The organism is Paenibacillus sp. MAEPY2 (assembly GCF_000499205.1).
GTDB lineage: Bacteria > Bacillota > Bacilli > Paenibacillales > Paenibacillaceae > Paenibacillus > Paenibacillus vandeheii.
Map to the genome: position 1 here is coordinate 1 of NZ_AWUK01000005.1, position 52,286 is coordinate 52,286.

A 52,286-nucleotide genomic window follows, 5' to 3' on the forward strand; every position below is an offset into this window, starting at 1 on the left:
TTAAAAATCTCATTTGTGCTCCAGTCGATTCAAGCCAAGGCTCGCTTCATACTTTCGCGTTCATTCTGCAAGCAGAATGTTTACTCACTCGTTGTTCAGTTTTCAAAGATCAAACTCGATAATTTTCTTGCTTTTTCGTCACCATTTTCTCTCAGCGGCGACTTTTATAATATACCATACTTCGTTTGTTTCAGTCAAGCTTTTTTTGAAATTATTTTTTAAAGTTCTTAGCGAACTCAGTCATTTCGTCAAAAGCAATTAACCAATCAAGCAAAGCAACGAGATATAATGTACCATATAATTATCTTGGGAGTCAACTACCCAAACAAAGAAATTTTTAAACCCAACAACAATCCAACTCCCGGCAATCCTAGAATGCTTACAGTACCTATTGTGGCAGGGTTCAGTGGAATGTAAGTCCCGGTGATCCAGCCTGAATAATTAACGATATATATCCCCACCGCAGCCAATACCAGATGTATCCCGAATGATGTAAAGAAGGATAGCCCAATCCGTTTTCTAAACAAGATGATGACCAACCCCAGTAACGATACAACAAGCACACTACCTAATATAACGCTTTTCATGCTCAGCACCCCCAAGTTTGGATATTACACCATCACTTACATTCCCATCCCTCGATCACCTATAGACGCCCTATTAACCCCTAAAAAACGCTTAGCCCGCTTCAAATGAATCTGATATTTACGCTCGGCAGCTTCCAATACATAGATCGCATAATCTATCTCATCCTCCCCTTGTGCCTCTTCAAACTGTCTGACCGCCCGTTCCCACTCCGCCTTGGCTTTCTGAATATCTGAATAGATCTGGTCTTCTTCCATTTCCTTTAGCAATCTTTCACGTTTCTCCACCGATCTCCCTACATTTCGCCATATCAACATAAGCCCTCCCCCTCCTGATCAGCACAGCATATTCTCATACATATCAGGGAAAGGACAAACTTAGAACTGAGCTAAATAATTTAATCAATCGTTAATTTGATGTCAACGCAATTCTTCGGCTCAATATTTATACATCATAGAATTGAGAGTCTTCACATTTTACCAACGTTAAAACAATTATTAGAACAAAAAAAGAGAGCCTGAAGGGCTCTCCAAAGTAATCCAAACTCATCTATTCTTTTGTTTAGGAAATTAAATCATTATATGTGCACTCTCATCAAGCAACACGCACAACTATCTCATTTCCCTACGCCCTTCCAGCGCTTTGGAAAGAGTCACTTCATCCGCATACTCCAGGTCGCCCCCAACAGGCAATCCATGGGCAATCCGAGTCACCGATATCTCAAACGGACGGACCAGACGGGAAATATACATTGCCGTGGCCTCACCTTCGATATTCGCATTTGTAGCCAGAATCAGTTCTTTAACCCGTTCATCACTTAACCGAGTCAAAAGCTCCTTCAGACGGATATCATCTGGACCTATCCCCTCCATAGGAGAGATCGCACCCTGCAGCACATGATAGTATCCGTCAAATTCCTTGGTACGCTCCATAGCCACCAAATCTTTGGAATCCTGGACTACACAGATTACCGAGACATCCCTAGATTTATCCTGACAGATCCGACAAGGATCAGTATCCGTAATATTACAGCACACCGAACAGTAATGAAGATTCCGCTTCACACTGACGAGTGCTTTGGCAAAATCAATAACGTCATCTTCCTTCATGTTAAGCACATGAAAAGCTAGTCGCGCGGCCGTCTTGGGGCCAACACCCGGCAGGCGGGTGAAGGCATCAATCAGCTTCGCTATCGGTTCGGGATAATACAATCGATTGCGTCTCCTTTGATAGGATCAATTTAAATTAAAATAATCCCGGAATTTTCATGCCACCTGTGAATTTACCCATATCCTGGTTCGCAATTTCATCAGCTTTGGTCATTGCGTCATTAACTGCTGTCATAACCAGATCCTGCAGCATCTCAACATCTTCTGGATCAACCGCTTCTGGCTTGATTGTGATTGCCAGCAATTTTTTATGTCCGTTAACTTCAGCAGTTACAACACCGCCACCAGAAGTACCTTGGACTGTTTTGTCCGCCAGCTCCTCCTGTGCCTTCAGCATTTGCTCCTGCATTTTCTTCACTTGTTTCATCATTTGGTTCATGTTGTTCATGATTATTCATCTCCTTTGGTATAGTTATCGCGCCAGGCGCATGTATATCTATTCTTTGATCACTACAAGGTCCTCACCAAAGAGCTGGATGGCTTCGTCAATCCAAGGCTGCTTGTTGCCTGAACCGCCGTCTTCATGCTCAGGTTCAAGCTTAAAGTCCTCCTTTGGCGTTTCAGCAGCTCCTTCCATCGCACCGGTCCAATCTTTGAGCATCATCGTCACAAGACGCGCTGAACGTCCAAGCTGTTCAGACAGCACCCGTTCGATCACTTCGCGATTAGCCTGCTTCTCCGTAGTTTCACGGTGGATGTTGTTCTTAAATGCGACCAGAACATTGTCTTCCAGCAGGGATACCGGCTCACCATCCATAAACCAGGCGTGAACGGTTACTTTCTCTTCTTTTACGCGCTGCAGGATCTGCCCCCACTTCTTGCTGACCTCCACAAACTCAGGAGATCCCTTACGCGCAACATACTGATCGAGCTGTGCAGGCAGCTTCGCCGGCGAATTGCCTCTCGAGACCGGAGCTCTTGTTGCCGGACGTGAAGGAGCATTTGATGCAGCCTCTCCCCCAGACAAACCACCCTTAAGCGCACGATCCAGCTTTTTCTCCAGTTCAGCAAGCTGTTGCTTCAATCGGTTGATCTCCCCACCATCCGCTGGCGAGGATACGGCAGGAGCCGCACCAACCGAACCCGATACCTGACCCGATGTCGCCCCTTGTGCAGGAATGCTGCACAGTTTAAGGAGAGCTACTTCAAACAGTGTCTGCGGCTGTACTGCATATTTCATTTCGCTCTGGTACCGGTTAAGGGTATCAATCATCTGAAACAGCTGTTCCTTGGTGAATGATTCCGCCATATCACGGAAAGACTCGGGATCAAGCACCCGATCCGTCAGCTTATCTGCATCCGGCACCATCTTAATCATAAGCAAATCACGGAAATAATAAAGTAAATTCTCCATGCACTTGTCCGCACTCTTGCCTTCATGCATGAACCCTTCGATCATTTGCAAGATATGACCTACATCACCCTTAAGGAGAGAAGCAGCCAGCTTCGCAAACTGTTCAGAAGGAATGCCCCCGGTCATATCCATAACCTGCTGATAGGTCACTCTTCCATCTGTAAAGGAAGAGATCTGATCCAAGACACTGAGCGCATCCCTCATCCCTCCGTCAGACAGGCGGGCGATATACTGGAGTGCGTCCTGATCTGCTTCCATGCCTTCCTGTTCGCAAATCAGCGTAAGTCGTGCTGTCTGTTCTTCCAGGGATACCCGGCGAAAATCAAATCGCTGACAGCGAGAAATAATTGTCGCCGGAAGACGATGGGGTTCTGTTGTTGCCAAAATAAACATCACATGCGGCGGAGGCTCTTCCAATGTTTTGAGCAGCGCATTGAATGCCTCTGTCGTCAGCATGTGCACTTCGTCAATAATATACACTTTCTGCCGGACTTCAGTCGGGGCGTATTTCACCTTTTCCCGAAGATCGCGGATTTCTTCAACGCCACGGTTGGATGCGGCATCAATTTCCTGCACATCCATTACAGCACCAGTCGTAATCCTGCGGCAAGCTTCACACTCGTTACAAGGCTCAGGCGCAGGCCCGCGTTCGCAGTTTACAGCTTTGGCCAAAATCTTGGCCGCACTTGTCTTCCCTGTTCCTCTGGGCCCGCTAAACAAGTAGGCATGGGAAGTCCGCTGTTCACGAATCGCGTTCTGCAAGGTCTGAATAATATGCTGTTGTCCCACCATATCTTGAAACGACTGGGGACGCCAAGCCCGGTATAACGCGATATGCTCCATGATGCGTTACCTTCCTTCCACTTCGCATTCGAGTCCTTTGTCGTTCCCCCATTATACTATATTCCGGGGTGAATCCAAACTTTATCTGACTCATCATGCTTGGTTTTTTTAGACATATCAAAAAGACCTCTGCATACATACAACTGCAAAGGTCTCTACATTTAAATGGTAAGCCGTGCACCTGCTATCGATATTTGCGATCCAAGCGGCACCCCTTAACAACAGCTCGGGCTAGGCAACCCTCCGGCACAAGAGTGATCTCACTTATGGCTGCTTCCTTCCGGACCTGACCAGGTTCATGAGTACTCATTGCGGAGGACCCAACCGTCAACACCACGTTAAGGGACCAAACCTCACATCGACAAAACCTCTAGCAGGAATTCAACCTCGCTGTAGCGGATTGCGAGTTACAGGGCACCGCTACCTCCCCATCTAGCACGGTAAGAAATAGTATAACTTAAGGTTGTCTAAATTGCAACCGGAGGGAATAGGAAGCACTACAATTACATAAAAAAATATAAAAACCCCTGCCGGAGCGGCAGAGGTGATTTGGATGTAATAGTCAGACAATCCCCGAGGAATTGCTGAATTAGATTCCGTATTTTTTCTTGAAACGATCAACACGGCCGCCAGCATCGATAAACTTCTGTTTACCGGTGAAGAACGGGTGGCACGCGGAGCAAATCTCTACACGAAGTCCGTCTTTAACCGAACCTGTTTCAAAAGTATTCCCGCAAGCGCAAGATACTTGACCAATCGTGTATTTAGGATGAATTGCTGCTTTCATTACCTTTCACCTCTTTCCGCCCTGAGCCTCAAGCGGACCCAGAGTAAATGGCACAACATCGAAGATTATAACACGGCCTAATGCCGGTTGCAATCCATTATTGTCAAGAAGTGATCAGGCGTTTTGGACGTGCCATTCCAGCTGGCGGAACGTGCGTATAGGAGCCGATAACGACTTCAGGCAGCTCTTCCTCAAAGATCTCAATCATTTGCTTCATACCCAAAATATCACCTTGAGCTGGAGGAATTAATTCCAGATAGCTCTCCGGGTCAATATTGAGGTTACGCATTTGAATAAGACGCAAATCGGTTCTGCGAGCAAACTCAATCATCGCTTCAATCTCTTCCTCACGATCCGTTACTCCCGGGAAGATCAAATAGTTGATCGACGTATATACACCCTGGGAAGCAGCGTATTTCATCGATTTTTCCACATTGGCCAGTGTATATCCGCGAGGTTTGTAATAAGCATTATAGTGGTCATCCAATGCACTGATCGTACTTACACGCATTAGATCAAGCCCGGCATCAACAATACCTCTCATGTGATCATTCAAACCGGCATTGGTGTTAATGTTGATATATCCCATGTCGGTTATGGAGCGCACTTCACGAATGGCTTCAATAATCAATTTGGCCTGTGTGGAAGGCTCCCCTTCACAACCCTGACCAAAGCTGATAATCGATTCCGGTGTCTTTAAGTGCTCAAGCATGACTTCAACGATTTCGTCCACACGCGGACGGAAATTCATCCGGGTCTGCGGGGAAACGAAACCACTATCATCCGGTTGTTCAGAAATACATCCGAAACAACCTGCGTTACAGGAATAAGATACCGGAACGCCGCCTTCCCAACGATTCAGGAAGGTATTGGACGAAGTCAGACATTCATACCCGAGCGCACAATTGGACAGATGGGTATAGAGGCGGTTTTCAGGATATTGCTTCGTTAAACGTTTAACACCCGCACGTACGTCATCCCGATCACAGTTCAGCGGATTCCATTGATCTGGGTGATCTGACATCCGGGCAGTGACGTAAAACTCACCATCTTTCCATACAACAGCCGAGTAACCGAACAACGGCAGTTTGTACTCCTTATCCGTCTTTACATACCCCGGCAGACACAATCGAGTGAATCCTTGCGGTAGCAAAGCCCCAACCGCCTGTGTGTCGCTAGGCATTGGCAGCATCTCGCCAGTATCCGGGTCCATACCAATCGGACGTGTACTCGGCAGTCCAACCAGCGTCGCACCTTCCGGCAAAGGAATCAGCTCATCCTCCATAATTTCGACGATCATATCTCCACTGCGGGCAAGCCCGTACAGGGAAGGATGATCAAATACATTACCTTTTTCATCTGCGTATACTAAATACATGATGTTCTCCTCACATCTAATAGGTTAAAGCCAAACGACGATTATATTGTTGTTCCAGCAGCAGCGCTGCAAATTGGAGTTAAATCAACGACGTAATTCTAGGTAGTTGTACCGGAAGCCGCAGTCTGTCTTGGCGAGCGCCGAGTCGTAGTCTGTCCGGAGTTACTTGTCGGACTGTTGCCAGCTGTATCAAATGCCGCCAAGAACTCAGCATTCGTTTTGCTATTACGCAGTTTTTTCAGGAAGCCTTCGACAAAGTCGTGGGAATCGTTCATGTTTTTACGGATCGCCCAGATTGTATCAAGCTCTTCCTTGCTCAGCAACACTTCTTCGCGACGTGTACCGGAACGACGAATATCGATTGCCGGGAAAATACGGCGCTCTGCCAGCTTGCGATCCAGATGAAGCTCCATATTACCCGTACCTTTAAATTCTTCATAAATAATATCGTCCATACGCGATCCCGTATCAATCAACGCTGTAGCCAGAATCGTCAGGCTTCCACCCTCTTCCACATTCCGTGCAGAACCGAAGAAACGTTTCGGGCGATGGAATGCTGCGGGGTCAATACCTCCACTAAGTGTCCGTCCGGACGGTGGGATAACCAGGTTGTATGCACGAGCAAGACGCGTAATGCTATCCAGCAAGATAACGACATCTTTTTTCGCTTCAACCAGACGCAGCGCACGTTCAAGCACCAATTCCGCAACCTTGATATGGTTCTCAGGCAGCTCATCAAACGTAGAAGCCACTACTTCCCCTTTAACCGAACGCGACATATCCGTAACTTCTTCCGGACGTTCATCAATCAACAGGACAAATAGTTCAATTTCTGGGTTGTTGGTTGAGATGCTGTTGGCGATTTCTTTGAGGAGAAGTGTTTTACCCGCTTTGGGAGGTGCTACGATCAATCCGCGCTGTCCCAGTCCTACCGGGGCGAGCACATCCATAATGCGTGTGGACAAATGGTTGGGGGATGTTTCGAGAACCAGTTTCTTCTGCGGGTACAATGGGGTTAATGCCGGGAAGTGAAGTCGTTCCGCAGCAGCCGATGGATTCTCACCATTTACAGCGTTAACTTGCAGCAAACCGAAGTATCGCTCGTTTTCTTTAGGTGTTCTACACTTACCTGAGACGAGGTCACCTGTTCTTAGGTCAAACTTGCGAATCTGTGAGGCTGAGATGTAGATGTCTTCCGTACTTGGCAGGTAATTGATTGGACGAAGGAATCCGTAGCCTTCAGGTAAAATTTCGAGCACACCTTGCATAAACATTAATCCGCTCTGTTCAGCCTGTGCACGTAATATAGCGAAGATCAATTCTTTCTTTTTCAATGTGCCATAGTAGGGAATTTGATATTTTTTGGCCAGTTTGTAGAGGTCCGTTAGTTTCATTTCTTCCAAATCGGAAATTTGTAGATCCATATAATAACCACCTATTCAATTAATAAGTCCGTGAAATGGATAGTTTCGCTTGATGTTCCGGCTATAAGAGCAGCATCGTTCTGCAATTCTCTTCTGTCCATTGTACGGAATGTAACCGTTATAATGCAAATACTTGTCTTTGAGTGTAAGTTTCCGGGCGGGATGGCCAGCTTTCGGCAAGATCCGCTAGTGAGTGAACACGAATACATGAGGCGTTCGATCCGGGCAGACCGGCTATGGAGCGCAGTTCAAACAAAACCGGGGTTTGGGGAAAAGGAAATGATGTTCTTACAGCCATATGAAGTCTGACTCAAAAAAAGACCCTCCGGTAAAGGAAACAGGAACATTTCGTCTTATCCCGGAGAGACTGAGAACTCTATTAAAACAGGTTTGCCCAATTACTGTAAGGATATGCAGTTCTGTAAAAATAATCACTTTAATGCCGTAAAACTCGCCATTCCTTACAGAATTAATCTGTTTCTCGCCACACATCTGCACCTAGCAGACGCAGGTTGGTTACTAGATGATCGTACCCACGATCGATAAATTCAACGCCAGTCACTTCGGTCACACCTTCACTGACGGTGAGACCTGCGATCACCAGCGCTGCACCAGCGCGAAGATCAGATGCTTTTACCTTGGCCGCATTCAAAGCACTGCCTTCAATAATAGCTGAGCGCCCTTCGACACGGATCTTTGCGCCCATGCGTACCAACTCAGGAACGTGCTTAAATCGGTTGCTATATACAAAGTCGCTCAGGACACTCACACCCGTTGCCTGTGTCAAAACACTGGTCATCGGGGACTGCAAATCCGTCGGAAAACCGGGATAAACAAGTGCCTTAACGTCTACATGATTGTATCTCGGCTTGCCAATGACACGAATACTTTCATCAAGTTCTTCAATGCCAACGCCCATTTCCAACAACTTTGCCGTTAAAGCCTCCAGATGTTTGGGAATCACATTGTCAATCAGAACGTCGCCACGCGTCGCAGCCGCAGCGATCATATACGTGCCCGCTTGTATCCGGTCCGGTATGATGGAATGACGGCAACCCTTAAGCTCCGACACACCTTCAATACGGATCGTTTCGGTACCGGCACCCTTGATGCTGGCACCCATTGAATTCAAAAGTGTTGCTACATCTATAATCTCAGGCTCTTTAGCCGCGTTTTCGATAATTGTAGAGCCTTTGGCACGAGTAGCCGCCAGCATGATGTTAATGGTTGCACCTACACTGCTTACATCCAGATAAATCTTTGCTCCGCGCAGCTCTTTGGCATGCAAATGAATGGAGCCATGTTCATTCGTTACGGTTGCGCCAAGCGCTTCAAACCCTTTGATATGCTGATCAATCGGACGAGGCTCGAAGTTGCAGCCTCCTGGTAAACCAATGGTTGCTTCTTTAAAACGCCCAAGCAGTGCTCCCATCATATAATACGAAGCACGAAGCTTCTTTACGGGACCATTCGGCATGGGAATGGATTTGATATCGGAAGGATCGATCTTCATCTGACTGCCTTCCCAGTGTACACGAGCTCCGAGTTCCTCCAAAATTTCTGCATAAACCGCCACGTCACTCAAAAGCGGCAGGTTGTCCAGCACGACTTCTGACTCGGCAAGCAATGCTGCAGGAATAAGCGCGATGGCGCTGTTCTTGGCGCCGCTTATAGTTACAGTTCCCTGTAACGGACGTCCGCCACTAATCATTAATTTTTCCATAAAGCTTAATGTCCCCCTACGTGTTTTGCAGCCGGTTAACGGCAATACGTGCTGTTGGCTTTCGATGTAGAAATAAGGCGTGAAAATGGAAAGACACCGGCTAGGCGGTGTTCTTTCCACTTACACAGTATGGAACTGGTAAAGACAAATTACGCTTTGTTGTTAGAACCAAACTCGCGAATTTTACCTTTAACGGTTTCTTTGATTGCATCACGGCCTGGTACGATGAACGTACGTGGATCGTAAGCATCTGGTTTAGCTGCAAGCACTTCGCGAACCACTTTGGAGAACGAAATTTGGTTCTCAGTGTTCACATTGATTTTGGAAGTACCCAGGGAAATCGCTTTGTCGATATCATGTTTAGGGATACCTGTACCACCATGCAGTACCAGTGGAACGTTAACTGCATCGCGAACTTCTTCCATTTCTTTGAAGCCCAAGTTAGGCTCGCCATGGTAAGGACCGTGTACGGAACCAAGAGCTGGAGCCAATGTGTCGATACCTGTTTCTTTAACGATACGTACACACTCGTTCAGGTCAGCGTACATGATACCACCGATAACGTCGTCTTCTTGTCCACCAACAGTACCTACTTCGGCTTCTACAGAAACGCCTTTAGCGTGTGCATATTCAACAACTTTTTTAGTCATTTCGATGTTTTCATCGATGGAGTGGTGGGAACCGTCGATCATTACGGATGTAAATCCAGCATCGATCGCTTCTTTACACTTATCAAAGCTGGAACCGTGGTCCAAGTGAATAGCAACTGGAACGGTGATTTTCATGTCGTGAATGAGTCCTTCTACCATTTTAACTACTGTGTAGAAACCGCTCATGTGACGAGCTGCGCCTTCGGATACGCCCAGGATTACTGGGGATTTCTCTTCTTCAGCAGCAGCAAGAATCGCTTGAGTCCACTCAAGGTTATTGATGTTGTATTGACCAACTGCATATTTTCCTTCGAGTGCTTTGTTCAACATGTCTGTCATAGATACTAATGGCATGGTTTCAATCCTCCTAGGGGTGTTGGGTTGTGTCTATGGTTTTTAGCCGAAATCACATACGGGCTTATTATACCACATCCCATGTCAAATACTAAACAAGCATTTGCAAAAATGCTGTGCTTTGCAGCACAGTTTTCATAGACACAGCATGATGGCGTATCCATTTCCAATATTCCCCGGATGCCAGACTGAAATACCCTTCATGCCTACCCACAGACTCTCAAAGCTTCACACGCAAAAAAATCCTGTATCCACAGGATTCAGCTGCACTTATTCGCAGTATCATTTCGAAGCTGCATATTGACTGCCACTCGCATTTCATCGATATCAAACGGTTTCGTAAAGTGCATGAGCGCTCCGAGATCCGTAGCTTCCTTGATCATGTCCAGTTCACCATAAGCCGTCATCATGATGACTTTGATATCCGGATCAATTTCCTTAATATGTTTCAGAATTTCCAGGCCATCCATGCCAGGAATCTTCATATCAAGCAGTACAAGATCAGGTTTGTCATTATTTACTATCTCCAGGGCGATCTTCCCATTAGGCGCTTGGAACGTATTATATCCTTCGCTGCTGAACACTTCCATTAACAGGATTCGAATACCATTCTGGTCGTCGACAATTAACACTTTTTTATTTTCCACTGATTAACCTCCTAGAATTAGGAAAGCATGTACGTCTGAATCTGGATAACAATCCCATAGTCGTCATGATAAGTATTCTACCTCCCCCATTGAAATCCTGCTTACATCCCAAAATGCCAAAAACCATTTTCTCTTATCTCGACATATTAAAAAAGGATGTTCCGGCATCCTTATCGGTTGCCAAGAACATCCCTTTATTTATAGCTTAATAATCAGTGCTTATTTTCCAACGCTCTCCAGAGAAGCTTTTACAAACTCACGGAACAACGGCTGTGGACGGTTCGGACGGGAAGTGAATTCCGGGTGGAATTGTACTGACAGGAACCATGGGTGACCCGGAAGCTCCACGATCTCAACCAGACGTCCATCCGGGGATGTACCCGAAATAACCAAACCGGCTTTTTCAATCGCTTCACGGTATTCATTGTTGAACTCGTACCGGTGACGGTGTCTCTCATAGACCAACTCATCATCATAACAAGCCATTGCCAGGGAACCTTCCTGAAGCTTACAAGGATACAGACCCAGACGCATTGTTCCACCCAGGTTTTCGATATCTTTTTGTTCAGGCAGCAGGTCGATTACCGGGAACTCCGTAGCTGGATTAATCTCAGAGCTGTTCGCTCCAGTCAAACCAACGATGGAACGTGCATATTCAATAACAGACACCTGCATACCCAGGCAAATACCGAAGAACGGAATTTGTTTCTCACGGGCATAGCGAATTGCAGATACCTTACCTTCGATACCCCGATCACCAAATCCACCAGGTACCAGGATTCCGCCTACACCATGCAGCAGATCGCCTACATTCTCATCCGTGATATCTTCGGAGTGAATCCAGCGGATCTTCACATCAGCATTGGATGCAAATCCTGCATGAGACAAGGATTCAACAACACTTAAATAAGCATCATGCAAAGCTACATATTTACCTACAATGGCAATCTCCACTGTATGCTCCAGCTTGTTGATCCGGTCAACCAGCCCTTCCCACTCGCTCATATCCGGCGCAGGAGTAGTCAGCTTCAGGTGGTTTACCACAATCTCGTCCAAACCTTCTTCACGCAGATTCAAAGGCACTTGGTACAATGTGTCTGCATCACGGCATTCCACCACGGCGTTTTCATCAATGTCACAGAAGAGAGCGATCTTGGCTTTCATGTCTTTGGAAAGCTCATACTCTGTACGGCAAACAATAACGTTTGGCTGAATTCCGATGCTGCGCAATTCCTTCACACTGTGCTGAGTTGGTTTGGTTTTCACTTCACCAGCAGCCTTGATGTAAGGGATAAGTGTTACATGGATGTACATGACGTTGTCACGACCTACATCACTCTTGATTTGACGAATAGCTTCCAGGAAAGGCAAGCTCTCGATGTCACCCACCGTACCGCCAATCTCCGTAATAACGACATCCGAACCCGCTTCACGTCCTGCGCGGAATACACGCTCTTTGATCTCGTTCGTGATGTGTGGAATGACTTGTACCGTTCCGCCCAGATATTCCCCGCGCCGCTCTTTGCTGATGACGGAGGAGTATACTTTACCAGTCGTGACGTTGCTGTTTTTGGAGAGGTTGATGTCAATAAAACGTTCGTAGTGGCCAAGGTCAAGATCCGTTTCCGCGCCATCATCCGTTACAAACACCTCACCATGCTGATAAGGACTCATTGTTCCCGGGTCGATATTGATGTATGGATCAAATTTTTGAATGGTTACCTTCAACCCTCGGTTTTTCAGCAATCTGCCCAGCGAGGCAGCCGTTATCCCTTTGCCCAGGGAGGACACAACTCCGCCCGTCACGAAAATATACTTTGTCACTGTTATTACCCTCCTAATATAAGTACGGAATTCAGGCGATATATGGTATTATCGTAACCCGTTTCCCAGGTAATCATCGTTAAAAAGAGCAATGGCAGAAATTCCCTGCATCTGCGAACTGCTCTTTCATGCGAAGACCGTTTGTAAACAACGTTGTTCTACAGCGTAGAATGGTGCAAACCTTCCGGAAGCCATTACCCAGATCTGTCCCAAAAAAGAGATCATTGGATCAGTGAATTTGGTGTTTTGGATATACAAAAACAGACCACGGATTGTTGGCCGGGAGCATGCGGAATTCAAATCATTTTGCAAAATTCTGCCTCTAAAAATACAAAAAAAGTACTCCCGCAGGACGGGGCACTTTTTATAAAAAACATAAATATTTTGTCGCTCATTCATAAGCCCATGCAATAGTTTACCCGTTACCCCGTCTGCTGTCAAGGTTGACTATGCGGGGAAAATGGGTAAACTATCGATGTCTAAAATGACGGTTACTTATCGGAATCGTCGTCAAATTCAGCCTCGTTTTCAGACTCTTCTTCTTCGTCTTCCTCGAGGTCTTCCTCTTCCAAATCGTCATCTTCAACCAGAACTTCTTCATCGCTATCTTCTTCGTCAAAGATGTCGTCTTCGTCATCATCATCGTCATCATCATCTTCGTCCTGATCATCATCAGAATTATCGAAGTCTTCGTCGCTGTTGTAGCTGTCTTCCTCTTCGCCGAAGTCCTCATCTTCCAGATCATCGTCTTCATCGTTGATAATGCGCGGACGCTTCGCACCCGTCATGGTATCTTCCGATCCAGCTACCGGATACCAGCGCTTCAAGCCCCACAGACTCGTACCGACGCAAGCAAAACGGCCATCGATATTAATCTCGGTATATAGCTGGGCGATAAACTCGTTGATTTCTTCATCAGTCATTCCGCGCTGTTTAGCTACCTCATTCATCAAATCACGGTAGTAATACGGCGTATTGGCCGCTTTCAGCACCATAAAGGCGAGGTCCACCAAAGGAATCTCTCTGACCTTTTCTTTATCAATTTTCAAATTGAGCGAGGTACTCACTGACAGACACTTCCTCTCACACATAATTCACTTTATATCCCTACGAACTGGAACGTTACGTATAACATATCCATTAACAAACCTAAGTAAAACCTATTTAGCGTTAAAAAGCAAGTTTTTATGTATGGATGTCTCATAATTCCAAGAAGCGACTTTTAAACGAGCAATATACAGACTGTAAGAGACGACTAACTGGCGGGCACATCATCTTTAGGTCAAAAATGGCATCATCATATAAAAAAGACGGAGTCCCCCTCCGCCTTCTGACTGTATACCCTTGAAGGATCGCTCCTCACCAGGGTCCCCGCAAGAGCCCTCTAGCCCTCCATTCATCATATGTCCCTGCGCCCGTTTTGACACGAAGAGAATGCGTTTTTGTAAAAAAAGGGCAGGTTCCCCATGCGGCGGGATCAACGCATTCATAGAATACCTCAGCATGTTCATCCCGAAGGGGGCTGCCCATTATGGACTATACTGGTTTTCTACATCAATTGGTTGAAGGAATGCAACGTCCCGAACCAGAACAGGGGCGGCGATACCTAATTCGGTTCGCCAAACCGAAGCAATATGAAGCCTGCCTCGTGGAACTATCGCGGATGAGGAATGAATTTACTGATCTTAGTGTGGTCCGCTCCTCCCGGCTGGCCCGCTCCATTATCGCCCCGGTGCATGACCCGGAAGAACTATATCGCTACAGTGATGACATTACGGTAGAAGAAGACGCGTCCATTTCATTGCATGCCGCCACCGCGCTACACAGTAAACCGAGCAGCGTTCAGGGCGTACCTTGGGGCGTAAAGCAGATTCGCGCTCCCAAAGTATGGTCCGTTTCCACAGGGCACCGGATAAAAATCGGTGTAATTGACACAGGTGCCGATTATCAGCACCCTGATCTTCGCTATTCGCTGGCACGCGGAATCAATCTGTTAAACCGCAGCCTGCTTCCTCATGATGATAACGGTCATGGCACCCATATTGCCGGAACCATTGCCGCAGCTAATAGTACGGCAGGCATGATCGGTGTAGCTCCCCGCTCGCTGATCTATCCGGTGAAGGCGTTCGACCATAATGGCTCAGCCTTTGTGTCAGACATCGTACTTGGGATCGACTGGTGTGTGCGCAATCGGGTCGATATCATCAATATGAGCTTTGGCATGAAAACGCGCAGCAAAGCATTGCTTGATGTCGTGAACCGTGCGTATCAGGCCGGGATTGTCATTGTCGCTTCGTCAGGAAATGACGGCAAACGCCGCAGCATTGATTATCCGGCACGTTATCAGCAAACGATATCGGTCGGTGCAACCGACAAAAACCGGCGGATTGCCTCGTTCAGTAACCGAGGCGCATTCGTCGATGTATATGCGCCAGGGGACAAAATTGTCTCCTCCTGGGTGCAAGGCAAGCACCATGAGATGAGCGGCACCTCCATGGCGACGTCGCACGTCAGTGGCGCCATAGCGCTCCTGCTTGCAAAGCATCCCGGCCTGTCGCCAGCCGAGATCAAAACGCTTGTGAAGCGCTCGACCGTTCCGCTGCGCGCACGCAAGACCTCCACCGCGAAGAGCAAAATACGCGGTGGCGAGATTGATGCCCTCAAGCTAATGCAGGAGGGCGGAGGGTAATGAGTGCCTCGGGCCGTGTAACCATGGCCGCGGGCACAGCAAAAAGTCTCCATGTCCACGCTGCATTGCAGGCGTGGTGCATGGAGACTTTTTGCCAAAGCCATAGGGCGGCTGAGCACCGCCAAGGCTAGGATTACATTTTGTCCGGTGCGGATACGCCCACCAGACGAAGCGCTGTTGCGATGACGGTGCGTACAGCACCGATCAACGCCAGACGCGCCTGCGTTTGTCCCGCGTCTTCAGTAATGACGCGCTCTGCACGGTAGTAACTGTGGAACAGGGATGCCAGTTCATATACATAACGAACAATACGATGAGGCGCATATCCCGTAGCAGCAGTCGCAATTTCTTCAGGCAACTCACCCATTTTGCGAAGAAGGTCATATTCATGCTCCGTTGTCAGCTTCGAAAGGTCGATCTGTGCCAGTGGCAACAGCTCAATGCCTTGTTCTTCTGCCTGACGGTACACGCTGCATACCCGAGCATGAGCGTATTGTACATAGAATACCGGATTTTCATTAGACGTCGAAATGGCGAGGTCCATGTCGAAGTCCAGATGAGAATCCATGCTGCGCATGGTGAAGAAGTAACGAATGGCATCGATGCCTACTTCGTCCATTAGATCTTCCATCGTTACTGCCTTGCCTGTACGCTTGGACATCTTCACTTTCTCGCCGTTCTGGAACAAGCTCACCATCTGTGCAATCAACACGACCAATTTCTCCGGGTCGTTGCCGAGTGCTTGCATGGCCGCTTTCATCCGTGGAATATAGCCGTGGTGGTCCGCTCCCCAGATGTTAATCATGGTGTCATATCCACGCGCATATTTATCACGGTGATAAGCAATGTCTGGCGTAAGGTACGTGTACGTACCGTCATTTTTAATCAAAACACGCTCTTTGTCGTCACCATACTGCATGGTTTTCAACCAAGTTGCTCCGTCTTGCTCATAGATTTCATTACGATCACGCAATTCGTCAAGCACACGCAGCACTTCTCCGTTATCATACAGTGAAGTTTCGCTGAACCAGATGTCGAAATTGACACGGAAGCGATTCAAGTCACGTTTGATCTTGTCCAGCTCTTTCTCCAAACCGAAGTCACGGAAATAGGCAGCACGGTCACCCGGATGCATGGACAGCAAAGAATCGCCCTTCTCGGCTACCAGCTCCTTGGCAAATCCTTTGATATCCTCACCGTGATAACCGTCTTCCGGCATCTCTGCATCTTGGCCCAGTTCTTGCAAATATCTAGCTTCAATGGAGCGCGACAGGTTAAACACCTGGTTACCGGCATCATTAATGTAGTATTCACGTGTTACATCATACCCGGCATAGTCGAGGATGTTACAAAGCGCATCACCCACAGCCGCTCCACGCGCATGGCCCAGATGCAGGCTACCTGTCGGGTTCGCACTGACAAACTCCATCTCGACCTTGCGCCCTTCACCCACATTGATTCTTCCATAATTCTCACCCTGCTCATGTACAAGCCCCAGCACAGGATAGAGATAGCTCTTGTCCAATTTGAAGTTAATGAATCCTGGTCCGGCAATTTCCGCCTTCTCGATTCCAGCTTCAGTCAGATTGAGATTGGCAATAATCTCTTCTGCAATCTGGCGTGGATTACGCTTGGCAATCTTGGTCAGTTGCATAGCGGCATTGGTCGCCAAATCGCCGTGTGTTTTCTCGCGTGGTACTTCAAGGGTAATGGTCGGCAGGTCCTCCTGCGCAACAATGCCGGCAGTCACAATGGCATTGCCGATGGCTGTACTTACCCGTTCGTTAATTGTATCTAATGGATTACGTGTCATGAAATTGGTTCCTCCTGTATATGCAAACTAATCGCGAAATGTCCGGATTCTTCGTCAAAGCGGTAAAAGTCGTAGCTCCACGCTGCGCGTGCGCTCAATCCCTGAATGGAAAGTTCCAGCTCCTGTGTATGCGTGGACAAGGCAAACGACATATACGGCGAGCGGTAAAAACCAGGGAGCTTGCGGTCTAGTTCAAACGTTTGCTCCGATTCCACCTCGCCATGACGTATAATCTTGATGGATTGTCCGCCAAGCTTCAATGTTGTTCGGGTAATACCGCCCTCGGGTCCGGTCTGTGGTTCTTCATACCGTACATAGAGCACAGATCCTTTCAACACGGCTTCACCCTGCATTTCCTGCAGTACATCTTCACCTTCATAACGGCTGTGCAGCCGGATCTGAACCGGTCGCATGTTCGACATGAATGTTAACCTCCATTATATTCGAGGCGACGCAAAATCAGGCACGGCCGGTGAGAACAGCCCTTCCTGTATTGTTGTGCCGCTATACGCGCTCATATTCCCGGATAGCTCGCTATCCTACACTCTACTGTATAACTATATCCAGTTCACCCGCTCAATTCAAATCCAAATTCAGAGTTTTTGCCCATCAGCGCCAAAAAAAGCAGAGCCACACCTGTAAAGTGCAGCTCTGCCTTGCTTCATTAATAAGGAAATACGTTCCGGATCAGGTCCATCGCGGCTCATATGGAAATGGACAGGTCGACTCTACCAGCTTGGCGCGCACCTGTACGAGACAGCCACAATAGCGACAGGTCGTGCCGTACTGTAAAGCTGGACAATGGGAGCAAATGCTCATACGCCGCTCATATTCACTATCCTCGACTGCCGGACGTGAGCGTGAAGCCAACGCCACGAGACGCGCCATCTTGGCTTCACTGATCTTTACATCATATTGATCATTACATCCCTTGCAAGGTTGCTGCTTTCCGATATGTCCACCTGTCACAGATGCATCCATTTGATCAGCCCTTTACAGCGACTACTCCAACAGAGGCCGGAGGCAGCACAAAACGCAGTTTGTTATTTTCGAGTGTAATACCCTTCCATTCCACAGGCTGAACCCGATCGGGCTGTTCAAATGTGTTGAACGCACCATAATCTGCATGATGTAGAATCTGTCCCGATACAGAAGCAGCATCCGCTGATTCGATGTGACAGACCGCTTCAAGCTCATCCGTATGACTAAGGTTACACGCTGTCACATGAATAATTCCATCATAGCTGCGAGAAGCCGACAAACTTAGTTGAGGGATGGTCTGGTCCCCGAATGTATATCCAGGACTCTCATAGTTCAGCTCCAATCGCTGTGCGTCCATATGCACCTGATACATATCGAACACATGATATGTAGGCGTAAGCAGCATCTTATCTCCTTCAGTCAGAACCAGTGATTGGAGAACATTAACGATCTGTGCCAGATTGGCCATGTGCACTCTTTTATTGTGTGCGTTAAAAATATTCAGGTTAATTCCGGCAAGTACGGCATCGCGCATCGTATTTTGCTGGTACAGAAATCCCGGATTCGTACCTGGTTCAACGTTATACCACGTTCCCCACTCATCCACGATAATACCGACTCTGCCCTCAGGGTCGTATTTATCCATAATCTCGGAGTGCTTCACAAGTAACTCTTCCATATATAGCGTCTTTTTCAACGTTGTGAACCATTCGGCTTCTCCAAATCCTGTAGCCTCGCCTTTATCCGCCCACTCACCTGTTGGAATCGTGTAATAATGCAGGCTGATTCCATCCATAAAACGACCGGCCTCCCGCATTAATACTTCCATCCAGTCGTAGTTGTGGTCGTTGGGGCCACAAGCGATTTTATAAATTTCATTTCCGGAATAATTACGTACATATGTCGCGTAACGACGGTACTCATCTGCGTAGTATTCAGGACGCATATTACCGCCACAACCCCAGTTCTCGTTCCCGACACCAAAATATTTCAGCTTCCATGGCTCTTCACGACCGTTGCTCTTCCGCCAGTTCGCCATTGGAGATTCCCCATCAAACGTGATGTACTCTACCCATTCCTGCATCTCCTGCACCGTACCACTTCCCAGATTGCCACTGATATACGGCTCTGTACCGAGCAGTTCACACAATCTCAGAAACTCATGCGTACCAAAATGATTGTTCTCTTCTACCCCGCCCCAGTGTGTGTTGATCATGCGGGCGCGCTCACTTTTTGGACCTACGCCATCTTTCCAATGATATTCATCGGCAAAACAACCACCAGGCCAACGAAGTACGGGAATATGAAGTTTTTGCAGTGCCTTCAGCACGTCATTCCGTATACCTTCTGTATTCGAAATAGGTGAATCTTCCCCTACCCACAGCCCTTCATAAATACATCTTCCCAGGTGCTCTGAGAAGTGACCATATATATTGCGATTTATTAATCCTTGTTCCGAATCCGTCTTTAAAATAACATCAACCATAATTTCAACCTCCCCAAAAGTGTTGTTATCGCTTACAATAACGTGTTTGTGAACAGGATTCAACCGTTTTTATTTAAGAACAAACAAGCCCTTTCCGGCAGTTTAAATCCGGAAAAGGCTTGTTTGTTCATGTCGGCCTCATCAGGCCAAATAAGTTAAGATTTATACACTTTTAGATTGAAATTGCCTTGAAATTATTCCATGGCCTGACGCCAATTACTCGTTTTCAGCGGGCAACAATATTTTTTGCTTCCATGTTGTTCCGCCATCTGTCGTCTCATAAATCGCAGGAGAATTGTCGCTTGTTACGACGAGCCAACCTGTTTTGGCAGAAGGAAACGAAATGCGGGAGCTATAACCTGGATCCTTCAGGTCAATATTTTTCCACGTGGAACCTGCATCATAAGAACGTCCAATCCCTACTTTGCCTGCTGCAGGTGATCCTCCTGAGAGATAGGCCGTCTGATTACCGATCAACGCCATGTTCCCTGGGTGACCCCCTGGTTCTGCGGGACCTTTTCCGTTCCCTGTGCTGCTTGCACCTGGAGCGGGACCACCACCTGCTGTAGATTGGGCGAAGACCTGTCTCCAGTTCTTGCCTTCATTCCCGCTCGCGTAGAGAGAATACGACTGCTGGGACATGCCTGCATCGCCATATAGAAGGGCCCATACCTGGTTACCGCTCGCGTATATATCTCCACCGCTCCACGTTGTTGAGGTTACCTTCAGCGATTGCGTCCAGTTCTTGCCTCCATTACTGGTCTGCATGATTCGGTACCCCGAGCCAGGAGCGACTACAATCGCATAACCTTGCTTCTCTGTCGTGAACACAGCTCCGCGTGTATTGGCTAGTGTAGAGATGGGGCTCCATGTTGCACCGCCGTCCTTCGTCATATAAGCCCCATTATAGGTGTACCCAAAGCCTTCATTTTTAGTGCGAAAATCAATTCGCTTAAATTGTAAGCCACCAATATCCATCCGTGTCCAGTGTGATCCACCATCTGTTGAGCGGATGAGATACGTCGTAGGAGAATTCTTCACCTGAGCCAATGCAAATCCATTCACATTATTCGGAAAATCAAGTTGTGTGAACTGCCATTGACCGGTATAAATGGACTGCCACGTACAGCCTGCATTCGAGGTACCGATCAGGAATCCCTCGCCAGCAGCCCGTCCGGTTGTATTGTTTAAAAAATCGATATCCGTAAATTGCAGTCGTTGGTCTTCCACACCACTGCCCTTTTTCAACGTAGCTGTTAATCCATGATCTCCACTTCCACACGTTGGGGAGGATGCAGCGTTAGCGCCTGGTAGTGTATGTACCGGACCAAGTCCCCAAGCCAGCGTTACCGATAATGCGAGTGCGCCGATCCGTTTCCATGTCATTCTGCTCATTGTTGTCATTGTGACACCTCCTTCTATGGTTTTACCCCATTTTGCAGGATTTAACGTAACAATTTGTTTATCCCGCGTGACATTATTGCAATAAAAAAAACACTCATGCCCACATTTTTTATCTCATGGGCATGAGTGGTTCATCATTAATCTCTACTACGAGCCAATTTAAATGGGATATGTCCTAAAAGCAATAATCACAAAAGTGATACTTAAAATAAGGCACAGGACAAAATGCAATTTATTGTATTTAAGTGTCTTGATGCTAAAGGCAACATATAACATGGCCAGATTAGCCAGCATTAACGTTAAATTGAGAAACAAAGTCATTGTTAATATCAGATTGATGGTAAATATCATAAGTACCGCTATAAACCATTTGGGATACATACTCAATTGAGCCCGGATTGCATGCATAACATAACCCCTTTCCTCTATTTCCATATTATACATAAATATTAAGATAGAGTCATCCCGAATAAGCCTTTTCCACATGACACACGGGTGTATTTATATATACAACAAATGGTAGAGGCATAGGAACATACGGCATAATTGATGTTATGGACTTGAATTGCAAGCGAAAACCCACCTCATAAGGTTGACAGCCTGACGGTGGGTTTCGCTTGAATAGCAATATTTAATTCATGCACGCCGTGGCAGTCCACAGCCTTTCGGGGTCCTAAGAGTCTTTACCGTTGGCGCGGTGAAGGCTCTTTTTTATATATGGTCAAACCCAATCACCATATACTTCACGAATGTAATATATCAATGAATATATTACTGATTACTTTTGTAGTCCGTATAACACAATCCAGAAATGAGGTTCAATCAATCAAGTTTAAGAAACGATCATAAAAAAACGCCCTCTCCTACGCAGGCTTAACCCGACGCAGACAGAGGACGCTGTTATTTTACTATTACTTCACAAATCCAAGCAGCATTTCACGGATCATCTTCGCAGCCACAATTTGTGTCTGTTCCGTAGGATCGTAAATTGGTGCCACTTCCACCAGATCACAACCCACTACATTTACATCTGATCCTGCAATCATGTGGATGGCTTCAAGCAGTTCCTTGGACGTAATACCGCCCGCTTCTGCTGTTCCTGTACCCGGAGCCGCAGACGGATCAAGCACGTCGATATCAATTGTAACGTATACCGGACGGTTACCCATTTTCGGAAGAGCTTCCTTCATCGGAGCTGCCACTTCAAACGGATAGAAGTTGATGTTCTCCCGTCCGAATTGGAACTCCTCACGGGAACCGGAACGAATTCCGAACTGATAAATATTTTTGCCGCCCATCAGTTCAGCTGCTTTACGCACTGGTGTCGAGTGGGACAATGGCTCGCCTTCATAGTTTTCACGAAGGTCCGCATGTGCATCAATATGAATCAAGATAAGGTCGGGATATTTCTTGTACATTTGCTGAATGACAGGCCAAGTGACGAGGTGTTCCCCGCCGAGACCAATCGGGAATTTGTCGTCAGCCAGCAGGCCACCGATATATTCTCCGATGACTTCGAGACTGCGTCCTGCATTACCGAAAGGCAAAAGCAGATCCCCAGCGTCAAAGTATGTCATATCCACAATGCTTTTATCCAGGTAAGGACTGTACTCTTCAAGTCCAACCGACGCCTGACGGATATGGGAAGGACCAAAACGGGACCCTGGACGGAAGCTGACGGTGTAATCCATCGGCATACCATAAATAACCGCTTTGGAGTTCTCATAGTCCTCCGAACTGCAAATAAACACGTTGCCTGAATAAGCTTGATCCAACTTCATCTGATTTTTTCCTCCTTATTTCGTAAGGTCTTCCACGAATTTAGGAAGAACAAACGCCGCTTTGTGCAGACGTGGAGAGTAATATTTCGTATCCATCTCTGGAATCTGCGTCTCGTCCACCTCAAGCGGATTATGTTTTTTGCTACCCATTGTAAAGGTCCACAGACCACTTGGGTACGTAGGGATATTACAACCGTACACAAGTACGATAGGGAAGATTTCTTTAACGTCCTTGTTTACCTTTTGAATTAGATCCGCTTTGAACCATGGGTTGTCCGTTTGAGCAACGAAGATCCCATCTTCTTTTAGCGCTTCATAGATGCCCTGGTAGAAACCGCGCTCAAACAGCGGAGCAGCCGGACCTACAGGCTCTGTGGAGTCAACGATGATTACATCGTATTCATTTTTATGCTCTATAATATGCATGTAGCCGTCGTTCACCAGCACTTCAACGTTGGGCTCGTCCAACTTACCGGCGATTTCAGGCAAATACTTTTTGGAATATTCAATCACTTTCCCGTCGATTTCGACGAGAACTGCTTTTTCTACAGCAGCGTGCTTAATAACTTCACGGATAACTCCGCCGTCACCGCCACCGACAACCAGCACCTTTTTCGGATTCGGGTGTGTGTTTAGCGCAGGGTGAGCCGCCATTTCATGATAAACGAATTCGTCTTTCACCGTCGTCATCACCATGCCGTCAAGCAGCAACATATTGCCGAATTCCTCGGTCTCTACCATAGCCAGATCTTGAAAATCCGTCTTTTCGCTTACATAGGTCTGCTTAATCTTCGCGGTGATTCCGAATGCGGGGGTCTGTTTCTCCGTAAACCACAATTCCATAATCTCTACCTTCTTTCCGTAAAGTTAATGATCAGCCATACCTGACAAAGCGCGGGTGCGCTGCCAGTTTGCCCAAGCACGTCCAGCGTTCGGCGCCATACAGCGTTATGGTTGCTGGCTGCGGGAAAGGTCCGCGTTTCACTACATTATATAGATTAAATTGACCAGAGCGTACATAGCGTCTGAGTGATCAAAGAATCACTGACAATGGTACTGTTCGATCTTCCTTGCCTGTTGTATGTTGTGCCGAACTGTTATCTTTCATTACCCTTTTGCATTATACGCGATTGACGTTTATACTGCAAAACGGTTTTTTTCTGCAAAAAAGCTATATTTTAAACCGTTAAACGGGATGATTGAATATCCGTGTCACCGAATTCCCATACTGGAAAGAAAAGAAAGGAGCCCGTTCCATGACCCAACCAAGCCAAAAGACCCGCAAACGCGGGTTCCGCATATGGAAAGTCATCAAAAGTCTGACTCTGCTCGCTATTCTCGGCCTAATCGCCCTGACAGCAGGATTAGTCTACCTATACGCCACTAGTCTGCCGCTGGCTGACTCAGATCGCAATTCCAGGCTGCTGGACAGCCAGGGCGAAGTCATTGCCACTTTCTCGGCGGGAGGCAAAGACTCGGTGCCTGTACAGTTAGGAGATATTTCACCTGACTTGGTCAACGCCACACTAGCAGTTGAGGACCGCAAATTCTATGATCATGTCGGCTTCGACATCCGAGGAATGGGACGGGCTGTACTTGTAAACCTGGAACATATGCAGATGTCTCAGGGCGCAAGTACACTGACCCAGCAGCTCGCGCGCAACTTGTATTTGTCCCATGAAAAAACGTGGACCCGCAAAGCCAAGGAAGCCATGTACACGGCACAATTGGAGATGAAATACACCAAAGATGAAATTCTGCAGATGTACCTGAATGAAATCTATTACGGTCATGGTGCCTACGGAATCGAAGCGGCTTCCCGGATGTATTTTGGCAAATCGGCTAAACAGTTGACACTCGCCGAAAGTGCCATGCTTGCAGGAATTCCAAAGGGTCCGACGTACTATTCTCCATATAATCATATGAAGAACGCCAAGGATCGGCAGAAGGTTGTACTAAATGCCATGGCTGACATCGGCAAAATTACGCAAGTGGAAGCTGATAAGGCTTATGAGGAAATGCTCTCGTTCAAGCCGGAAAGTGAACGTAAAACCGTGGAAAGCGCCCCCTATTTCCGCGATTATATCCGGAATCTGGCCGTCAAGGAGCTGGGAATCAGCGAAGCGATGCTGGATCATGGAGGATTGAATATATACACCACGCTTGATCTGCGTGTACAAAAAGCGGCGGAAGACGCCGTAGCCAAAGGTATGGATGCCAAAAGCGAGCTGGAAACCGCTCTGGTATCGATCGATCCCCGCACCGGATACATCAAAGCGATGGTGGGCGGCAAAAATTACCGCACCAATCAGATTAACCATGTGCTGGCGACTACACGCCAGCCAGGATCTGCTTTTAAACCGATTATGTATCTGGCTGCCCTGGAATCCAAACAGCTCACCAGTGCTTCCATGTTTAAAAGCGAGCCAACCCTGTTTCATTATGACAATGATCGCAAGACCTATAAACCCGGCAATTTCGGGGATAAGTATTTAGGCGAGATTGATCTGAGACAGGCCATCGCCGCTTCGGACAACATCTACGCGGTAAATACGATTATGCAGATCGGACCTGAACAAGTGGTGAAGATGGCCAAGAATCTAGGGATTACGAGTAATATGAGCCCGGTACCCTCCCTTGCACTCGGAACCTCACCGGTTAGTCCTCTGGAGATGGCTTCCGCATTCTCCGCTATTGCCGCAGGTGGACAGCGAACACCTCCTGTAGCCATTCTGCAAGTGACGGACGCCGCAGGACGAGTAATCTATGAAACACCTCAGACCAAGGCTGAGAGGGTCGTTGAACCCGCTGCTGCTTATGTATTAACACGGTTGATGGAGAGTGTGTTCGAAAATGGCGGAACAGGTAATCGGGTATCTGCAACCATTAAACGGCCTGTCGCTGGCAAAACGGGGACAACGAATACGGATGCCTGGTTAGTTGGCTTTACCCCAGAGCTCTCCACGGCTGTCTGGGTCGGTTACGATCAAGGCAAAGCCATCTCCACATCCGACGGGCGTCGTGCGGCACCTATGTTTGCCCAGTTCACGGAACAGGCTCTTGCCAGTGTTCCACCGAAGATCTTCACCGTACCGGATAACGTCGTCAGTGTATATATCGATCCCGAATCCGGCAAACTGGCTGGCAATGGCTGCGCCGAGAAACGGCTGGAAGTTTTTATTGATGGCACAGAACCGACTGAGGTCTGTCGCAGCGCTTCAGACGATTCGGGTTCAGAGGATGATAAAAATAGTCGCGAAGTGCAGAATCAGCAGGGAATACAGGAAGAGAAGCATTCATGGTGGAAGGATTTCAAACGCTGGTGGGTGGAATGACCAAAGTGACGTAAATACGTAATGACGTAATTACGTCACTCCGAAAAAATCCAGTTTCAGCACAAAAGCAAAAGCCCCGAACCGATCATCTCGGTCACGGGGCTTTTGCTTCTTTTTTTGAACGGCTTTGTACATGAATTAGGCAAGCGCTTCTTTCAATTCATCTGGAGAAGCATTCCACCATTCTTCGTTATGCGTAATCAGCAGTTTCTTGAGTGCTGCGCGATCCTCCGGTCCAAGACCATCCAGCATGAACCGACGCTTCATGGCATAATCCATACGATTCACATGATCGGCCAGCAGTTTCCATCCACGACGTGCTTCTGTATCAATCCACATCTCACACGCGGTTGCTCCGCCATAGAGCTGCCCCTGTTCGTTACGGTCCACAGCTACCCATACCAGCCATACCTGGCGTCCATTGGGTACGTCCTCACGGTTGGTCGAGAACTTGATATTGCGCTCTACCTTACTCTTTGCATGCATTGCACCAATATCGATCTTGGCTTCTCCGTTATCAATAATAACTGGAGACAGGTTGTTCAGATCGATGGAGCCTGCACCGAAGCCTTTGTGTTTGCTCTTTGCACTAACGATATTCAAGGCAATCTGTTTTTTGCCGTTTTGCTCGTTTTGGTCCATTTTATAGCCTCCAAGGGTTGATACAAATATTTTAACTAATAATCGCCCCAATGCAAACATATACATGCTGTAGATGCTTGTCAACGGGAGGTATTTAACGATGATTCCACGACGCGCCAAGAGCTGGCTCACCGCAATTATAGCCCTGTGTGTAATTGCCGGGGGGATATGGCTTGGTCTGGGTACCACACGCTCCATTCATTCTGACTTGCCTGCGCTCGCCCCGGAATCGGGCAAGCCTACGGCACCCGTCAAAACCCAAACATCTCCGGAAAGTATACAGACACCTACCGCTGAAGTGTTCAGCAACCGCGTAGTGGAATATCACATGGATGTGAAGCTGGTAGACGGAAATGTCTTACAAGGGACTCAGACGATAACCTGGACACATCCAGGCAAGAAAACCGTCAGTGAGCTTTATTTTCACATGTATCCCAACGCCTTCTCTTCTGCCGACACCACCTTTATGAAAGAATCCGGGGGAAAGCTTCGCGGCGATGTTATGCCCACGGACGGTTATGGTTCCATGCATATTACAGAAATGAAAACAGAGGACGGGCTTTCCCTCTTGCATCGAATGCAATATGTGCAGCCGGATGACGGAAATATGAAAGATACTACCCTCATTAAGGTACGGCTGCCCAAACCTGTTAAAGCCGGTGAAAGCATCACGCTTCACACCCGATTTGAGGTCAAGCTGCCGAAAATTTTTGCCCGCATGGGAACTGCAGATAACTTTGTTATGGCAGGTCAATGGTTCCCTAAACTTAGCGTATATGAGCCAGTAGGCACACGTGGTCGAACGTCCGAAGGCTGGAATTTGCATCAGTATCATGGCAATTCAGAGTTTTATGCTGATTTCGGCATCTATAGTGTACGTATTCGGGTACCGGAGACATACAAGGTGGCTGCCACAGGATTCCCAACCCAGCAAGCTGTGGTGAAGAACGGCGAAAAAATCTATCAGTTCTATGCCGATGATGTACATGATTTTGCCTGGTCAGCCTCTCCTGATTTTGTTTATGCGGAAGAGCCCTTCTCTGCTCCTAATGTGCCTGGCGTTCGAATCAAGCTGTACCTCGACCCTGCTCATGAGGATCTGAAGGAACGTTATTTCTATGCAGCCAAAGCAGCACTATCCAATTATAGCAAGTGGTTTGGCCCTTATCCGTATTCTACACTGTCCATCGTTGTCCCGCCCAAATCGGGGAATGGTGCAGGGGGAATGGAATACCCTACTTTGGTCACTGCCTTCGGTGCGGATGATTCCGCTCCTGGTTACGATCTGGAACGCACGGTTGTGCACGAGATTGGACATCAGTATTTTTACGGTATGGTCGCCAGTAATGAATTTGAAGAGGCTTGGCTGGACGAAGGATTCACCTCCTATGCGGAAGACAAACTGATGGAACAGGAATACGGACTTATCCCGAATCTGCCCGTACAATCAGGTCTCATTACTTCCCCAGCTCCACTGACACAAGACTCCTGGAAGTTTGATTCCCAGAATCATTATGCAGCCAACGTATACACAAGAGGCAAGCTTGTATTACTCGGGATCGAGCAGCAGGTTGGTGCTAAAACGATGGAGCGCATTCTCTCGACCTATGTGAAGAAATACCGCTTCAAACACCCTACTTCTTCTGATTTTCAAAAGGTCGTGGAACAAGTGACCCGCACGTCCTGGTCGGATTATTTTGAACAATACGTGTACGGAGACGGCATGGCTGACTTTGCAGTGGAGAAGATCAAGGTCACTCCCGTCCTGAAAGACGGTCAAACATTGTACGAGTCGTCGGTTACAGTGCAGAAAAAAGGCAGTGAATATACGAAGGTGCCTGTTCGAATTATGTTCGAGGATGGGAAAACCATGACGAAAGAATGGGATGGTAGCAAGGAGCGCATTACCTACAAATTGACCTACACTTCCCCGGTTTCCTGGGCGATGACCGATCCGCTATACACGATCGTGCTGGAGAACCATCATATGAACAATTTTCTGAAAGCCGGACTGGATGAGCCAACCAAATCCCGCTGGAGTATGAGCGCAACCAAACTTATAGAAGCTATATTCGGAAGTCTGTCATGGTGAGGTGGATACAGTGAAAGCGAAAATACGTGAAGGCTGGTTTCTCGTCCGTCAGCATATGTTCATTGCGGCACTCTTATTTCTCTATCAATTAATATGGGGATACTTTCTTTATCGGATGGTACAGTCAGCTGTAGTCCCGCTTCTCCTGCGTTATCCTGAACCTGATGCCGGGGAGCTAAGTACGATTCTATTCAAAATGGAGAGCCAGCTTGGTCTGTCAACGAACCCGGAGGTCCATCGCTATTTATGGATTCTAGGGGCTATGTTGCTGCTGCGGATGCTAATTAGCCCACTCATTCAGGCAGGGCTGCTCTACTCACTCCAGCATTTTAATCATTCGGAAGAGCGCGTTCCATTCATTCGCGGCATCAAAAATTTGTGGAAACCGATTCTGTTGCTTCACACGATTCGAACCGTATTGCTGCTGCTGCCGGCTTATTGGCTCGCACCGAAGCTCTATTCCATCTTTATGGATGGCTTTCATTCCCTCCAGCTGCTCTTGCCGGGTATTCCCTATGTTGCTGGTTGGATTGTATACGGGTGGGTAATACATCACGCCCTTCTCTACATGCAGTTTGGGGTCTCGGCTCCTGACGGGGAAGGCGGAGCGCGTGGTACGGTCCAGGCCTTATGGATTGCTCTGCGCCAAATCATCACCCTGATCGGTATTGCGACCCTTCTGGGCGGTCTTCATCTGCTGGTCTTTGGTGCCTTTACCTCAGCTTCATGGTTAGTAACAGGCTTAACCGGCCTTATACTACAACAAACGTACCCACTTGCCCGGTGCTTGCTGAGTCTGTGGAAAATATGCGCCCATTTCCGGTTATGGCAGTCCAACTCGGTCAAGGAATAAATTGAACGGTCAAAATTGTTACCATCTCTATGTAAAGTTAAGCTCATCAAATGCCGTTAAACAAGCAAACCTCGACCTTTCCCCGTCAAAGGTCGAGGTTTTTTTTGCTAATTTTGTTGCTAAACGTTGCCAAAGTGATATACCTCTGTTACAATAATCGCAGTGAGTTTTTAGTAACAACTTTGTAATCTTTACCTTCATATTTGTAACTACTTAAAATTTAATCGTCATTTCTTGATTTCGCAGGTGCACAACTAGCATAGCCAAATTCCTAGCACCTGGGAAGCGGGGGAACCAGTTATGGGTGAATTGATCTTGCAACAGAGGGATCATAGGGGACCTTCAACCGAATCCTTAAGCTAACCTCGCAGGCATTGGAAGGGGTATATCTTTTGTTTAAGAAGAAATTAACCGCAGCTGTACTTAGCCTCACATTCGCATTATCGCTTGGAGCAGGCAGCGCATTCGCAGATTCAAAAATGGACCAAGTCATTGATTCAGCAATGGGAACTACATACAAAAGCGGAGGAACAACGCTTAACGGCTTTGACTGCTCTGGGTTTACAAGTTATGTATTCGACAAGCTGGGCATTGATCTGGCACGCCAATCAAGTTCACAATTCGACATGGGCGATTCAGTATCCCGTATGGAAATGAGACCAGGTGATCTGGTATTCTTCAATACAACGGGCAAAGGGGTCTCGCACGTAGGGATCTTTGTAGGAGATGGAAAGTTTGCACACTCCTCTTCTTCCAAAGGAGTTACAATCAGCGCATTAAGTGAAAGCTATTGGGCTAACCGCTATGTTGGCGCTAAACGCATTATGAGCACGGACGCATATGAGACATTGGCCATCGACTAGGGACAAGCGGAGCAACGTCATGCTGTAACAATAACACTACTGTAACGAAGCATAATAGAACCGTCTGGTACATTCTCCGCAGGAATGTATCCGGCGGTTTTTTTGTGCTTCGTTTCCATCAAAAGTATTTTGGGATAAGCTATCTAACCTAACTTTACTTTTTTAGGGCTATTTTGCATTGCTTCGTCCGTGCTCTTATAATGTTTTTACCCATCCCACTATAATATAAACGAAATTACCGGAACTTTTGTTTCACTTTTTTTCAATAACGAGGACTTGCCAAATGAACGCCTCTTTTGTAGAGTGAAAACAAGATAGATAGGGAATGACATATCTAGGCTATTGGACAAATTAAAGTCAGTATAGCTTGTTCACAATGAGAGGAGCGTGCAGTTGTATGGATAAAGCCCCTGTGACGTTTCACGTTGTGCCCATGCAAGAAGAACATGCGGAGCTCATCTGTGATTGGCAGTATGATCCGCCTTATAATATTTATAGCTGGCTGCCCTGGGAGCAGATGAAAGCACTCGAAGTGGAATTCGGAGATCCCCAGCTACGGAAGGAACAATATGCAGTGGTGTTGGGAGAGGATCATCAAATTTGGGGTTTCGCTCAATACTTCCCACTTGAAGGTGTCACTCGCATTGGGCTTGGCATGCACCCCGAACGCTGTGGTCATGGTCAGGGGACGGCTTTTGTCTCGGCCATTGTGAAGGAAGCCCTTCGCCGGAACCCGGCAAACGAAATTGATCTGGAAGTCCTGACCTGGAATGAACGGGCCATTCGTGTCTATCTCAAGGCCGGATTTGTGACGCAGGATACATACGAACGACAGACACCGAGCGGTTTGAAACCTTTTTACTGCATGGTCTATGAAGGTCCACGCGATTAAATAGGCTTCAAAACATCGAAAAAGTCCCCGGTTATGTGATTAGTTCAAAAAATTACCACAAAATGCTATGATGTAACTACAGGTTCCGTTATAATGATATGGATAGTTTCAGGTTAGATGATCTTTCATTCTGGAGGGGACATAAGGGATGCACAAATGGATCATGAGCGGGGTATTTTTTGCAGCGTGCGCTTTAGCTATTGTACTAATGTTTACGCTTCCAGGGAAAGAGGAAGTTGCAGAAGAAGCGAAACCGACAATGCCGCAAGTTACCATGGATGCAGGACAGGCTGAGGCACTGGTTAAAGCCAACTGTATTTCCTGCCACGGTGATCAGCTTCAAGGGGGCATGGGCCCTAGTCTGCAGAAAATTGGCAGCCAGGACGATGTGGAGAAGATTTATACGACCATTGTCAATGGCAAAAGCGGCGGTATGCCTTCGTTCAAAGACAAGCTGAAGGAAGAAGAAATCGCGAATATTGCGATGTGGCTGGCGGAGAAGAAGTAATCCCAACGTTTAAGGCGAACAGTTAGACAGGTTGCAAGCAAGCATGTGTAGCGTGGTGGCTTCAATCACCTCCTGATCTATAACGCATGCTCTAAACTGCGGTGATGCTGGACGCATAACGTAGCCAACCGTATCACAGGGTTACTGGGTTTATCGATGTTCTACAGATAAGAGGCTCTCACTCTCCCTTGCCGGGAAAGTAAGAGCCTCTTAGTCATATTTACATGCTCAGCGTGTAGAGAAGGCTCCGGTGAAAATATGCGGCGCTATGGCTACTCCGGTTGCATGAATTTATTCTGCCGCCTATTATTCATCCTAAAGAAGAATGGCTTACTGCGTCTTTGTCTTCTGCTCGGCAAGGAAAGCCTGCACTTCACGTGCAGACGGCATCCCGGACTGGGCGCCGAGCTTCGTCACGGACAACGCGGCTGCGCCCATGGCGAAGCTTACCGCCGCGTCCAGCGTCCCTCCGCGCGCGAGGGCTACCGCCAGCGCGCCGTTGAAGCAATCGCCAGCGCCGGTCGTGTCGACGGCGCTTACGGCGTAGCCGGGCGCACGGCACGCGCCGGCACGCCCTGCCTGTACGCGGCCGCCAGGCGCCGCCGCGTATACAGCCCCCTCGGGGCCGAGCGTCGTGACGACAGCGGCCCCGAGGGATGCGGCGAGCTCTGCGACCGCCGCATCCACGTCTTCCGGCCGGAGATCATCCCGGCCGGTAAGCACGGCGAGCTCGCTGCGGTTCGGCGTGACGACGTCGACGCACCGCAGGAGCTCCTGGGGCAGACCCGGGACTGCAGGCGCCGGGTTGAGCACCACCAATGCGCTGCCTTCAGCCGCCAGTTGGGCGGCGCGGGTGACCGCAGGCAGCGGGATCTCCAGCTGCAGCAGCACCGCTGCGGCTGCAGTCAGGCTTTTTACCGTATCCGCCTCTTCCAGCATCGCAGGCACAACCCGCCCATTCGCTCCAGGAATGACAATAATCCGGTTATCTCCTTTGGAGAGCCAGATGGAGGCCGTACCTGTAACCGTATCATTCAGAATACGGACCTGTGAGGCATCCGCCCCGCTTTCCGTTAGACTGTGCAGCAAGCGTTCACCAAAACCATCCGATCCTACCGCACCAACCATCGCTGTCTGTCCGCCCAGTCGTGCTGCTGCCACCGCTTGGTTGGCACCTTTACCTCCGGCCAGATAGTGCAGTTCCTCCCCGCTCACCGTCTCCCCTTCCTCGGGAATGATGTCCGTCTTCACCACCAGATCCATATTAAGGCTGCCTACGACAGTAATAAGCGGTTTGTTCTGATTATCGTCTGACATGTATGCTTCACTCACTTCCGGTAGTGCGATGATAACCGCGCCAGTTTATTCCGACCTCTTTTTCTCAAACGCCTCGTTATATTGCTCTGCTTCTTTAATATCTACAGATGTGATGCCACCTTCATCCCAAGATGTGAGACGTAGTGTGACCGTTGTATAGTCAATCGTAATAAAAGGGTGATGATTGAATGCTTCTGAAATCGCTGCGACCTCGTCCACAAATGCAATCCCTTTCATGTAGTTGGAAAATACGAACTTGCGGACAATCCATCGTCCCTCTTCCAGTTCCCAGCCTTCCAGCCTTCCCAGATGAGCTTCGACTTCCTCTTGCGTAAAAACCATACGTTATCTTCCTCCCCATATGATGGCTCATCACAGACAGCTGTCCGCGGTGCCATCAAAACCTTTGGTGCTACCACAGCAACCCAAACGCATAGGTCCACCGCCCTGCGGTTCGCCCGTTTCATGACTATCATCTTACCACGGACAAGCCTCAAATTCCAATAGTACAAATGGCGCTAGATCCACTAACCATAAGGCTTTAGGGAGATTCTCCAACTCCGTTTCCCATGCCAAATATCTTATAGGAGCATACTAAATGAGTGGTACAAAAGTCAGCTCTTCTTCCCCAATTAAGATATGAATTCGGTGCTGATCCTTGTCATGAATGACCACTCCACTTCCTACCGGAATGACAGACTCCTCACCCAGCGCATAGAACAGATCTTCCGCCAATGCCTCATCCACTTCGAGTTGCTCTGTTACACCAAGGCGTGACCATTCTTCCTCATCCATCTCAAAGAAAACATAGCGGTCCGGTATTCGGCCTATAGCCTGTGTCAAATCTGTCAATATTCCTTCATAATCCCGTCCATGCTTTACGCCCATTGACTTTTCACTCCTATTTAGCCCCTAAGGAGCAGATTTGTTCTTATTATACCTGAAAATAACCCTTAAAAAAAAAGGCCATCTGGTCGATAAATACTATACATGACCGTTTTAACTGTTTCTGCAACCCTAAAGGTTGCCTAACATTAAACGGATTGCGGTGTAACGTTCGTCCGGAAGCCCGAATAAAGCCGCTTGAAAGGATTCAATTTTATCTCATGGATGAGGTGTATGATGGAAATTTCAACGATTATCGGACTAGTTTTAGGGCTGGTTTCACTTGTAGTGGGTATGTTCCTGAAGGGTGCACCCCTAATCAACCTGGTTAACAACCCGGCAGCCTACGTTATTATTTTTGTTGGTACGGCAGCAACTATTTTCATGGCATTTCCCATGTCTGAAGTTAAAAAAATCCCCAAGCTATTCGGGGTACTGTTCAAAAAGCAGCAACTGATTGACCGTGTTTCTCTAATCGGCACATTTATGGACTGGGCTTCCACCACCCGCCGTGAAGGTTTACTTGCACTTGAATCGAAAGTCGAAGATATTGATGATCAGTTCCTGCGCGGCGGTATGCGTATGATTATTGACGGCAATGATCAGGAATTTGTAAGTGATGTACTCATGGAAGATATTCATGCTACAGAAGAGCGCCATCGTGGCGGTGCCTTGATCTTCGCCCAAGCGGGGATGTATGCACCAACGCTCGGGGTACTCGGGGCCGTTGTAGGTCTCATCGCAGCGCTTGCCGATCTCAGCGATATGGAAAAGCTCTCTCATGCGATTGCAGCGGCGTTTATCGCTACGCTTCTCGGTATCTTTAGCGGTTACGTGTTGTGGCATCCGATGTCCAATAAACTCAAGCGGATGTCCAAGAAAGAGATGGAAATCAAGCTGATGATGGTCGAAGGCTTGTTATCGATACAATCCGGTGTATCCACCATTGCCATTAATCAAAAATTATCTGTATTCCTGACACCTTCCGAACGTAGACAGTTGGAAGAGAAGGAGGGCTCATCAGGTGAAAAAGGCTAAAAAACACGAACCGCATGAAGAACATATAGACGAGAGCTGGCTGCTTCCCTACTCCGACTTGATGACGTTGTTGCTCGCTCTGTTTATCACACTATTCTCTATGAGCTCTATAGATGCAACGAAGTTTGAACAGATGGCTTCAGCTCTGAGCAGCGCATTGAACGGTGGTTCGGGTGTACTGGATCATACCTCCATGAACCCTACAGATTCCACTACAGATTTGGGCAAGAACAAACAGCAGCCTGAAGATATCCAGAAGACACCGGCTCAGATTACAGATGCCCAGATGGCTCAGAAGGAACAGGAAGATCTGGAGAAACTCAAGAAAAAGCTTGATCAATATATTCAGAAAAATGGCCTTTCCGACCAGCTGAATACCAAGCTGAATCAGTCTGAGCTTAAGATCACGATCAGTGATAACGCCCTGTTCTCCTCAGGCCGGGCTGATGTTAAGCCCGAGTCTCGTTCACTGGCCAAAGCCATCTCTAGCATATTGCAGGAATTCCCGGAATATGAAGTCGTTGTGTCTGGCCATACTGATAATGTTCCCATTTCGAACAGCCAATATAAGGATAACTGGGATTTAAGTGCCGATCGAGCACTGAATTTCCTCAAAATTCTGTTATTAAATGAGACGCTGGACCCAGCGAAATTCACACCTAGTGGTTATGGAGAGTATCACCCGATCGCTAGCAACCAATCTGAAGCTGGACGAGCTCAGAATCGTCGGGTAGAAGTTTCAATTATCCGGAAGTACCAGAGTAACAACACGTCCGTGAAAGCAGTTGAACAAGGTAACTAACGGGGCGTTCGTTGTGCAAACTCATGCTTAAGTCACTCTCCTTCATTACAGGAGAGTGACTTTTTTTCTATCCACTGATATTAAAAAGCGCTGCTTTCCTTGTGGAAAGCAGCGCTTTGACAATCATTATTTATTCCATCGTATAGTCCAGGAGACTGCTTAATTCCGATTTTTCTGCGGGCGTTAGTTCTCTCCATGTGCCTGTGGCCTGTTCGCCAAGATGAATGTTCATAATTCGAATCCGCTTCAACTTCCGAACCTCATAGCCAAATGCACTACACATCCGGCGAATTTGACGGTTTTTCCCCTCCGTCAGAATAATGCGGAACACCCGATCTGATATGCGAGTCACCGTACAAGGCAACGTCGTTTCGCCAAGGATCTTGACACCTGTGCTCATGCCTCTCAAGAAACTTGGCGTTACTGCACGATCCACGGTCACAATATATTCTTTCTCATGGCGCCCTTCGGCTCTTAGAATTCGATTGACGATATCTCCGTCATTGGTCATCAGGATCAGACCTTCCGAATCCTTATCCAGACGGCCAATTGGGAAGATGCGCTCTTTGTGCCCTACAAAATCAACGATATTCCCTTGAATGTGACGCTCGGTTGTACTCGTTATTCCGACAGGTTTATTGAGCGCAATATATACGTGTTTGCGTTTTTCCTTAATGGGTTGACCATTAATTCGAACATCATCACCATCTTCTGCTTGACTGCCCAGTTCTGCCGTCACTCCATTAATCGTTACTTTTCCGCTTTCCACCAATCGGTCGGCCTCCCGACGGGAACAAAAACCTGTTTCACTGATAAATTTATTAATACGCAAAAGGTAATCTCACCTCGTCTAGTTCTCTTCGTCTGTAAGTTCATTGTCCGTCTTATGCTCTTCCTCTATACTCTCCGGTTGCTGCTGGGAAGCAGGCAGGTCGATAATGACGGTTGTCCCCTTGTTCATGACGCTTTTGATATCCATCATGCCCTTATGTGATTGAATAATGCGCTGGCTGACCATCAGGCCAAGCCCTGTACCCGATTCCTTGCTTGTAAAGAATGGTTCTCCCAGCTTAGGCATCAGTTCTTCTGGAATTCCAGTGCCTTCATCCTTGATTTCAATCCGAACCCGATTATTTTCTTCGTCATGATTGAGTTTAATTCGGATATTGCCTCCGTCTGGCATAGCCTCCATGCCGTTCTTCAACAAGTTAATGAAGACCTGCTTCAACTGGTTCTCTTCACAGTGTACCATAGCTGAGTCGGATGAAGCATTCAGTACAAATTCCACACCATGCAGATGCGCCTGGCTGTCCAGTAATGATATAACATCTCCCAGAATGAAGCGAATATCCCGTTCCTGAAAATGAACCGCCTGTGGTTTCGCCAGTATCAGAAACTCACCCACAATGAGATTAATTCGATCCAGCTCGGACAGCATCAAATCCAGGTGACGATGATTAAGCTTATTCGTCTCTTGTTGGAGCTGGAGGAAACCACGCAGAGTTGTAAGCGGATTACGTATCTCATGTGCAACCCCGGCTGCCAGCTGGCCTACCGTCGTCAGTTTCTCGGAACGTCTGAGCAGCTCCTCCATACGATTACGGCTGGTAATGTCTCTGGATACACTAATTAGTGCTGTAATCTCGCCTGCTTCATCCCGGACTGGAGCTGTACTCACGCTAACTTCGACACGGCTGCCGTCCTTCTTCATCCATGTCGTTTCATTAGAGGTAATGGACATGCCCTCAATCAACTGGGCATGCTGCTCTCGCATCTGCTCTTCAGTGCCAGGAGGGATAATCTTCAATTGGCGGCCTTCAACTTCACGACTGCGCCAGCCATATAACTGCTCAAAGGCACGATTCACCCGCAGTACATTTCCATCCAGATCCGTAATATGAATCGCGTCTGCCGTTTGGTTAATGATCGATTCCAAATGCTCTTTTACCGCCCGATTTTCTTCATACATCTGTTTCAGGCGATTCGTATAATGCCCCAAATTACGAATCATGGCATTAATACGATTGGCTAATTGGCCCAGTTCATCTTTCCTTCTCACTTTCAGACGGAAGTCAAAATGACCGTCAGCCACATCATTCACTTTGCCCAAAATAGATTGAATAGGACGCGTAATATAGCCCGCAAGCAAATAGCTGCCAAAGATCACAATCTCCAGCAACACAAGTGAAATCGAGGCATGGCTAACCAGCTGTTCAGATACCATGGAGGATATTTGCTTATAGTCCATGACAATACTGATCACATAAGATGATTCATTTGGAGTAAATATAGGAATGAAGCTTTTGAGTACCTTTTGTTCATGAGTTTCACTGACAAAGGATACATTCTGCCCAGTACGAATTGCCCGTACAACCGCCTTGTGATCCTCTTCTGCGGTACCATATTGATATGTACCGAAACGAATAGGTCTGTTGTTTAGCTTGCTGTGGTTCGTATCCCTTCCGTCATTGCTCATGCTTGAGCTGCCGAAGGTCAACGGGTTGATGCCTGTAATCTCCAGAATCGATGGATTAACTTCACGAATCTTATTCAAAATCTCGTCTGGACCAGAGATCTTCACATAGCTGTCAACAGCGGCATTATTATAGAAGGGATTGATTATGTAATTTCTCTTCCCATCATGATAGTAACCCCAGATATCAACATCTGACGGATTTGATGTAGAGTATTCGAATCCATCCGACCAAAAATGGTCCAATTTCTGTCCCTGTGAAATCGTAACCTGATGATTTTCGAAAAGCTGTTTAAATGCCTGATACCAATACGTCATGGATTTGGTAGACAATCCAATCTCCTTTGGATCGGAAGACCGGGTAACCACAATATCATCAGCCGTTTGCTCCATCAACGAAATATGGGAGACCCCGACTTTTTCTCTCATGCGAACCAGATCTTCATTTGTGATATTATGAATATCCGGGTCCAATTCTTCTGCTGCCATTACAGAGGCCAACCACAGATTGTTCCCAATCTGTCGTTTTACATATTCTGAACTGGACTGACTCTGTTCGACAGCAATTGCAATCTGTTTGGCCGTAAGCACCATCTTGTTTTCGCTGTCCTGCCTTAAATTCTCTTCTGTAGTATAATAACTCAGTGCTATATTCAAAACTAATATGACGAGCACCGAGCACGACATAATCATGGATAATTTCGTTTTAATAGACAACTTTTTCGTTCACCTCTCGGCTTGTACCCTCTGGCGATATATGGCAAAACCTATATCCATCATAACTGTTGTCTGTCTATTTGAAAAGGATAATTGACCCTCGTCCAAAAGTTACCGTTTGGCTGAAAAACGCGAATTCCATTGTATTTTGTCTTTTCCATGCCTACAATGGGAATAACCACTAAAAGATATACACAAATCCACAGGCATGTGGATAGTATGTTCATAACTATGTGAGCAACTCGTCAGTTATCCACAGACTTATACACAACATGTTAACAAACGAATGTTTGTTCGCCGCACAAATGCTCTTTGGAAGGAGTTTTATATTTTAATGAAGGATGACGTTCTCCAACCTGATCTTTCGCATCTCTCGGAGGAGGCTCAACATGAGCACTGGATGCGTGAAGCTATTGCTGAAGCTTACAAAGCGGAAGCACTTGGTGAAGTACCCATCGGGGCTGTAATTGTTCAACATAACCGCATTATTGGACGTGGTTATAACCTGCGCGAAACAACACTTGATTCCACAGCACATGCGGAGATGGTCGCCATAAGGCAGGCCAGTGAAGCCATCGGTGCATGGCGCCTGCTGGATTGCAGTCTGTACGTCACACTGGAGCCCTGTCCCATGTGTGCAGGTGCCATTGTACAATCCAGAGTACCTCAAGTCATATATGGTACCGCTGACCCCAAGGCCGGCTGTGCAGGAACGCTGATGAATTTATTGCAGGAACCTCGTTTTAATCACCGAACCGAAGTGGTTGCTGACATTCTGCAACCGGAGTGCTCCACGATGCTGACTCAGTTTTTCCGGCGTTTACGCAAAAGATAGAATCTGACACCCATCAGGAAAGGAAGTGCAATCCATGCCGCTTACACTGTACGACACACCAAAAGGAATAAGTCTCCGGTTACTTACTTCACAAGATACAGAAGCGTATCTTGCTCTTATTCAAATCACACGTCTTCCCTACCAAGCTGTTGAGCCTATCCGGGATGATGAATTCTATACGCTGCATGCGCAAACCAGACGTATTCAGGATAGAATGCAGGCGGCAGAGGAAGGAACAGGGTATCAATTCGGAATTTTCACAATCGATGATGGTGTTCTTATTGGCCAGGTTAGCTTGAACAATGTCGTTCAGGGTGTTGCCAATTATGCTGATATGGGATACTTTATCCATCCAGACTATCAGGGCGGCGGACGAATGACCGCAGCCGTGAAGCTCGCTGTATCCTACGCCTTCCGTGCCTTGAAATTAAATCGTGTTCAGGCGGCCATCCTGTTATCCAATACTGGTTCTAAACGTGTCCTTGAGAAAAACGGATTTCAGGCTGAGGGCATTGCTCGTAAATATCTCAAAATTAACGGAGCGTATCAGGATCATCAGATCTACGCTGTGCTGGCCGAGGACTTAGGCGAATCGTTACAGTAATTGAACAAACCGTGGAAACAACATACAAAGAGCCGCTCAACCCTAAGGTCGAGCGGCTCTTTGCTTTAACGTATGAATCGGTGACTTAGTATCCGTAAGATGCGTTCATTAGTTCTTCAAACTCATCCATTGTTATAACGTCCTCACCAGTAGGAATATTGATTTTGAAAGCTGGCTTCTCGTTAATTTTGGTGTATGTGTTTGATCCAGTGAATGCAAGCTTAACTTCATCCTTGGTATCAGGCTGTTTAATCAACAGATCAGCAACCATTTTTTGATATACCGGGAAATCTTTTTTGTCTAAAGCAAAATCAATTTGGAATTGGTTAATAGTCAGTGTGTCTTTCAATTGGTCCAGATCTTTAGCCATTTCAGCTTGATCTGCTTCAGTGATCTTCAAATCCTCTTTGGCTTTGTCGATATCTGCCTGACTCATTTGCAACATGTCACGGTATTCTTCTTTAGAGATGATATCCAGTACTTTTGGCAAAGCTTTGGTTACCAGAACAGTAACCGCTTCTTTCACATTGTCATTGTTGACCGAAAATTGAACCACTTGCTTGGCATCCAAACCTTCAGGAAGCTGTGCATCCTTCACATCCAGGTTTTTAAAGAATTTATCCTGATCATACTCGCTCAGAACCGCATCCATAACTTCATTGCTCAGCTTTTGTGTTTTCGCGGCATCCATAGCATCCGGGTTCCATTCCGTTCCTTCTTGCTCAGCCAGTTCTTTCAGATCCAGCTCCAGGAATTTACCAACAACTGTTTCCGGAATCGGGAAGAACGGAATACTTGGCACCTTAACATATAACTTCTCAGCGGTCATAACCATTGGAATGGTAAATGTCATACCCATATCGCCTTTAAGCTCAATACCTACCGTCATTTCGGTCTGCATTGGTTCGCTTTGGTATACGCCAGTTACATTCAACTGAGCATCCTTCAGCATGCTCATAAATTGAGACATCGTTGGATCCTGCTGTGACTCGTCTGCAGCTTTATAGCTCAATTCATTAATAGTGAAATTAGAACTCATCTCATACGAAGTCAGTTTGGAAGCATTGGCTGCCGCCGCCTTCATTGCCTCTTTCGGTTCTTGCTTGCTGCTACATGCTGTCAGTGCCATAGATACGGTTAACAGCAACGTAAGAAGAAGCGCCCCCATACGTTTAGTCATTTGTTTCTCTCCTCTCGTGATAACCCCAAAAAAATAGTTCAATATCAATGATATACCATTTATTCTGAAACGGAAACACGATTTGGGAAATTTGTGATCTTTACTCTGTAAATTAGCTACAAAGACCTATGTAAGCTTTATATATCAAGGGTGCCCTCCTTTGAATCATGTATGAACGCGCAAAAACCCCGGTTTGTTAACCGGAGTTATAGGAATTGTTATGCATTTTAATATGTGCTAAAGAAAGGAATGATCTTTCCTTTATTTAACCTAGCCCTGAGGATTGTTATGATCCACATGGTTCTGGTTTTTCACTTTTTTGGAGCCTGACAACGGTTCCTGCATGGAAGAATGCTTTTCAGGTTTTCGGTGTTGCTCAGCAGCCTGTGCTTCAGGCACAGGTGTTGTTTTGGGTTTGCTCATGTTGTTCCCCCCTCTTCGTTTGGATTAGGAATGGGACGGGTCCATATCTTCCGTTTTGTCATGATTCATGGAATCCTGATGCCGACGGTCATTCGAGTCCTGTTGAATCTGTTGGGCATGGTGACTATTCACAGGTATCTGATCCAGATCGGCGACTACATTTTGCAAGTTTTTATCTGTTCCAGCTTTGGCTTTGCTCACGTATTACCACTCCTTTGACATCTACCTACTGTCTGGTTTTGGGTTGCAACGACTGCGCACATTCATGAATATGACGCGTGTAATCCTGAGCCAATTCCTGAATGGGCTCTGTCCGCTCATCCGTCGTTCTGCCATCACGTTCCACATCAATCAGCTGCACGCTGACTTCACGAGAATCCACATAGGCACACTTGAAATCAAAAGAGTACATCTGGTGTCCCGCTGTAGCGATGTGAATTCGAATGGCCTGCTGATCGGCCTCGTCAGCCATAACCTGAGCCCGATCTCCGACATTTAGGACTTCAGGCAATCTTTCCTGCCAAGCACCTACAAGCTCCGTCTGATCTATGTTTAATTCGCGGTTCATCTTACCACCTCCACTCTTATATAAAATGCGGCGATTCGGATATTTTTATGCATCACATGGATATTGAAACAAACTGATTTTCTGTCGTAAACACGCTCTGGAAATAAAGCGTATATGCAACTGCGCAGGATGTAAAAATAAATGCAAAAAAGGACCCGAGCGTATCGCTCAGATCCTTATCATAATTGTAGTATGGCGGAGAGGGTGGGATTCGAACCCACGTGGAGTTGCCCCCTAACGGTTTTCAAGACCGCCCCGTTATGACCGCTTCGGTACCTCTCCAGGACATTAACTTTTATAAACTTGCCAACGAAATTGATCATAACATAATTGTATGCCAGAAAGCAACCTTTTTATAAGAATTTATATATCCAATTTTATCAAGAAGGGATTTCCCCTATCAAGTATAGATAAACCGCGCTGGCCGGACGATTGGAATTGTTGTTCAGAATCTGTTCAGCCGTGCCCTGTATAATGGATTCTAGACTTTTTCATGATGGGGTGATGAATTGTTTATAGGTGTGTATCGGAACAATGACCCTTTGAACTCCTTACCTGAGGAACGAATCAGCGAACTGATCTCGGAGGGAATGAAAAAAGGTGCGCATGTTTTCCTTTTTGATGCCAGTCACATTGATGTGGAACAGGAAGTGATTCATGCTACCTTCCGGGAAGGAAATTCATGGGTGCAAAGGAACGTCCCCCTCCCAGACGTGGTGCTTAATGAAGCACCTGAGCCTGGTCAGAACAGACCTGAATGTGAGGACTGGCTGCGCCGGAGGGTTCCCTTTACAACATTTCTGATTCATGGAAAATACGACATTCAGAAGAAATTGGAGCCCCTCTTCAAAGATTACCTCATTCCGACGGAATGGTTGCAGGATCCGGATCAATTTCTTGCATATTTGAATGTTCACGGAGAAGTTGTTGATTTCCGAATACATATTCAGCGTGATGAAACGGGACGATGGGCCCTGACCCAAATGTATGCCCACACTGGAAATACGGACTCCATCATCAGCAATATAAGTAAAGGTGGCCGCATTGAGGATGCCGCTGATATGCTCTATCGTTTATTCCCAAGTCAAGCAGACCGGATCAGTCGTGAGATGGAGCGGCTTGCTATTCGTATTGCAGAGACAATCAATCGTTCGTATTCCTTTCTTATTGATGAGCTTTGCATGGATTTTATCGTGACTCCGGGAGGCCGAATATTTTTCGTGGATGCCAATATTAGCCCCCCAGCACCATCTCATGAACAGGTTCGAGCAGCAAGAACGATTGAATATGCGCACTATGTAGCCAAAGCAGGGCAATTAGCACCCCATCCCGTTATTGCCATGCTTACCAATGATCCCAATGATAAGCAACTCGCGGATGCCTGTGCCTATTCAGCAAAATGGAATAATGCAGCGTTTTATTATTTTGCTCCACACGATGTTCATGCGGAATTACGTTATATCAAAGGGTATGTCCTGGAGGACGGGGAGTGGGAAGCTCGGTACTGTCCCTTCCCCGATGTGGTCTATGACCGATTGAAGGCACGTGGAAATACGAATTACAGTGATGTATACGAGGCTTTAAGGCATATATCTTTCACCGATGAACGAAACGAAGCTTCCTTTAGCAAGAACGAAATTTTTGAAATACTTCAAAATCATGCAGAGCTTAGTTCGCATCTGATCCCGTATACTGCCGTTGAAAACGTTGGTGAGATTTTGGCTTTCATCGATACTTACGGGACTTCCATCATTAAACCCTCGATAGGCCCGTTCGGCAGCGAAATCATTGTTGTTCAGCGTGAACAGGAAGGCTTCGCCGTAAAGACTCATGAGCATGTTCACCAAATGAATGGTGAGGAGTTCGGGCAACTGATTTCCATGCATGCAGCCCAGAAGGGATTTATTATTCAAAAGTTTATTCGCAGCGAAACCCGGAACGGACTTCCTTATCATATAAGACTGCATCTGGTCCGGAACGGAAGCGGGGAATGGTCTTTCATTTCCGCTTTCCCTTTTCTCTCTACCCCTAGCGAGTATAAGGTGGTAAACGACGCCGGCTCACTTCGTGCATTTACGACATGGGACTGCCTTTCTCGTCATGAGTTTCCTAATAAGGAAGAAGTCATGCTGATGAGACTGGAACGAATGGCGACCATGACGGCTGATCATATTGCAGGCCATGTGAAGGAGCGAATCTGCGAGCTGGGCATTGATGTAGGGAATGATTCGCTGGGTGAGATTTGGATTTTTGAAGTCAACATGAACAAAATCGATTCAACGCACAGGGAATTTGAAGTCGCACAACATATGATTCCATTTGCACTTTCTTTGCGTTAGTTCTACATTTACAACATGGACATACGTACTAGGCTGCATTGTACAAAATCATCATAACCCTACCCAACAAAAAAACCGTCTCCTTAGCCAATGGGAAGTTCGAACTTCCATTGGTCAGGAGACGGTTTCTTTCATTCATTTATTGAATAGCTTAGGAACGACGTGCAATCACGCTGACTCCGCCCATGTAAGGACGCAGTGCTTCAGGAATAACCACTGTTCCATCTTCTTGTTGGTAGTTCTCCAGTATAGCAGCTACTGTACGCCCTACCGCCAGTCCTGAACCATTTAAGGTATGAACAAATTCCGGTTTCGCTTTTGGTTCTCTACGGAAGCGGATATTGGCCCGACGTGCCTGGAAGTCTTCGCAGTTGGAGCAAGACGAAATTTCACGATACGTATTGCTTTCCGGCAACCAGACCTCAATGTCATACGTTTTCGCAGAGGTGAAGCCCATATCTGCCGTGCACAACGTCAGAACACGGTAAGGCAGTCCCAATAATTGAAGCACACGTTCCGCATTTTGTGTCATGTTCTCCAATTCCTCATAAGAGGTTTCAGGAGAAGACAGTTTCAACAACTCCACTTTATTGAACTGGTGCTGACGAATCAAGCCGCGTGTATCCCGTCCAGCAGAACCGGCTTCCGATCGGAAACAAGAGCTGTATGCTACAAAGTGCTTCGGCAGTTGATCTGCATTTAGAATCTCCTCGCGATGATAGTTCGTTACCGGAACTTCAGCGGTAGGTATCAAGTAATACTCTGTATCTTTCAGCTTGAATAGGTCTTCCTCGAACTTCGGCAGTTGACCCGTTCCAAACAAGCTGTCCCGGTTTACGATGTATGGTGGCAAAATCTCTTCGTATCCATGCTGATCACTGTGGAGATCCATCATGAAGTTAATCAAGGCACGTTCCAGACGTGCACCAAGCCCCTTATAAAAGGTGAAACGTGATCCTGTTACTTTGGCAGCCGCTTCAAAATCAAGAATATCGAGATCCTGTGCGATTTCCCAGTGTGCTTTTGGTGTAAAGGAAAACGACTTAGGCTCTTCCCAACGGCGAATCTCCACATTATCATCTTCAGACGCACCAATAGGTACACTCTCATTAGGGATGTTCGGAATCGCCATCGTTAGATCATTGATTTTCACTTCCAGCTCACGCACTTCTTCGTCCATAGCTTTGATTCGGTCGGAAACCTCACGCATCTCAACAATCAGATCGTCCGCATTCTCACCATTCTTTTTAAGTTTGGCTACTTCACCAGAAACGGTGTTCCGGCGATTTTTCAGGTTTTCATTCTCTTGCAGCAACTCGCGACGCTTGGCATCCATCTCCGAGAACCCGGCGATTAGATCCAGCGATTTGCCGCGGTTCTTCAACGCTTCTTCAACACGTGCGTACTCATTCCGCAATATTTTCACATCAAGCACTAGATACCCCTCCTAAATAACACCACAAAGTAGAAACCTTCCTTATTGCCCATTCCATAGCTTTGCGGCTCCGCATAACTTTTATGATTCCTTATTGGTAAAAAACAACCTATGGCCTCCGGCGCTACCCTACGCTGCGATTCCCGCTTAAATACGGGCAACATCAGGCATCCGACCAGACAGCACCGCACCAGCAAGCCTTGTGAGCCTCTGAAGGACTGATCTGGTATACCGGCAGATCATAGGTTGTATATCATTCACTATTGGTTCTGTACAGACTGTTTATACGATCTGGCCATGTCTACGAAGTAAGCATGCAGTCGATAATCATCTGTCAGTTCAGGATGATAGGAGCAAGCCAGCAGATGCCCCTGTCGAGCAGTAACAATCTCATCCTTGTAAGTGGAAAGAACCTCTACCTGGTTCCCCACACTCTCAATCAAAGGTGCCCGAATGAACACAGCCCTTACCGTTTCCTCAATACCTTTAACCGGAAGATCTGTTTCAAAGCTTTCCCTCTGCCGTCCAAATGCATTTCTGGATACGGTCATGTCCATCAGCTCCAGATGAGCTTCCTCTTGTCCTGCAATATGTTTAGCCATAACGATCAAACCAGCACAGGTTCCGAACACTGGTTTACCCTCAGCAGCGAATGCCCGAATGGCCTCCATGAAACCATATTTGCGCATTAGTTTGCCAATCGTGGTACTCTCACCGCCAGGAAGAATCAGCCCATCCAGCTCCTCAAGTTGCTGAACCTGTTTGATAGCCAATCCTTCTGCTCCGGCCCGTTCAATACTACGAATATGCTCTGTGACTGCCCCTTGAAGTGCTAAAACGCCAATTTTCATTTGCAATTCCCCTTCTCTTACCAACCGCGGTCCTGCATGCGTTCGGAAGGTGCAAGTTTGGAAATCTCAATACCTTTCATCGGTGCCCCAAGGTTTTTGGACACTTCAGCAATCAGTTTGTAGTCTGTGTAATGCGTCGTCGCTTCTACGATGGCACGTGCAAATTTCTCAGGGCTGTCCGATTTGAAAATCCCTGAGCCTACAAATACACCATCTGCGCCCAGGTGCATCATAAGTGCAGCATCTGCAGGAGTCGCTACGCCACCAGCTGCAAAGTTAACTACAGGCAGCTTTCCATTCTCATGTACATCTAGCAAAAGCTCATATGCAACGCCCAGGTTCTTCGCTTCAGCATATAGCTCGTCCTTGGACATATTGGTTACTTTACGAATCTGACCATTAATAAAGCGCATGTGACGAACGGCTTCGACAATGTTTCCTGTTCCCGGTTCACCTTTGGTACGAATCATGGAAGCTCCTTCGCCGATCCGGCGCAACGCTTCGCCCAAGTCTTTGGCGCCACATACAAACGGTACAGTGAACTCATGTTTGTCGATATGGAATACTTCATCGGCTGGAGTCAGAACTTCACTCTCATCGAGGTAATCCACTCCCAGGGATTCCAGTACCTTGGCTTCAACATAATGTCCAATCCGCGCTTTGGCCATAACAGGAATGGTTACGACTTTCATCACTTCTTCAACAATGGTTGGATCCGCCATACGGGCTACTCCTCCTGCTGCACGAATATCAGAAGGAACACGCTCTAATGCCATAACTGCTGTTGCACCTGCTGCTTCAGCTATTTTAGCTTGTTCGGCATTCATAACGTCCATAATGACGCCACCTTTTTGCATTTCAGCCATACCTCTTTTAACGCGTGATGTTCCCGTTTCCATATTCCAAGCCCCCCGTAATGTATGTGTCAATCTTGTCCAAGAACAGGATGTGAAACCTCTAATGTCAGGTAGAAGAACAATAGACTTTTTAGCTGATTCATACGTAGAATTCTAACTTGATATTTTACCGGAAAAATTGTAAATATACAATCCATCCGGTCGGAATTACTTGTATTTTGTCAATGGACCATCGACACAATATTAAAAATGCCATTTTATCCTGTTCTCTTGGAGCCTTTGCCTATTAGAACAGGTTTTTGATGCCATCAAACAGATCAACGAAGAAATCTTTTACGGCACGGAAGAAGAGACGGAACCAACCGCCTTTTTCAGCTTCTTCTGCGGTAATTAGGTTCACTGTCTTCTCCTGAGGCTCGATTCCATCCGCTTTATACGTATAAGTAACCGTCCCAACTTTGGTTCCGGCCTTGATTGGAGCAACCAGCTTATCAGCCTCAGTTACATTGGCTTTAAAAGTGACATCCAGGTTTTGAGTACCTTTGGGTACAACGAAACTAACAGCATTATCGGTCACTACAGGTACAGTCGTTTCCGTCCCTTTTTTCACAGGTACAGCTTCCCAGCCTGTGACTTTAGTTTTGGCAGCAACCGCCTGTTTAACTTCAAAATTATTGAATCCATAATCCAATACTTTCTTCGTTTCTCTGAAACGCGCCGGCTCTGAATCCGTACCCATAACCACACTAATCAGACGCATGCCATCACGTTCAGCCGTTCCTGTAAAGTTATTCCCTGCGTTCGTGGTATGGCCTGTTTTCATCCCGTCCAGACCCTCGTAGGCATAGCTTTTGAAATTGGTTATATTTTTATTCGCTTCCAGCATCCAGTTATAGTTGATGATAGGAGCTTTATCATTTGGACGGAACTTATAGGATTGAATTGTTGTAAAATCTTTGTAGTCCGGGTGATCCATGATGATGTATCTGCACAAAATGGCCGCATCCCGTGCCGACATAACGATTTCTTTATCTTCAGCTGGACGGAAATCCGCAGGCATATCCGCACGGTCCAGACCTGTTGAGTTGATGAAATAGCTATCTTTCATTCCCATACGCTTCGCTTCATCATTCATCATTTTCACAAAAGCTTGCTCGGAGCCAGCGATGTGTTCAGCCAAAGCTACTGTAGCATCATTGGCTGATCCTACAGCCATGGCAATGTATAGTTCCTTAATAGTATGCTGATCACCTTCTGCGAGGAAAATTCGAGATCCAACACTTTGTGCCGCGTTCTTTTTAACTGTAACGATATCATCCCAGCTAAATTTCCCTTGTTTGACTTGTTCAGCCACAATATACTCTGTCATCATTTTGGTCATGCTGGCAGGCGGCATAGCTTTATCTGCATTAACATCGAGTAGAATCTGGCCCGTTGAAGCCTCCATCAACACTGCTGATTTAACATCGAGTCCCAGTGTGTCTACCGAAGGAATGTTCACGATCTTTTCTGTCTTCGTTGTTGTAGCCGCCGCGGTCAATACCTGGCCGGAATCGTTGGCAGCAGCCATAACAGGCATTACCGCAGACATGCAGAGCATATTAATCAGCATAACCGAGGCTACACTTTTTTTGAGCATTTGACGTTTTTTCTTATTCATTTGTTTGGCTTTCAATGATGAATACTCCCTTCGGTCCGAAGCTACTTTTGTGTGCTTCAGTGCAGCTTGAGCTGCGATTTTTTCTTAGTCCCTATCAGGTGAAGATGACGTGTGAGATGTGTAGTATATGCGCTGTATCGAAAGAGCAATGTCATTGCTCCTGAAGTCGTATCGATTGTCACTTAGTTAGCATTAAATGAAATGCATATGTAAAAGGACGTCCGCGCTTCTTTTCTAGCTGGGCAACCTTTTTCTATCAATCCAGATTCATTGTCAGAAGCAGTTTCATAGACTCATGTCAAAAAACCGCCGCAACGCCCTAATCCATAAAGGATCATCACCGCTTGTTCTATTCTATCACAGGGGTATCCGCAAAAAAAGACAGGCCCGGCGAAAATCGCCAAGCCTGTCCTGGAAATAATTAGCACAATTCGGATTACAACGAGTAGTTAGGTGCTTCTTTTGTAATCTGTACGTCATGCGGATGACTCTCGCGAAGTCCCGCACCTGTAATACGAATGAATTGAGTGTTATTACGAAGCTGTTCCAAACTGCTTGTACCACAGTATCCCATACCTGAACGAAGACCACCAATCAACTGATGAATGGTATCAGATAAAGGTCCTTTGTAAGCAACGCGTCCCTCAATTCCTTCCGGAACCAGTTTCTTGTCATCATCCTGGAAGTAACGATCTTTACTTCCTTGTTTCATCGCAGCCATTGAACCCATGCCGCGGTAAACTTTGTAACTACGTCCTTGGAAGATTTCCGTTTCTCCCGGGCTTTCCGCCGTACCTGCAAACAAGCTTCCCAACATAACTGCATGAGCACCTGCAGCAAGAGCCTTGGTAATCTCACCAGAGTACTTGATACCACCGTCAGCAATGATTGGTACGCCATATTCACGTGCTACATTTGCACAATCGTATACTGCTGTAACTTGAGGAACACCGATACCAGCAATTACACGAGTTGTACAGATGGAGCCTGGACCAATTCCTACTTTGACAACTGACGCCCCTGCTTCGATCAATTCACGGGTTGCATCGCCTGTAGCAACGTTACCAGCAACAATCGTCAGGTTAGGGAAACGCTCGCGCAGCTGACGAACGGCATCAATAATGTTAATGTGATGTCCGTGTGCCGAGTCTACTGTAATCAGGTCAACACCAGCTTGAACCAATGCATCAGCACGTTCAAAGGTATCTTTGGAAATCCCGATCGCTGCACCAACCAGCAAACGTCCTTGTGCATCTTTAGCTGCGTTAGGGAATTGAATTGCTTTTTCAATATCTTTAATGGTAATGAGACCTTTCAGTGTGTTGGACTCATCTACTAATGGAAGTTTCTCAATTTTGTGTTTCTGGAGAATGCCTTCTGCTTCTTGCAGTGTAGTACCTACAGGCGCAGTAACCAAATTCTCACGAGTCATGACTTCGCTGATTTTAATGGAGAAGTCGTGGATAAAACGCAAGTCACGATTTGTCAGGATACCCACAAGCTTTTGATCTCCTTCGACAATCGGTACACCGGAAATGCGATATTTCGCCATAACCGATTCTGCATCCGAAACCAGATGTTCCGCTGTCAATGAGAACGGGTTGGTGATAACGCCACTCTCCGAGCGTTTAACCCGATCCACTTCCTCCGCTTGCTGCTCAACAGACATATTTTTATGGATGATACCAATACCGCCTTCACGGGCAATCGCAATTGCCAATGTCGCTTCAGTAACAGTATCCATACCAGCACTAATCAAAGGAATATTCAGTTTTACGCTGTCACTCAAACGAACAGATACGTCCACTTCTTTAGGCAGTGTCTCGGACTTCCGGGGCACCAGCAGTACATCGTCGAAGGTGAAACCTTCCTTACCAAATTTATCTTCCCACACGCGGGCGTTCCTCCTTATGTTTGCTCAGCTTTACGGTCCAAAACCCGAAGATCCCAGGCTGTATTTTATGCCGAAAATACGTTTTCTGAAAAATTTATTATTGCCATCTTAGCAAAGCGTTATTTAGACTGTCAAGGGAAACTCCCTGGTTATATTAGGTGTATTGCCTCATGCATACAACTGTATTTCTTGCACGGACAGCTTCATTTTATATATAAAAAAAGCCACTCCATATGAGTAGCGTTTACCTAGGTTTAAACCAGATCGTTAACTGTATCCAAACTAATATAACTAATGTTTAATTCTAGTTTTCTTCCTTATAAACAAATAA

Annotated in this window: 48 protein-coding genes, 1 tRNA gene, 1 other RNA gene and 1 riboswitch; of the genes, 13 read left to right on the forward strand and 37 right to left on the reverse strand. The window is 46.8% G+C overall.

What is annotated here, in order from left to right; translation table 11 throughout:
• On the forward strand, positions 1-222 hold a 222-nt coding region (locus P364_RS38055), incomplete at its 5' end, for a hypothetical protein (protein WP_036694616.1).
• A gap of 95 nt (positions 223-317) precedes the next feature.
• Here P364_RS38055 and P364_RS0103480 read toward each other — a convergent pair.
• From P364_RS0103480 to rpoE, 14 genes are all read right to left on the reverse strand, one after another.
• Positions 318-587, reverse strand: a complete 270-nt coding sequence (locus tag P364_RS0103480; RefSeq protein ID WP_024628770.1) for a pro-sigmaK processing inhibitor BofA family protein — start codon at positions 585-587, stop codon at positions 318-320.
• A gap of 36 nt (positions 588-623) precedes the next feature.
• Positions 624-902, reverse strand: a complete 279-nt coding sequence (locus P364_RS0103485; RefSeq protein ID WP_029880699.1) for a DUF2508 family protein — start codon at positions 900-902, stop codon at positions 624-626.
• Positions 903-1,196: 294 nt separating this feature from the next.
• Positions 1,197-1,796: a recombination mediator RecR gene (gene recR, locus P364_RS0103490; RefSeq protein WP_024628772.1), complete on the reverse strand. Its 600-nt coding sequence runs from the start codon at positions 1,794-1,796 to the stop codon at positions 1,197-1,199.
• A 34-nt stretch (positions 1,797-1,830) separates the two neighbouring features.
• Entirely contained in the window at positions 1,831-2,142 is a 312-nt protein-coding gene (locus tag P364_RS0103495; RefSeq protein WP_024628773.1) for a YbaB/EbfC family nucleoid-associated protein, read from the reverse strand.
• 48 nt (positions 2,143-2,190) lie between these two features.
• Complete coding sequence (gene dnaX, locus P364_RS0103500; RefSeq protein ID WP_024628774.1) at positions 2,191-3,951, reverse strand: DNA polymerase III subunit gamma/tau; 1,761 nt, start codon at positions 3,949-3,951, stop codon at positions 2,191-2,193.
• A 173-nt stretch (positions 3,952-4,124) separates the two neighbouring features.
• Positions 4,125-4,392: signal recognition particle sRNA large type (gene ffs / locus P364_RS36545), an RNA gene on the reverse strand.
• A gap of 148 nt (positions 4,393-4,540) precedes the next feature.
• On the reverse strand, positions 4,541-4,738 hold the full coding sequence (rpmE, locus tag P364_RS0103505; RefSeq protein WP_024628775.1) for a 50S ribosomal protein L31: 198 nt from the start codon (positions 4,736-4,738) through the stop codon (positions 4,541-4,543).
• 103 nt (positions 4,739-4,841) lie between these two features.
• Positions 4,842-6,116, reverse strand: a complete 1,275-nt coding sequence (locus P364_RS0103510) for a radical SAM protein (RefSeq protein WP_024628776.1) — start codon at positions 6,114-6,116, stop codon at positions 4,842-4,844.
• A gap of 98 nt (positions 6,117-6,214) precedes the next feature.
• On the reverse strand, positions 6,215-7,540 hold the full coding sequence (gene rho / locus P364_RS0103515) for a transcription termination factor Rho (protein ID WP_024628777.1): 1,326 nt from the start codon (positions 7,538-7,540) through the stop codon (positions 6,215-6,217).
• Positions 7,541-8,009: 469 nt separating this feature from the next.
• The gene (locus tag P364_RS0103520) at positions 8,010-9,263 is read right to left on the reverse strand and encodes a UDP-N-acetylglucosamine 1-carboxyvinyltransferase (RefSeq protein WP_024628779.1); all 1,254 of its coding nucleotides are present in this window, start codon (positions 9,261-9,263) and stop codon (positions 8,010-8,012) included.
• Between the two features lie 149 nt (positions 9,264-9,412).
• On the reverse strand, positions 9,413-10,267 hold the full coding sequence (gene fba / locus P364_RS0103525; protein ID WP_024628780.1) for a class II fructose-1,6-bisphosphate aldolase: 855 nt from the start codon (positions 10,265-10,267) through the stop codon (positions 9,413-9,415).
• A gap of 260 nt (positions 10,268-10,527) precedes the next feature.
• Entirely contained in the window at positions 10,528-10,914 is a 387-nt protein-coding gene (locus tag P364_RS0103530; protein WP_024628781.1) for a response regulator, read from the reverse strand.
• Positions 10,915-11,133: 219 nt separating this feature from the next.
• Entirely contained in the window at positions 11,134-12,738 is a 1,605-nt protein-coding gene (locus tag P364_RS0103535; RefSeq protein WP_024628782.1) for a CTP synthase, read from the reverse strand.
• A 491-nt stretch (positions 12,739-13,229) separates the two neighbouring features.
• Entirely contained in the window at positions 13,230-13,805 is a 576-nt protein-coding gene (gene rpoE / locus P364_RS0103540; RefSeq protein ID WP_024628783.1) for a DNA-directed RNA polymerase subunit delta, read from the reverse strand.
• 464 nt (positions 13,806-14,269) lie between these two features.
• On the opposite strand from rpoE, the gene P364_RS0103550 reads away from it, so the two are divergent.
• Positions 14,270-15,427, forward strand: a complete 1,158-nt coding sequence (locus P364_RS0103550; RefSeq protein WP_024628785.1) for a S8 family peptidase — start codon at positions 14,270-14,272, stop codon at positions 15,425-15,427.
• A gap of 133 nt (positions 15,428-15,560) precedes the next feature.
• Here the strand turns inward: P364_RS0103550 and argS are convergent, their stop codons facing one another.
• From argS to speE, 7 genes are all read right to left on the reverse strand, one after another.
• A complete protein-coding gene (gene argS, locus P364_RS0103560; RefSeq protein WP_024628786.1) occupies positions 15,561-17,240 on the reverse strand; it encodes an arginine--tRNA ligase in 1,680 nt (559 codons plus the stop codon).
• On the reverse strand, positions 17,237-17,662 hold the full coding sequence (locus P364_RS0103565; RefSeq protein ID WP_024628787.1) for a DUF1934 domain-containing protein: 426 nt from the start codon (positions 17,660-17,662) through the stop codon (positions 17,237-17,239). Before P364_RS0103565 ends, argS begins: the two co-directional genes overlap by 4 nt.
• Positions 17,663-17,927: 265 nt before the next feature.
• Positions 17,928-18,221, reverse strand: a complete 294-nt coding sequence (locus P364_RS36740; RefSeq protein ID WP_081717903.1) for a DUF6171 family protein — start codon at positions 18,219-18,221, stop codon at positions 17,928-17,930.
• A gap of 4 nt (positions 18,222-18,225) precedes the next feature.
• Positions 18,226-19,707: an alpha-N-arabinofuranosidase gene (locus tag P364_RS0103570; RefSeq protein ID WP_024628788.1), complete on the reverse strand. Its 1,482-nt coding sequence runs from the start codon at positions 19,705-19,707 to the stop codon at positions 18,226-18,228.
• A gap of 216 nt (positions 19,708-19,923) precedes the next feature.
• Complete coding sequence (locus tag P364_RS0103575; RefSeq protein WP_024628789.1) at positions 19,924-21,111, reverse strand: WD40/YVTN/BNR-like repeat-containing protein; 1,188 nt, start codon at positions 21,109-21,111, stop codon at positions 19,924-19,926.
• 911 nt (positions 21,112-22,022) lie between these two features.
• Positions 22,023-22,892, reverse strand: a complete 870-nt coding sequence (gene speB / locus P364_RS0103585) for an agmatinase (protein ID WP_024628791.1) — start codon at positions 22,890-22,892, stop codon at positions 22,023-22,025.
• Positions 22,893-22,907: 15 nt separating this feature from the next.
• On the reverse strand, positions 22,908-23,735 hold the full coding sequence (gene speE, locus P364_RS0103590; RefSeq protein ID WP_024628792.1) for a polyamine aminopropyltransferase: 828 nt from the start codon (positions 23,733-23,735) through the stop codon (positions 22,908-22,910).
• Between the two features lie 413 nt (positions 23,736-24,148).
• Between speE and P364_RS0103595 the strand changes: the two genes are divergently transcribed.
• Positions 24,149-26,227: a transglycosylase domain-containing protein gene (locus P364_RS0103595; RefSeq protein ID WP_024628793.1), complete on the forward strand. Its 2,079-nt coding sequence runs from the start codon at positions 24,149-24,151 to the stop codon at positions 26,225-26,227.
• A gap of 138 nt (positions 26,228-26,365) precedes the next feature.
• On the opposite strand, the gene P364_RS0103605 is transcribed toward P364_RS0103595, so the two are convergent.
• Entirely contained in the window at positions 26,366-26,869 is a 504-nt protein-coding gene (locus P364_RS0103605; protein ID WP_024628794.1) for a YwhD family protein, read from the reverse strand.
• A gap of 100 nt (positions 26,870-26,969) precedes the next feature.
• On the opposite strand from P364_RS0103605, the gene P364_RS0103610 reads away from it, so the two are divergent.
• The 5 genes from P364_RS0103610 (at position 26,970) to P364_RS0103630 (ending at position 32,077) form a co-directional block, all read left to right on the forward strand.
• A complete protein-coding gene (locus P364_RS0103610; protein ID WP_024628795.1) occupies positions 26,970-28,961 on the forward strand; it encodes a M1 family metallopeptidase in 1,992 nt (663 codons plus the stop codon).
• 10 nt (positions 28,962-28,971) lie between these two features.
• The gene (locus tag P364_RS0103615) at positions 28,972-29,814 is read left to right on the forward strand and encodes a hypothetical protein (protein ID WP_024628796.1); all 843 of its coding nucleotides are present in this window, start codon (positions 28,972-28,974) and stop codon (positions 29,812-29,814) included.
• Between the two features lie 251 nt (positions 29,815-30,065).
• Positions 30,066-30,203, forward strand: a riboswitch (cyclic di-AMP (ydaO/yuaA leader).
• A 3-nt stretch (positions 30,204-30,206) separates the two neighbouring features.
• Entirely contained in the window at positions 30,207-30,677 is a 471-nt protein-coding gene (locus P364_RS0103620) for a C40 family peptidase (RefSeq protein ID WP_024628797.1), read from the forward strand.
• A 397-nt stretch (positions 30,678-31,074) separates the two neighbouring features.
• On the forward strand, positions 31,075-31,569 hold the full coding sequence (locus P364_RS0103625) for a GNAT family N-acetyltransferase (protein ID WP_024628798.1): 495 nt from the start codon (positions 31,075-31,077) through the stop codon (positions 31,567-31,569).
• Between the two features lie 148 nt (positions 31,570-31,717).
• The gene (locus P364_RS0103630) at positions 31,718-32,077 is read left to right on the forward strand and encodes a c-type cytochrome (protein WP_024628799.1); all 360 of its coding nucleotides are present in this window, start codon (positions 31,718-31,720) and stop codon (positions 32,075-32,077) included.
• A 330-nt stretch (positions 32,078-32,407) separates the two neighbouring features.
• On the opposite strand, the gene rbsK is transcribed toward P364_RS0103630, so the two are convergent.
• The 3 genes from rbsK to P364_RS0103645 form a co-directional block, all read right to left on the reverse strand.
• Positions 32,408-33,394, reverse strand: a complete 987-nt coding sequence (rbsK, locus tag P364_RS0103635) for a ribokinase (protein WP_024628800.1) — start codon at positions 33,392-33,394, stop codon at positions 32,408-32,410.
• Between the two features lie 45 nt (positions 33,395-33,439).
• A complete protein-coding gene (locus tag P364_RS0103640) occupies positions 33,440-33,736 on the reverse strand; it encodes a 4a-hydroxytetrahydrobiopterin dehydratase (protein ID WP_024628801.1) in 297 nt (98 codons plus the stop codon).
• Between the two features lie 252 nt (positions 33,737-33,988).
• Entirely contained in the window at positions 33,989-34,282 is a 294-nt protein-coding gene (locus P364_RS0103645) for a hypothetical protein (RefSeq protein ID WP_024628802.1), read from the reverse strand.
• A 234-nt stretch (positions 34,283-34,516) separates the two neighbouring features.
• On the opposite strand from P364_RS0103645, the gene motA reads away from it, so the two are divergent.
• Together motA and motB are read left to right on the forward strand one after the other, a co-directional pair.
• Positions 34,517-35,317, forward strand: coding sequence for a flagellar motor stator protein MotA (motA, locus tag P364_RS0103650; protein WP_024628803.1), 801 nt, complete (start codon positions 34,517-34,519; stop codon positions 35,315-35,317).
• A complete protein-coding gene (gene motB, locus P364_RS0103655; RefSeq protein ID WP_024628804.1) occupies positions 35,304-36,119 on the forward strand; it encodes a flagellar motor protein MotB in 816 nt (271 codons plus the stop codon). The genes motA and motB overlap by 14 nt, the downstream gene beginning before the upstream one ends.
• A gap of 130 nt (positions 36,120-36,249) precedes the next feature.
• On the opposite strand, the gene rluF is transcribed toward motB, so the two are convergent.
• Both rluF and P364_RS0103665 read right to left on the reverse strand, forming a co-directional pair.
• Entirely contained in the window at positions 36,250-36,951 is a 702-nt protein-coding gene (gene rluF, locus P364_RS0103660; protein WP_024628805.1) for a 23S rRNA pseudouridine(2604) synthase RluF, read from the reverse strand.
• An 18-nt stretch (positions 36,952-36,969) separates the two neighbouring features.
• Entirely contained in the window at positions 36,970-39,309 is a 2,340-nt protein-coding gene (locus tag P364_RS0103665; RefSeq protein WP_024628806.1) for a PAS domain S-box protein, read from the reverse strand.
• Positions 39,310-39,643: 334 nt separating this feature from the next.
• Here P364_RS0103665 and tadA point away from each other — a divergent pair, with 334 nt between their 5' ends.
• Both tadA and P364_RS0103675 read left to right on the forward strand, forming a co-directional pair.
• The gene (gene tadA / locus P364_RS0103670; protein WP_024628807.1) at positions 39,644-40,144 is read left to right on the forward strand and encodes a tRNA adenosine(34) deaminase TadA; all 501 of its coding nucleotides are present in this window, start codon (positions 39,644-39,646) and stop codon (positions 40,142-40,144) included.
• Between the two features lie 34 nt (positions 40,145-40,178).
• Positions 40,179-40,748: a GNAT family N-acetyltransferase gene (locus P364_RS0103675; protein WP_024628808.1), complete on the forward strand. Its 570-nt coding sequence runs from the start codon at positions 40,179-40,181 to the stop codon at positions 40,746-40,748.
• Positions 40,749-40,833: 85 nt separating this feature from the next.
• Here the strand turns inward: P364_RS0103675 and P364_RS0103680 are convergent, their stop codons facing one another.
• The 5 genes from P364_RS0103680 to P364_RS0103700 all read right to left on the reverse strand — a co-directional run bounded on the left by P364_RS0103680 (position 40,834) and on the right by P364_RS0103700 (position 43,201).
• A complete protein-coding gene (locus P364_RS0103680; RefSeq protein ID WP_024628809.1) occupies positions 40,834-41,928 on the reverse strand; it encodes a hypothetical protein in 1,095 nt (364 codons plus the stop codon).
• A 270-nt stretch (positions 41,929-42,198) separates the two neighbouring features.
• Positions 42,199-42,351 carry a small acid-soluble spore protein P gene (locus tag P364_RS0103685; protein WP_024628810.1) on the reverse strand — a complete coding sequence of 51 codons (153 nt, stop codon included), beginning with the start codon at positions 42,349-42,351 and terminating at the stop codon, positions 42,199-42,201.
• Positions 42,352-42,375: 24 nt separating this feature from the next.
• Complete coding sequence (locus P364_RS37725) at positions 42,376-42,552, reverse strand: hypothetical protein (protein ID WP_173405207.1); 177 nt, start codon at positions 42,550-42,552, stop codon at positions 42,376-42,378.
• Positions 42,553-42,577: 25 nt separating this feature from the next.
• Entirely contained in the window at positions 42,578-42,919 is a 342-nt protein-coding gene (locus P364_RS0103695) for a hypothetical protein (RefSeq protein ID WP_024628811.1), read from the reverse strand.
• 193 nt (positions 42,920-43,112) lie between these two features.
• Positions 43,113-43,201: transfer RNA gene (locus tag P364_RS0103700), tRNA-Ser, on the reverse strand.
• A 227-nt stretch (positions 43,202-43,428) separates the two neighbouring features.
• Here P364_RS0103700 and P364_RS0103705 point away from each other — a divergent pair.
• Positions 43,429-45,258 carry a YheC/YheD family protein gene (locus P364_RS0103705; protein ID WP_024628812.1) on the forward strand — a complete coding sequence of 610 codons (1,830 nt, stop codon included), beginning with the start codon at positions 43,429-43,431 and terminating at the stop codon, positions 45,256-45,258.
• Positions 45,259-45,409: 151 nt separating this feature from the next.
• Here P364_RS0103705 and serS read toward each other — a convergent pair whose 3' ends face one another.
• From serS to guaB, 5 genes are all read right to left on the reverse strand, one after another.
• Positions 45,410-46,693 (reverse strand): serine--tRNA ligase, encoded by a 1,284-nt coding sequence (gene serS, locus P364_RS0103710; protein WP_024628813.1) that lies wholly within the window; start codon positions 46,691-46,693, stop codon positions 45,410-45,412.
• A gap of 260 nt (positions 46,694-46,953) precedes the next feature.
• On the reverse strand, positions 46,954-47,544 hold the full coding sequence (gene pdxT / locus P364_RS0103715; protein ID WP_024628814.1) for a pyridoxal 5'-phosphate synthase glutaminase subunit PdxT: 591 nt from the start codon (positions 47,542-47,544) through the stop codon (positions 46,954-46,956).
• Between the two features lie 17 nt (positions 47,545-47,561).
• Positions 47,562-48,443 (reverse strand): pyridoxal 5'-phosphate synthase lyase subunit PdxS, encoded by an 882-nt coding sequence (pdxS, locus tag P364_RS0103720; protein ID WP_024628815.1) that lies wholly within the window; start codon positions 48,441-48,443, stop codon positions 47,562-47,564.
• A gap of 244 nt (positions 48,444-48,687) precedes the next feature.
• The gene (locus tag P364_RS0103725; RefSeq protein ID WP_024628816.1) at positions 48,688-50,076 is read right to left on the reverse strand and encodes a D-alanyl-D-alanine carboxypeptidase family protein; all 1,389 of its coding nucleotides are present in this window, start codon (positions 50,074-50,076) and stop codon (positions 48,688-48,690) included.
• Between the two features lie 421 nt (positions 50,077-50,497).
• Positions 50,498-51,955, reverse strand: a complete 1,458-nt coding sequence (gene guaB / locus P364_RS0103730) for an IMP dehydrogenase (protein WP_024628817.1) — start codon at positions 51,953-51,955, stop codon at positions 50,498-50,500.
• Positions 51,956-52,286 lie beyond the last annotated feature (331 nt).

Bases quoted from the DNA above. Each gene is read 5' to 3' on its own strand.
- P364_RS0103630 (WP_024628799.1), top strand. From the start codon at position 31,718: ATGCACAAATGGATCATGAGCGGGGTATTTTTTGCAGCGTGCGCTTTA.
- P364_RS0103485 (WP_029880699.1), bottom strand. From the start codon at position 902: ATGTTGATATGGCGAAATGTAGGGAGATCGGTGGAGAAACGTGAAAGA.
- P364_RS0103550 (WP_024628785.1), top strand. From the start codon at position 14,270: ATGGACTATACTGGTTTTCTACATCAATTGGTTGAAGGAATGCAACGT.
- P364_RS0103675 (WP_024628808.1), top strand. From the start codon at position 40,179: ATGCCGCTTACACTGTACGACACACCAAAAGGAATAAGTCTCCGGTTA.
- rpmE (WP_024628775.1), bottom strand. From the start codon at position 4,738: ATGAAAGCAGCAATTCATCCTAAATACACGATTGGTCAAGTATCTTGC.
- rbsK (WP_024628800.1), bottom strand. From the start codon at position 33,394: ATGTCAGACGATAATCAGAACAAACCGCTTATTACTGTCGTAGGCAGC.
- P364_RS0103510 (WP_024628776.1), bottom strand. From the start codon at position 6,116: ATGTATTTAGTATACGCAGATGAAAAAGGTAATGTATTTGATCATCCT.
- motA (WP_024628803.1), top strand. From the start codon at position 34,517: ATGGAAATTTCAACGATTATCGGACTAGTTTTAGGGCTGGTTTCACTT.
- P364_RS0103685 (WP_024628810.1), bottom strand. From the start codon at position 42,351: ATGAGCAAACCCAAAACAACACCTGTGCCTGAAGCACAGGCTGCTGAG.
- P364_RS0103575 (WP_024628789.1), bottom strand. From the start codon at position 21,111: ATGACAACAATGAGCAGAATGACATGGAAACGGATCGGCGCACTCGCA.
- argS (WP_024628786.1), bottom strand. From the start codon at position 17,240: ATGACACGTAATCCATTAGATACAATTAACGAACGGGTAAGTACAGCC.
- P364_RS0103680 (WP_024628809.1), bottom strand. From the start codon at position 41,928: ATGACTAAACGTATGGGGGCGCTTCTTCTTACGTTGCTGTTAACCGTA.
- P364_RS0103610 (WP_024628795.1), top strand. From the start codon at position 26,970: ATGATTCCACGACGCGCCAAGAGCTGGCTCACCGCAATTATAGCCCTG.
- P364_RS0103605 (WP_024628794.1), bottom strand. From the start codon at position 26,869: ATGGACCAAAACGAGCAAAACGGCAAAAAACAGATTGCCTTGAATATC.
- P364_RS0103595 (WP_024628793.1), top strand. From the start codon at position 24,149: ATGACCCAACCAAGCCAAAAGACCCGCAAACGCGGGTTCCGCATATGG.
- P364_RS0103640 (WP_024628801.1), bottom strand. From the start codon at position 33,736: ATGGTTTTTACGCAAGAGGAAGTCGAAGCTCATCTGGGAAGGCTGGAA.
- fba (WP_024628780.1), bottom strand. From the start codon at position 10,267: ATGCCATTAGTATCTATGACAGACATGTTGAACAAAGCACTCGAAGGA.
- P364_RS0103695 (WP_024628811.1), bottom strand. From the start codon at position 42,919: ATGAACCGCGAATTAAACATAGATCAGACGGAGCTTGTAGGTGCTTGG.
- P364_RS0103480 (WP_024628770.1), bottom strand. From the start codon at position 587: ATGAAAAGCGTTATATTAGGTAGTGTGCTTGTTGTATCGTTACTGGGG.
- P364_RS36740 (WP_081717903.1), bottom strand. From the start codon at position 18,221: ATGGATGCATCTGTGACAGGTGGACATATCGGAAAGCAGCAACCTTGC.
- P364_RS0103645 (WP_024628802.1), bottom strand. From the start codon at position 34,282: ATGGGCGTAAAGCATGGACGGGATTATGAAGGAATATTGACAGATTTG.
- rho (WP_024628777.1), bottom strand. From the start codon at position 7,540: ATGGATCTACAAATTTCCGATTTGGAAGAAATGAAACTAACGGACCTC.
- P364_RS0103625 (WP_024628798.1), top strand. From the start codon at position 31,075: ATGGATAAAGCCCCTGTGACGTTTCACGTTGTGCCCATGCAAGAAGAA.
- P364_RS0103495 (WP_024628773.1), bottom strand. From the start codon at position 2,142: ATGAACAACATGAACCAAATGATGAAACAAGTGAAGAAAATGCAGGAG.
- P364_RS0103565 (WP_024628787.1), bottom strand. From the start codon at position 17,662: ATGTCGAACATGCGACCGGTTCAGATCCGGCTGCACAGCCGTTATGAA.
- tadA (WP_024628807.1), top strand. From the start codon at position 39,644: ATGAAGGATGACGTTCTCCAACCTGATCTTTCGCATCTCTCGGAGGAG.
- P364_RS0103520 (WP_024628779.1), bottom strand. From the start codon at position 9,263: ATGGAAAAATTAATGATTAGTGGCGGACGTCCGTTACAGGGAACTGTA.
- P364_RS0103570 (WP_024628788.1), bottom strand. From the start codon at position 19,707: ATGGTTGATGTTATTTTAAAGACGGATTCGGAACAAGGATTAATAAAT.
- speE (WP_024628792.1), bottom strand. From the start codon at position 23,735: ATGGAATTGTGGTTTACGGAGAAACAGACCCCCGCATTCGGAATCACC.
- dnaX (WP_024628774.1), bottom strand. From the start codon at position 3,951: ATGGAGCATATCGCGTTATACCGGGCTTGGCGTCCCCAGTCGTTTCAA.
- speB (WP_024628791.1), bottom strand. From the start codon at position 22,892: ATGAAGTTGGATCAAGCTTATTCAGGCAACGTGTTTATTTGCAGTTCG.
- pdxS (WP_024628815.1), bottom strand. From the start codon at position 48,443: ATGGAAACGGGAACATCACGCGTTAAAAGAGGTATGGCTGAAATGCAA.
- pdxT (WP_024628814.1), bottom strand. From the start codon at position 47,544: ATGAAAATTGGCGTTTTAGCACTTCAAGGGGCAGTCACAGAGCATATT.